This window comes from Acinetobacter sp. NIOH-H-8, from assembly GCF_046635365.1.
In the GTDB taxonomy this organism is placed as follows: Bacteria; Pseudomonadota; Gammaproteobacteria; order Pseudomonadales; family Moraxellaceae; genus Acinetobacter.
This window is the reverse complement of record NZ_JBHDVN010000022.1, coordinates 1-50637: the sequence shown is the minus strand read 5'-3', so window position 1 is coordinate 50637 and position 50637 is coordinate 1. Positions and strand designations below refer to the sequence as shown.

General features: G+C 37.9%; 39 protein-coding genes and 4 pseudogenes. 22 read left to right on the top strand and 21 right to left on the bottom strand.

Translation table 11 applies throughout. From position 1 onward, the window contains the following. A pseudogene (locus ACEWB7_RS10190) lies at positions 1–134 on the top strand (IS982 family transposase); the annotation flags it as partial. Positions 135–329: 195 nt separating this feature from the next. Here the strand turns inward: ACEWB7_RS10190 and ACEWB7_RS10185 are convergent. The 3 genes from ACEWB7_RS10185 to ACEWB7_RS10175 are packed head-to-tail and all read right to left on the bottom strand — an operon-like array spanning position 330 to position 4083. Beyond that, positions 330–2519 carry a polysaccharide biosynthesis tyrosine autokinase gene (locus tag ACEWB7_RS10185; protein WP_411580722.1) on the bottom strand — a complete coding sequence of 730 codons (2190 nt, stop codon included), beginning with the start codon at positions 2517–2519 and terminating at the stop codon, positions 330–332. 35 nt (positions 2520–2554) lie between these two features. Beyond that, positions 2555–2983, bottom strand: a complete 429-nt coding sequence (locus ACEWB7_RS10180; RefSeq protein ID WP_034706709.1) for a low molecular weight protein-tyrosine-phosphatase — start codon at positions 2981–2983, stop codon at positions 2555–2557. Beyond that, complete coding sequence (locus ACEWB7_RS10175) at positions 2983–4083, bottom strand: polysaccharide biosynthesis/export family protein (RefSeq protein WP_411580720.1); 1101 nt, start codon at positions 4081–4083, stop codon at positions 2983–2985. The genes ACEWB7_RS10180 and ACEWB7_RS10175 overlap by 1 nt, the downstream gene beginning before the upstream one ends. 392 nt (positions 4084–4475) lie before the next feature. Here ACEWB7_RS10175 and wecB point away from each other — a divergent pair, with 392 nt between their 5' ends. The 18 genes from wecB (at position 4476) to ACEWB7_RS10085 (ending at position 26881) form a co-directional block, all read left to right on the top strand. Next, positions 4476–5597, top strand: coding sequence for a non-hydrolyzing UDP-N-acetylglucosamine 2-epimerase (gene wecB, locus ACEWB7_RS10170; protein ID WP_411580719.1), 1122 nt, complete (start codon positions 4476–4478; stop codon positions 5595–5597). Between the two features lie 18 nt (positions 5598–5615). Next, positions 5616–6878, top strand: coding sequence for a UDP-N-acetyl-D-mannosamine dehydrogenase (gene wecC, locus ACEWB7_RS10165; protein WP_411580718.1), 1263 nt, complete (start codon positions 5616–5618; stop codon positions 6876–6878). Further along, complete coding sequence (locus ACEWB7_RS10160) at positions 6875–8068, top strand: hypothetical protein (RefSeq protein ID WP_411580716.1); 1194 nt, start codon at positions 6875–6877, stop codon at positions 8066–8068. Before wecC ends, ACEWB7_RS10160 begins: the two co-directional genes overlap by 4 nt. Further along, complete coding sequence (locus ACEWB7_RS10155) at positions 8065–9264, top strand: O-antigen polymerase (protein WP_411580714.1); 1200 nt, start codon at positions 8065–8067, stop codon at positions 9262–9264. The genes ACEWB7_RS10160 and ACEWB7_RS10155 overlap by 4 nt, the downstream gene beginning before the upstream one ends. Further along, the gene (locus ACEWB7_RS10150; protein WP_411580712.1) at positions 9265–10347 is read left to right on the top strand and encodes a glycosyltransferase family 4 protein; all 1083 of its coding nucleotides are present in this window, start codon (positions 9265–9267) and stop codon (positions 10345–10347) included. It abuts the gene before it with no gap. Continuing rightward, positions 10344–11486, top strand: a complete 1143-nt coding sequence (locus ACEWB7_RS10145) for a glycosyltransferase (RefSeq protein WP_411580711.1) — start codon at positions 10344–10346, stop codon at positions 11484–11486. Before ACEWB7_RS10150 ends, ACEWB7_RS10145 begins: the two co-directional genes overlap by 4 nt. A 13-nt stretch (positions 11487–11499) precedes the next feature. Next, positions 11500–13638: a bi-domain-containing oxidoreductase gene (locus tag ACEWB7_RS10140; protein WP_411580710.1), complete on the top strand. Its 2139-nt coding sequence runs from the start codon at positions 11500–11502 to the stop codon at positions 13636–13638. Continuing rightward, positions 13635–15446, top strand: coding sequence for a heparinase II/III family protein (locus ACEWB7_RS10135; RefSeq protein WP_411580708.1), 1812 nt, complete (start codon positions 13635–13637; stop codon positions 15444–15446). Before ACEWB7_RS10140 ends, ACEWB7_RS10135 begins: the two co-directional genes overlap by 4 nt. Next, positions 15443–16654: a glycosyltransferase family 4 protein gene (locus ACEWB7_RS10130; protein ID WP_324528515.1), complete on the top strand. Its 1212-nt coding sequence runs from the start codon at positions 15443–15445 to the stop codon at positions 16652–16654. Before ACEWB7_RS10135 ends, ACEWB7_RS10130 begins: the two co-directional genes overlap by 4 nt. Before the next feature lie 4 nt (positions 16655–16658). Then, a complete protein-coding gene (locus ACEWB7_RS10125; protein ID WP_411580706.1) occupies positions 16659–17267 on the top strand; it encodes a sugar transferase in 609 nt (202 codons plus the stop codon). After that, positions 17267–17920: an acetyltransferase gene (locus ACEWB7_RS10120; RefSeq protein WP_411580705.1), complete on the top strand. Its 654-nt coding sequence runs from the start codon at positions 17267–17269 to the stop codon at positions 17918–17920. Before ACEWB7_RS10125 ends, ACEWB7_RS10120 begins: the two co-directional genes overlap by 1 nt. 31 nt (positions 17921–17951) lie before the next feature. After that, positions 17952–19121, top strand: a complete 1170-nt coding sequence (locus tag ACEWB7_RS10115) for a DegT/DnrJ/EryC1/StrS family aminotransferase (RefSeq protein WP_411580703.1) — start codon at positions 17952–17954, stop codon at positions 19119–19121. 135 nt (positions 19122–19256) lie between these two features. Further along, positions 19257–21131: a polysaccharide biosynthesis protein gene (locus ACEWB7_RS10110; protein ID WP_180025391.1), complete on the top strand. Its 1875-nt coding sequence runs from the start codon at positions 19257–19259 to the stop codon at positions 21129–21131. Between the two features lie 26 nt (positions 21132–21157). After that, the gene (gene galU / locus ACEWB7_RS10105; RefSeq protein WP_411580702.1) at positions 21158–22033 is read left to right on the top strand and encodes a UTP--glucose-1-phosphate uridylyltransferase GalU; all 876 of its coding nucleotides are present in this window, start codon (positions 21158–21160) and stop codon (positions 22031–22033) included. A gap of 15 nt (positions 22034–22048) precedes the next feature. Further along, positions 22049–23305 carry a nucleotide sugar dehydrogenase gene (locus ACEWB7_RS10100; protein ID WP_180179685.1) on the top strand — a complete coding sequence of 419 codons (1257 nt, stop codon included), beginning with the start codon at positions 22049–22051 and terminating at the stop codon, positions 23303–23305. Next, positions 23305–24960, top strand: coding sequence for a glucose-6-phosphate isomerase (gene pgi, locus ACEWB7_RS10095; RefSeq protein ID WP_411580701.1), 1656 nt, complete (start codon positions 23305–23307; stop codon positions 24958–24960). Before ACEWB7_RS10100 ends, pgi begins: the two co-directional genes overlap by 1 nt. 22 nt (positions 24961–24982) lie before the next feature. Continuing rightward, on the top strand, positions 24983–25999 hold the full coding sequence (gene galE / locus ACEWB7_RS10090) for a UDP-glucose 4-epimerase GalE (RefSeq protein WP_411580700.1): 1017 nt from the start codon (positions 24983–24985) through the stop codon (positions 25997–25999). A gap of 6 nt (positions 26000–26005) precedes the next feature. Continuing rightward, positions 26006–26881 (top strand): beta-1,6-N-acetylglucosaminyltransferase, encoded by an 876-nt coding sequence (locus ACEWB7_RS10085; protein WP_411580699.1) that lies wholly within the window; start codon positions 26006–26008, stop codon positions 26879–26881. 72 nt (positions 26882–26953) lie between these two features. Here the strand turns inward: ACEWB7_RS10085 and ACEWB7_RS10080 are convergent, their stop codons facing one another. Next, positions 26954–28324 (bottom strand): phosphomannomutase CpsG, encoded by a 1371-nt coding sequence (locus ACEWB7_RS10080; RefSeq protein ID WP_411580697.1) that lies wholly within the window; start codon positions 28322–28324, stop codon positions 26954–26956. 143 nt (positions 28325–28467) lie between these two features. Between ACEWB7_RS10080 and ACEWB7_RS10075 the strand changes: the two genes are divergently transcribed. Then, the gene (locus ACEWB7_RS10075; protein ID WP_180168083.1) at positions 28468–29532 is read left to right on the top strand and encodes an acyltransferase family protein; all 1065 of its coding nucleotides are present in this window, start codon (positions 28468–28470) and stop codon (positions 29530–29532) included. 326 nt (positions 29533–29858) lie between these two features. On the opposite strand, the gene ACEWB7_RS10070 is transcribed toward ACEWB7_RS10075, so the two are convergent. The 14 genes from ACEWB7_RS10070 to ACEWB7_RS10005 all read right to left on the bottom strand — a co-directional run bounded on the left by ACEWB7_RS10070 (position 29859) and on the right by ACEWB7_RS10005 (position 47880). After that, positions 29859–31457, bottom strand: a complete 1599-nt coding sequence (locus ACEWB7_RS10070) for a Tn7-like element transposition protein TnsE (protein WP_180017877.1) — start codon at positions 31455–31457, stop codon at positions 29859–29861. A 111-nt stretch (positions 31458–31568) separates the two neighbouring features. After that, positions 31569–33101 (bottom strand): TnsD family Tn7-like transposition protein, encoded by a 1533-nt coding sequence (locus tag ACEWB7_RS10065; protein WP_180057799.1) that lies wholly within the window; start codon positions 33099–33101, stop codon positions 31569–31571. 2 nt (positions 33102–33103) lie between these two features. Next, positions 33104–34786 carry an AAA family ATPase gene (locus tag ACEWB7_RS10060; RefSeq protein WP_180017872.1) on the bottom strand — a complete coding sequence of 561 codons (1683 nt, stop codon included), beginning with the start codon at positions 34784–34786 and terminating at the stop codon, positions 33104–33106. A gap of 33 nt (positions 34787–34819) precedes the next feature. After that, a complete protein-coding gene (locus ACEWB7_RS10055; RefSeq protein WP_180017870.1) occupies positions 34820–36982 on the bottom strand; it encodes a DDE-type integrase/transposase/recombinase in 2163 nt (720 codons plus the stop codon). Then, positions 36966–37769 (bottom strand): TnsA endonuclease C-terminal domain-containing protein, encoded by an 804-nt coding sequence (locus tag ACEWB7_RS10050; RefSeq protein ID WP_180017868.1) that lies wholly within the window; start codon positions 37767–37769, stop codon positions 36966–36968. Before ACEWB7_RS10050 ends, ACEWB7_RS10055 begins: the two co-directional genes overlap by 17 nt. Positions 37770–37923: 154 nt before the next feature. Continuing rightward, positions 37924–39762 carry a glutamine--fructose-6-phosphate transaminase (isomerizing) gene (glmS, locus tag ACEWB7_RS10045; RefSeq protein WP_411580695.1) on the bottom strand — a complete coding sequence of 613 codons (1839 nt, stop codon included), beginning with the start codon at positions 39760–39762 and terminating at the stop codon, positions 37924–37926. Positions 39763–39774: 12 nt separating this feature from the next. Next, on the bottom strand, positions 39775–41139 hold the full coding sequence (gene glmU / locus ACEWB7_RS10040; RefSeq protein ID WP_411580694.1) for a bifunctional UDP-N-acetylglucosamine diphosphorylase/glucosamine-1-phosphate N-acetyltransferase GlmU: 1365 nt from the start codon (positions 41137–41139) through the stop codon (positions 39775–39777). A 20-nt stretch (positions 41140–41159) separates the two neighbouring features. Next, on the bottom strand, positions 41160–41636 hold the full coding sequence (locus ACEWB7_RS10035; RefSeq protein ID WP_313659483.1) for a phosphatidylglycerophosphatase A: 477 nt from the start codon (positions 41634–41636) through the stop codon (positions 41160–41162). A 22-nt stretch (positions 41637–41658) separates the two neighbouring features. Beyond that, positions 41659–42576, bottom strand: a complete 918-nt coding sequence (thiL, locus tag ACEWB7_RS10030; protein WP_313659455.1) for a thiamine-phosphate kinase — start codon at positions 42574–42576, stop codon at positions 41659–41661. A gap of 17 nt (positions 42577–42593) precedes the next feature. Further along, positions 42594–43043: a transcription antitermination factor NusB gene (gene nusB, locus ACEWB7_RS10025; RefSeq protein ID WP_005233270.1), complete on the bottom strand. Its 450-nt coding sequence runs from the start codon at positions 43041–43043 to the stop codon at positions 42594–42596. Positions 43044–43047: 4 nt separating this feature from the next. Beyond that, positions 43048–43518 (bottom strand): 6,7-dimethyl-8-ribityllumazine synthase, encoded by a 471-nt coding sequence (gene ribE / locus ACEWB7_RS10020; protein ID WP_180032247.1) that lies wholly within the window; start codon positions 43516–43518, stop codon positions 43048–43050. An 11-nt stretch (positions 43519–43529) separates the two neighbouring features. Beyond that, entirely contained in the window at positions 43530–44651 is a 1122-nt protein-coding gene (gene ribBA, locus ACEWB7_RS10015; RefSeq protein WP_411580693.1) for a bifunctional 3,4-dihydroxy-2-butanone-4-phosphate synthase/GTP cyclohydrolase II, read from the bottom strand. Between the two features lie 412 nt (positions 44652–45063). After that, positions 45064–46575 carry an aldehyde dehydrogenase family protein gene (locus tag ACEWB7_RS10010; protein WP_180070010.1) on the bottom strand — a complete coding sequence of 504 codons (1512 nt, stop codon included), beginning with the start codon at positions 46573–46575 and terminating at the stop codon, positions 45064–45066. 336 nt (positions 46576–46911) lie between these two features. Further along, positions 46912–47880 (bottom strand): alpha/beta hydrolase, encoded by a 969-nt coding sequence (locus tag ACEWB7_RS10005; protein ID WP_411580690.1) that lies wholly within the window; start codon positions 47878–47880, stop codon positions 46912–46914. 518 nt (positions 47881–48398) lie between these two features. Here ACEWB7_RS10005 and ACEWB7_RS10000 point away from each other — a divergent pair. Next, on the top strand, positions 48399–48989 hold the full coding sequence (locus tag ACEWB7_RS10000) for a TIGR00730 family Rossman fold protein (protein ID WP_411580688.1): 591 nt from the start codon (positions 48399–48401) through the stop codon (positions 48987–48989). Then, a complete protein-coding gene (locus tag ACEWB7_RS09995; protein WP_312535303.1) occupies positions 48986–49387 on the top strand; it encodes an NUDIX domain-containing protein in 402 nt (133 codons plus the stop codon). The genes ACEWB7_RS10000 and ACEWB7_RS09995 overlap by 4 nt, the downstream gene beginning before the upstream one ends. Before the next feature lie 624 nt (positions 49388–50011). Here the strand turns inward: ACEWB7_RS09995 and ACEWB7_RS09990 are convergent. The 3 pseudogenes from ACEWB7_RS09990 to ACEWB7_RS09980 all read right to left on the bottom strand — a co-directional run. Then, a pseudogene (locus tag ACEWB7_RS09990) lies at positions 50012–50134 on the bottom strand (VF530 family DNA-binding protein); the annotation flags it as partial. A 113-nt stretch (positions 50135–50247) separates the two neighbouring features. Further along, positions 50248–50382, bottom strand: a pseudogene (locus ACEWB7_RS09985) (IS3 family transposase); the annotation flags it as partial. 120 nt (positions 50383–50502) lie between these two features. Next, positions 50503–50637, bottom strand: a pseudogene (locus tag ACEWB7_RS09980) (IS4 family transposase); the annotation flags it as partial.

The window sequence follows — 50637 nt, the reverse complement described above, 5'->3', positions numbered from 1 at the left end:
GTCAGTACAATTTAGTGACAAGCAAAGCACGTAGTGTTCATGGATTTCTAGGAGGGATTTACGCGTCCTTGTGTGCATATCAACTGATCCATAAAAATAAGCCAACAATTCAAATTATGAAGTCATCGGCTTAAGCAGGATTCGGGTTATATTAAATAATTATTTTTAATTTTATCAGTCATTATAAGACTATAACTAACTTCATAGTAGGATAAATATAAAAAGCTTCAAACTAATCTGATTACTCTACCTTAGTTTGAAGCTTTATGATAACAATGAGGTTATCTTTATATTTAAGACAAATTTAATTGCTATGAATTAAATTTATCTTAATCACCATCTTTTGAAGCCTTATAAGCATACGCATAGTTATATCCGTACCCATAACCATTACCTGGCCCTTTTTGTACATCATTCAGAATAACACCATTAACTTTTACATTAGCCTGTTCAAAACGAGTAACAGTAATCTCAAGCTCTTTAATTTGTGTTTTACCATGACGTGCAATTAATAGATTTACACCAGCATATTGTGCAATGATGATGCCATCGGTCACAGCTAATACTGGTGGTGTATCAATCAATACGTAATCAAAACTAGCAGAAGCTTGGTCAAGAAAAACTTTGAACTTATCTGTACTGAGTAATTCAGATGGATTTACTGGACTTTTACCTCGAGTAACAAAGAATAAATTATCAACCTGTGAGTTTTGAACTACATCTTCATAGCTATTTTGATGATTTAATAGTTCGGATAAACCTGGTTGTACTTCTTTATTAAAATATTTATTTAAATAACCACGACGTAAATCACCATCAATCACTAATACGCGGCTTCCGCTTTGAGCCAAAATAGTTGCTAGGTTGGTAGTAATAAATGATTTACCAATTTCAGGGGCCGGACCCGAAAGTGCAATAATATTATTTTTGGCATTACTCAAAGCAAAATGGATTGCAGTACGCATACTGCGTAAGCTTTCAATTGCAATATCACTACTATCCTTAACCGCAAGAATAGGAATGCTCTTTTTCTTTTTCAGTAAATTGACGCGACTTTCTTGGAGAGGAGATCGAGGAACTGTTGCATATACAGGCAGATCTAACTCTCTTTCAATTTGTGCTGAATCTTTGATTCCCGAACGCATCATATTGCGCAATAAAGCAAGTAATGTTCCTAAAAAACCGCCTAAGAAAATAGATAAAATTATAATTTGTAATTTCTTTGGTTTAATCGGTTCAATTGGTTCTACGGCAGTATCAACAATACGTACATTACCAATTTCACCGGCTTTAGCGATGCGAAGTTGTTGATAAGTATTAAGTAATCCGGTATATAACTGTTGTTTAACTTCAACCTCACGATAAAGTTGTAAGTAACGACGTTGTAAATCAGGAAGCTGCTTTAAAGTATTACTCAATGCTGCAATTTTACTATTAATTGCACCGAGTTGAGCATTCATTTGTTCCATTACTGGATGTTCTTCAGTATAACGTGCAGAAGCTTCAGCAACTTTAAGTTCAAGTTCAGCTTTTTGTGTTTCTAGAGCAATACTTTGAGTCAAATACAGTTCTGATTCTTTAGTTAAGTCCACAGTATTATATTGTTGACGGAACTGGTTAAATTCACGTTCTACCTGATCTAGCTGTTGGCTCAACTCAGGGAGTTGTTCATCTAGAAACTTCAATGTTTGGGCAGATTCAGCTGAACGACGTTCAATATTTTGCTGGCTATAGGCTGTTAAGATGGCATTCAATACTTGAGTAATATGCTGTTTGTCCTGGCCCTGATAATTTAATCCAAGTACACCCGTCATTTTACCTTTTTCAGCCACTGAATAATTATTAAGTATGCGTTGCACTGCTGCAGGTAACGTCAGCTTTTTAATATTATAAGTAGAATCTAAGAGATCTTTGCTATAAATGGCAACTTTCCAAAGACCATATCTTGATTGAATTTGACTGGTTTGGTTTAAAGGAGCAGTAAATATAATTTCATTTGTTTCGGCATCAGTTAGATTATATTTATTATCATCAAAACTTAATAATAGATTTTTATTTTTAAAATAGTTCGGAATATCAAACTGTCTTACATCAAAACTTTGCTCATTATCTTTGAAGAGTACTGATTTTGTCGTATATTGGATATCATAATTATGATTTTTTAATAATCGATTCCAGATCGAATCTTCAGTACCAGAAATTACAAGGTCCAAGTTTAACTGGTTAATCACTGAGCCAAGCACAAGACGCGATTTTAAAATCTCAATTTCAGCTTGAGCAGGAGATTTTTGCTCAATCATATTAGAAAGGTCACCTAATAAAGCTGCTGATGCTCCTTTACTATCTTCTACTTGTACCAGGGCATCTACGTTATAGGTATCTGGAGTGATCCTTAGATATAATAAAGCTGCAATTAAACTCAATAATATACAGATCGTGATCAGTTTCCATTGAGCAATTAAGGAAAAAAATAATTCCTTCAGATCAATAGTATCTTCGGTATTGGCAGTTTGGCTCATAATTTAAATATCAAAAAGTGAAAATATTAAAAAACTTAAATATATTTTTTCCAGTCAGTAATGCAGTCTTGAATCAATCTACAAGTTTCATCAAAGACTGTTTGATCATGCTGATAAGGATCGGCAATATTTTTACTTTGCCAATGTCCCAGTCTAAAGGTTTTACCTTTAGCAAAAGGCCAGGTTTGTTCTATATGTTTTTGCTGATTTTGGCTCATGACTAATATTAGGTCGGCTTTTTTAATGAGTTCTGCATTCAGTTTTTTTGCAACATGAGGACTCATATCAATTCCAAAGCGTTGCATACATAGACTTGCTTTTTCATCAGCTGCATGACCAATTAAACCAGAAATACCTGCAGATTCAATATTTAAATGAGGATATTCCTGTTTTAAAAAATACTCTGCCATTGGGCTACGACAAATATTACCAATACAGACCACTAAAATATTGTTAATTTTCATTAGTTCCCCAAACGATCTAAATTATACAATGCATTTGAGAAAGGAATAACCTGGTTAACTACACGTTGCCAGCGTGCAAGACCTGAAGCATCTACATAAACAATATCATTGCTACGCATTTTAAACTGATTTGCTAGGCCAAAGTCCCCAATATTACTGAGATCCATATGATATATTTCTGTCATTGGAGAATTTATATTACTTCGTACTACATAGATTTTGCTGCGACTAGCAGAAAGTGGATTTAATCCCAAGCTTTCCCCAATTACATCGCTAAGACTCATGCCTTGGTCACGTATAGGTAGTGACTGGTTTTTACCTGACTCACCCATAACGTAAATTTTTTGATTCTCACGATTATTGACATATAGGGTGTCATTAGGCTGTATTAATAAATTATGTAGAGAGAATCCTGCTTTTTCTAATTCTAAGGTATTTAAACTATAGGAACGTCCTTCACGAACTAATGTAATAGAAGTATTATCACCTTGCTCAGGATTGATACCACCTGCCATTCCTAATGCTGTATAAACACTCACAGGTTGATCATTGAGATAAAACTGTCCACCTTTTACAACATTGCCCTGAACCGAATATCTTTTACCTTGATATGATAATACCCGAACGATGACATCCGGGGTCTTTAAGTAACGTGATAACTGACTACGTAATTCACGATTGACCTGGGCTACTGATTTTCCTGAAGCTTGATAGCGTCCAATAATTGGAAAATGAATATAGCCATCTGAATCGATCTGGAAGCCATTCGCTTGTGCAGACTGATCACTCGTAATATTACTTGCAGAGGTAAGTTCTGGATAAGCCCATAAATAAATAGATAAAATATCACCTGCACTCAACTGATAGCTGCGGTGTGATGTACTAAAAAGATGAGCATATTCTTGTTGAATATTATGTACAGCAGGCTGAGCAGCCATAATTGATTCTTGATCTAGCTTAATGACATTTACTGTAGTGCCTAGATCAGTTTGATAAACACCCTCACTAGGTAAGTCATTTGTTTGTAGACCAGAGGTGATTGCACACCCTGTAGTCGTAATACCACATGCCAATAAAACAGCTAATCGAAAGTGTCGCACAGGCTTTCCTAAATATTAATTTTTAGATTCATTCAAATTGGAGTTATTCTACCGAAGTTACCAGTTATATACATAACAATTTGTAACTTATTACCAGTTTTTTTTAAAGGAAAAAATTAGGTTTATAACAGATAATAATTGTATTAAATAAAATACCAAATTTTCACAAAAAATATACATTACTTTATAATTTAAGTTATTTGAGCACAAATCATAATAGAAATTTTATTGTTTTCTGATACTATTCGTGCCGAAACATGCGGACTCAGTAAGCAGTAAAGTGAGATTAAGCATTTTAAGATTATTATAGAGTGATTTTGGTAAGCCTAGTCAAGAGTTTAAATAAGGTACTCCGAAGTGGCCAGATCATATTCATTAAAAAGGCAGGTAAAGTGAAAAAAAAGGTATTGCTAGTATTTGGTACAAGACCAGAAGCTATTAAAATGGCGCCGTTAGCACTGCAATTAAAACAACAAGACAGTTGCTTTGAAACAAAAGTCTGTGCGACGGGGCAACACCGTCAAATGCTAGATCAGGTACTTAAGCTATTTAGTTTGACTCCAGATTTTGACCTTAATTTAATGAAGCCTGGCCAAACCCTATCGGATATTACTTCAGGTGTATTAAAAGGTTTGGAGCAAGTTTTCACAGAGTGGACGCCAGATGTGGTACTGGTACATGGTGATACTGCAACGACTTTTGCAGCTTCATTAGCCGCCTATTATCACAAAATTTCAGTAGGCCACGTAGAAGCAGGTTTACGTACGGGTGATATTTATTCCCCTTGGCCAGAAGAAGCCAATCGTAAGCTTACGGGCGCATTAACTACTTATCATTTTGCACCAACCCAGTCATCTTATAATAATTTAATTAAAGAAAATATTAGCCCTGAAAATATTACGATTACAGGTAACACAGTTATTGATGCGTTATTAACTGTAAAAGAAAAAGTTGAAAATGATCAAGAGATTATTTCTCAATTTGAACAGCAATTCGATTTCTTGGATTCTACTAAAAAACTGATTTTAGTCACAGGACATCGTCGTGAGAACTTTGGTCAAGGCTTTCTAAATATCTGTTCAGCTTTGGCAAATATTGCAAAACAATATCCTGATGTGCAAATTGTGTACCCTGTACACTTAAATCCAAATGTACAAAAGCCTGTGAATGAACTGCTATCGGGTATTTCTAATATTTATTTGATTGCACCGCAAGATTACCTGCCTTTTGTATATTTAATGAACCGAAGTTATTTAATTCTGACTGACTCTGGCGGTATTCAGGAAGAAGCACCTTCATTGGGCAAGCCGGTATTGGTTATGCGAGATACGACGGAACGCCCGGAAGCGGTAGAGGCGGGTACAGTAAAACTGATGGGAACGGATGCAGCACTGATACAACAGTCTGTGGTTGAGCTGCTAGAAAATACTGAATTATATGAAACAATGGCAGCAGCACATAACCCTTATGGGGATGGAACAGCCTGTAAACAGATTATTGAAGCTTTAAAGTAATAAAGAAGGTTAAAAAGAATGCAACAGTTTAATCATATTTGTGTCATTGGCTTAGGTTATATCGGTTTGCCAACAGCAGCAACTTTTGCTGCACATGGTGTAAAAGTTACAGGTGTAGATGTTAATCCACGCGCGGTAGACTTAATTAATCAGGGGAGGGTTCATATTGTAGAACCCGACCTAGATGCCTTGGTGCGAGATGTAGTTGCACAACAGAAATTATCTGCTCAACTTCAGCCATGCGAGGCTGATGCTTATATTGTGGCAGTACCTACGCCATTTAAAGATAATTATGAGCCTGACCTAAAATATATTGAAGCGGCTGCCAAAGCTTTAGCACCATTTTTAAAAACAGGTAATCTGGTAATTTTAGAGTCTACCTCACCAGTAGGTGCAACTGAGCAAATGGCAGCATGGTTGAGTGAAGCACGCTCAGATTTAACCTTTCCTCAAACCCATGGTGAGCAAGCCGATATTTTAATTGCCCACTGTCCAGAGCGTGTGTTGCCAGGTAAAGTGTTACAAGAGCTGATTAGCAATGATCGTATTGTTGGTGGAATGACACCTCGTTGTTCGCAAGCGGCAATTGATTTATACAAGGTTTTTGTAAAAGGCGATTGCATTGAAACCAATGCACGTACCGCAGAAATGTGTAAATTGACTGAAAACTCATTCCGCGATGTGAACATTGCTTTTGCCAATGAGCTTTCTATTATTTGCGACAAGTTAGATATCAATGTGTGGGAGTTGATTCAGCTTGCAAATCGTCACCCACGAGTTAATATTTTACAACCAGGCCCAGGAGTAGGAGGTCACTGTATCGCGGTTGACCCATGGTTTATTGTGTCTAAAACCCCAGAGCAAGCCCGTTTAATTCGCACTGCACGTGAAGTAAATGATGCAAAGCCAGAATGGGTTATTGATCAGGTTAAAATTAAGATTGCAGAGTTTTTACAGGCAAACCCTGAAAAAACGATTAAAGACGTTACAGTTGCTTGTTATGGTTTAGCATTTAAACCAGATATTGATGACTTGCGTGAAAGTCCTGCTTTAGAGATTACTAAAAAGCTAGCTCAGATAGGTTTAAATATTTTTGCAATTGAACCTAATATTCAAGTTTTACCTGTTAAATTACCATTAAATGTAAAGTTAATTGAATTTGAAGCGCGTGATGAAGCTGATATTCACTTAATCTTAGTGGACCATAAACAATTTAAAAAATTATTTAAAAATCAGGAAAAATCTAATTTTATTATAGATACAAAAGGTCTATTTAATTGAAACAAGCAGTATTTTCAATAGGCTATACTTTCACGGCTAAAAGTTTTATTTTTATAATAAACTATTTAGCAGTGACGTATTTAGTTTTGGAGGAGTATGGGGAATTCTCCTTATTCCTTTCAACGATTACAAGTTGTGTGGTCATAGCAAGTCTAGGCTTACTTTACTCTGGAAACGTTGTTGTTTCAAAATGGCTAGTTAAAAATAAAGCTTTCGTAGCAGATTACTTCAAAATTTCAATACTCATCATTGCGATTTTATCTTTTGTTTTTTCTATTCTATCTTACATTTTAACTGACTATTTCTTTGAATCTTTTTTTGCTATATTTTTTTTTAGTTTAGGGGTATTGTTTGAAAGTTTTTTTTATGGAAATTCAAGATATAAAGAATTATTTATTTTTGGTTTTTTAAATTTAATTATCTCAGTTGCTTTATTTTTTGCTTTAATTAAAGGTTTTAGTCTATATGGTGCAATCTTAGGCTTTATTTTTTCTAAAACAATAATTGTTATACTACAATTTAGTCAATTTTTAAAAAATTTCACTAATTTTTTTAATTTCAAACTGGCTAAAAAAAAATCTGTCTTTATTTATTTTAAAAAATTTAATGCACCTTTATTACTATCTTCTATTATTTCGGGGCCAATTTTAACCCTAATACTTTATATGCTTTCTTATTTTAGAGGTAATGAAGAAGTTGCTATTTATTCTTGGTGTTACCAAATTTATTTATTAGGTATGTTCGTTCCGGCTTCTTTAGGATCCTATTATTTAACTATTTTAAATAAAAAAGACAAGCAAGATAAGTTGGGTTTGATGAGGAAAATAACATTATTTAATGTTTCTTCTACCTTGTTGACCATATTGGTGCTGGCCTTAATATCACCGTTCCTTTTAAGTGTGAGTGAACTCTCAAACAATCCTATGGCTAAATATATATTTTTTTATTTTTTAATATGTATGTTCTTTTATAGCTTAAATTTAAGTTATATGAGTTTGTGGGTGTCTGTTGGGAAATCTTACTATCACTTTAGGATGCAATTATTATGGTCGATAGTTTCTTTAACTTTAATTTATTTCTTTGTAAGTAAATATGGTGCAATAACTCTACCATTAAGTATGGCTGTAGCTTATTTGATACAGTATATTTATCAATCATTAAAATTAAAAGAAGAGATTAAGATGTTATGAATCCAATATTTTTAATATTATTTGGAATTTTTGTAAATTTTTTTGGTTGGTATATCATCAATGAGTATGTCAAATTTTTTGGAATGTATTCAACTGAAATTATTTTTAATAAAACATATTGGGCTTCATCTATATTAGATACAGGTATTTTATATGCTGTCATTTTTATAATTGGATGTTTTTTAACTTCAAAATTGAAGAAAAATATAAAAAATTATCCAAGTAAAAATGAGTATAAATTTTATAGAGGATATGCTTATATATTTATTACTATGTTGATAGTTGGTGGAATTGCTTTTAATATTCTAAACTTTAACTTTAGTGGTTCGTTAGATAATAGAGGTGTTGATCAATTTAATAGGGATATAACAAGTGCTCTAAGTCGAATGTATTTGTTATTTGTTCCTATTTTAACTTTTTATAGGTTATCTTTTAAAGATGGCTTAAGTATAAAGATATATTGGTTATTCTTGATAACTGTTTTAATTTCATCTTTGCTATCTGGTGATAGGCGAATAATCTTCTATTTTGCCTTTTCTTATTTAGTAATTAAATTTTATGAAAATACGCATGTAACATTTAATTATAAAGTATTTATTAAAAAAATATCTATTTTATTTTTTTCCTTTCTTTTCTTCATATTTTTGTATGTTAGGAGAGCTGGTGATATAGAAAGTGAGCTTGCTCAAATAGGATTTTTAATAATTTATCCTGTATTAGGTGCATTAGGTATTAGTGCTATTTTACCAGAGGTTAAAAGTTTAATAGTAAATAGTACTGGATACCTATATGGTAGAAGTTTTTTGATGTATATTTTTTCACTGATTTTTCCAAGTTTTATTCTATATTTTTTAGGTGGAGATGAATTTTATTTTAGATCTTCCTTATATTTTAATGAGCTATTTAATGATAATCCAAATATGGGTTATGATTTTATGATGATTGCTGATTTTTATTGGAATTTTGGATATTTGGGATATCTTCTCTATATTATAATGGTGTTTTTTATATTTAACTTCTTAATAAGTAGAAAGGTTTTAAATAATCCAAAATATCAAGGTGTAGCTGCTATGTTGGTAGTGTTTTTTGTAGCTAGTCAAAGATCAGACTTTGGTTTATTTTTAAAATCATTTATTTATACATCTATATTATACTTAATGCTTTATTATTTCTTTCCTAAAAGAAAGGTTAACTAAATGAATATCTTTATTTGGATGAATATTCCTTCACATCATCAATCACAGTTCTTTGATGCTTTAAATAAAGTGTGTTCAAAATTTAAAGTTTATTATTATGGAAAGGTTCCAGCTAGCCGTAGTGAAATGGGGTGGAAAGATGATATTAAACTTAAGAGTTATGAGACTTATATAGAGCCTGAAAGTTTCGAATTAAATCTAGTCGATTTGCGAGAGTATATTCATATCTTGCCAGGTTATGGTCACCCCTTGTTAATTAAACTGCGTAATTATTTTTCTAAAAACAATATTAAATGGGTTCATTGGAGTGAAAAGTCACGTACAGGAATCTATTGGTATTTATCATTTTTTAAGAAAAAATTACATGCAAGATATATAAATAAATTTGCGTTAGGGGCTCTAGCAATAGGAAACCAAGCTGAATCTGATTTTATTAATTGGGGGGTTAGAAGAGAAAAAATAGAAATTTTACCTTACTCCTTTAATAGTTTAAATTATAGGTTACCTGATCAAAAAATTTTGTCTTTTAAAAAAAATAGATTTGCTTTTCTATTTGTAGGAGCATTATGTAAGCGTAAGGGGGTTGATATACTATTAGAAGCATTTTCTAATAGTTTTAAAGGAGATGTTCAATGGTGTTTAATATTAGTTGGAAATCAAAAAAAAGATATCAATTGTGAGGATATTGTGAATAAGCTTGGCATCAAAGATCAAGTTTTTTTTAGAGATGTAATATCTTCTAATGACATCATGAGTGCTTATAAAGCAGCTGATATTTTTATTTTACCTAGTCGGCATGATGGTTGGGGAATGGTTGTTAATGAAGCTGTTTATTGTAATTTACCTGTAATTGTATCGGATGCTGTAGGTGCATCAGAACATTTAGTGCAGTCTGGCAGAAATGGATTTGTTTTTAAGTCTAATCATGTTGAGTCATTAGCAGAACAAATGCTGAAGTATAAAGATGCTCAATTGATAGATAGACATAAAAAAAGCACTAGAGAAATTTTTTCTAAATATTCAAGTGATAGTTTGTCGAAACATCTGGTTGATATTTTAAAGACTTGGATGAGCAAAAAATGAAGATTTTTCTAGACTGTAGTTTGTTGAGTATTGGTGGTGGAATACAGGTAGGGTTAAGTATTATTCAAAATATAGTCCATGACCCTGACATTGAGACAATCGTGGTATGTACACCACAGATCGATGCACAGATCGATGAATCTTCAAAACAGAAATTGAAAGCTTACCATGTCGTTCCGAATGTTCCATTTTATAAAAAAAGAGATCAGGGAAATTATATTCGCCAGCTAGAGCAAAAACATAAACCTGATTTGGTTTTTACTGTTTTTGGCCCGTCTTACTGGCGTTCTGAAACTAAAAATATTCAAGGCTTTGCACTTGGGAAAATGCTTTATCCCGAGATTAGAAAGTTCTATCCATCTAAAATCTCCCGTTTTAAAGAAGCTTTATTTGATTTTATTAAACAGAAGTTTTTCTTTAAAAATGTTGATAATTTTTTAGTTGAAACTGAGGTTGTGAAAGCACGTCTTGTTGATAAATTTAATATTTCATCTGAGAAGATTTATGTAATTAGTAACAGTTATAGTCCAGCCTTTGAAAAAAGGCTTCAGGAAAGAAAAGAGCATGTTTCCCCTGATGAGTCTGTAACGACGATATTCGTACCAGCAAGCTTTTATGTTCATAAAAATCTATTAATTCTTCCAAAAGTATTATCGGAATTGAAAAAGTTAAATGATAAAAAAGTGATTTTGAAATTTACGGTACCTGTAAATTCTGCTGGGTGGGAAGAGATCAGCAAGAGTGCTGTCGAATATGAAGTACTCGATCAAATAAAGACTGTGGGGCATGTTCCTAACCATCTAATTTGTGATGAATATTTATCATCCTCCTTTGTACTTTGTCCTAGTCTTGTAGAGTCTTCTACTGCTGTATTCCCTGAGAGTTTTATTGCTGAACGGCCATTACTGGTTTCAGACAGGGACTTTGCAAGAAATTTATGTGGTGATGCAGCGTTATATTTTGATCCGCTAGATGCAGGGGATATCGCACGTAAAATTGATGCTCTTCTTAAAAATGTACAACTTCAACAAAAATTATTAGATGCTGCAATTAATGTGTTGCATAAAAATTATTTATCTCCAGCTGAAAAATGGGAACAGCAACGTTTATTGCTTAAGAAATTAGTGAATTCACAATAGTTTAGGTTTGATTATGAAACAAATCCTTCAAGATATGGCAAAAGGCGGTACAACTGTAACCGAAGCACCAGTACCACAGTGCTCTAAAGGGCATTTACTTATTTCCACCACTACTTCGCTTATTTCAGCAGGTACAGAGCGCATGTTAGTCGGTTTTGGTAAAGCCTCTATGTTAGACAAGGCGCGCCAGCAACCAGAAAAAGTAAAAATGGTTCTTGAGAAAGTCCAAACAGATGGGCTGCTTACTACCTATGACGCAGTAAAGTCCAAACTGGCACAACCTTTACCACTTGGTTATTGTAATGTAGGTATAGTTCATAAAGTTGGGGTAGGTGTAGAAGACTTTAAAGTTGGTGATCGTGTTGTTTCAAATGGTCCACATGCAGACATGGTCAAAGTACCGAAAAACCTATGTGCAAAAATACCCGACAATGTAGCCGATGAAGCAGCTTCTTTTACAGTTGTTGCCAGTATTGGTTTGCAAGGCATTCGTCTGGCACAACCAACCATAGGTGAAAGCTTTGTGGTTACAGGTGCTGGCTTAATTGGCTTACTCACCATTCAAATGCTAAGAGCAAATGGCTGCCGTGTATTGGCTATTGACTTTGACCAAAGCAAACTCGAATTGGCTAAGCAGTTTGGTGCAGAAGTCTGTAACCCTGCCAAAGGTGAAGACCCTGTTGCTGCAGGTTTAGCATTTAGCCGTGGTGCAGGGGTAGATGGTGTCATTATTACTGCATCAACTAAAGTGAGTGATCCTGTTACACAAGCCGCGCGTATGAGCCGCAAACGCGGACGTATTATTTTAGTTGGTGTAACAGGTTTAGAGTTAAATCGTGCAGACTTCTATGAAAAAGAACTTAGCTTTCAGGTGTCATGTTCTTATGGACCAGGTCGTTACGATGCTGCTTATGAAGAAAAAGGACAGGATTACCCGGTAGGATTTGTTCGCTGGACAGAACAGCGTAACTTTGTTGCAGTGTTGGATATGATGGCGGCAGGCACATTAAATGTAGATGCCTTAATTACCCATCGTTTTGAATTTGAAGATGCGCCAAAAGCTTATGATGTTTTAACAGAAGATAAATCAGGTTTGGGTATTTTACTTAAATACAATTCGGCCGTAGAAACACGAACAGAAAAGAAAGTCATTTTAAAACCAATTCAGATTGATGCACAAAATGCTGTCGTTGGTTTTATTGGTGCAGGCAATTATGCTTCACGTATTTTAATTCCTGCATTTAAAAAAGCGGCTTCACAACTGCATACCATTGTAACTTCTGGTGGTATTAATGGGGTGATTCATGGTGAAAAGGCAGGATTTGCAGAAGCATCGACAGATATAGATGCTTTATTAAATAATAAAGATGTAAACACTGTAGCAATTGCAACACGACATAATAGTCATGCCTACTTTGTAGAAAAAGCACTGTTAGCGGGTAAAAATGTTTTTGTAGAAAAGCCATTGGCATTGACGGTAGAAGAAATAGAGAAAGTTGAACAGGCTTATAATCACAATATAGAAAATAAACAATATGCTCGTGTCATGGTGGGCTTTAACCGTCGTTTTGCACCTCAAGTGCAAAAAATGAAAGCCTTGCTAGACACGGTTAAAGAACCTAAAAGCTTTATTATGACTATGAATGCAGGTGCGATTCCTGCAGATCACTGGACACAGGATAATGCAGTAGGCGGTGGGCGTATTATTGGTGAAGCATGTCACTTCATAGATTTAATGCGCTTTTTAGCAGGTTCAAAAATTGTGTCTGTTCAAGCTAGACGTATGGGTGAAACTGATGCTGTACAAGTCCTTGAAGATAAAGCAAGCATTACTTTAGGTTTTGAAGATGGTTCATTTGGAACAATTTTCTATTTGGCGAATGGAGCATCAAGTTTTCCTAAAGAGCGAGTAGAAGTCTTTGCTGCAGGCCGTGTATTACAACTGGATAACTTCCGTAAACTTAAAGGTTTTGGCTGGTCTGGCTTTAACAAAATGAATTTGTGGCGTCAGGACAAAGGGCAAGATGCTTGTGCGGCTGCTTTTGTTGAGAGTATTCGTCAAGGCAAAGAGTCACCTATTCCAGCAGATGAGATCTTTGAAGTTGCACGTATGACCATTCAAGCCGCTGAAATTTTACGGGCTCAGACATGAGTGTATTTATAAAGGGGAAAACAGCCTTAGCATTAGGGCTGTTTAACTTATTTCGAGTTTTTAAATACCGTTTAGGTGTCAAAACAGGGTTAAATCCTGTACAAAAACTTGCTGCAAAAATGCCTGAGGGGCAATTTTTTAATACTACGCCCGAGTGTACTAAGGTAAAAAACTTTCCTAAAACCTTACAGGCTTTTGGTTATTTGGAATATCCTTTAACACAGGGTATTCCCAACTGGTTTTATAGTCCGTTAACCCAGTATGAGTTTCAAAACAGTCATTTGGCTTGGTATAAAATTCCAGATTTTGATGCAAATGTAGGTGATATTAAAGGTATTTGGGAAGCTTCGCGTTTTGATTGGGTACTCAACTTTGTTCTGCAAGCTCAACAACATAATGATGAAGCACTGCATGTGTTAGATGCGTGGTTAAACGACTGGTGCCAGAAAAATGCTGCCTATTTAGGGCCCAACTGGAAATGTGGGCAAGAAGCCTCTATTCGGGTCATGCATTTAATTGCAGGCTTAATTGGTTTAAATCAACTGACACAACCGAGTCAAAATATACAGCAACTTATAGCATTACATTTAAAACGGATTGCACCTACCATTGATTATGCAATTGCCCAAGACAATAACCATGGTACTTCTGAAGCGACAGCACTTTTTATAGGTGGGGCATTACTCAATCATGTGACACCTAAACCAGAATATAAAGCATGGCGAGAACTTGGGCAGAAGTGGTTGGAAAATCGAGCTCAAAAACTGATTATGGCAGATGGTGGATTTAGCCAATATTCAGTGACTTATCATCGTGTCATGCTAGATTCATATAGTTTGGCAGAGATTGTACGGCAGCAACTCAATTTAAAAGCATTTTCTGATGTTCTTTATCATCAATTGCTAAAAGCAACCAACTGGCTGTATGTGCTTACACAAGAAACAAGTGGCGATGTACCCAATATTGGTGCAAATGATGGCGCGCGCTTGTTGGCTGTTTCTGCAACAGATTATCGGGATTTTAGGCCCAGCGTACAATTAGCCAGTACTTTATTTGCAGCGCAGAGTTATTATGCAGATCAAGGAACTTATGATGAAAGTTTGGCTTTTTTTAAACTAGATAAAAAAGTAGTAAATCTTTCAAGCGTCCCTCAAAAAGATCAATTTTTTTCTAAAAGTGGTTTGATTACTGCGCAAAAGCGCAATTTCTTTATTGCATTCAAACTGCCTGTTTTTAAGTTTAGACCGAGCCAGTGCGATGCCTTACATTTAGATGTTTGGTGGAAAGGGCAAAATATTTTACGGGATGGCGGTACGTATAGTTACAATTCTACACCAGAAGATTTAGAGTACTTTAGCGGTGTTGCCAGTCATAACACGGTACAATTTGATGGGCATCAGCAAATGCCTCGCTTAAGTCGTTTTCTGTTTGCTGCATGGTTAAAGCCGAGTCAACTAAATTATCAACCAGATCAGTTTAACTGTGCTTATCAGGATTATTGGGGATGTAAACACAAGCGGGAAGTTGCACTCAAAGATCAGAGTATTCAAGTGACAGATACAATTTCTGGTTTTAAAACACAGGCTGTTTTAAGGTGGCGTTTACAACCAGACCGGTGGCAATTGCAAGGCAATGTCCTGAGCAACGGTCACATCAGTATTGTGGTTCATTCAGAATCAAAGTTAACACTGCAATTGGTGCAGGGTGAAGAGTCAAGATACTATTATCAAAAACAGTCTTTACCTGTACTGGAAATTAAAGCAACTCAAGCAACAAGTATTACTACGGTTATTCAAGACTTAACATGAAAATTCTATACTTCCACCAGCATTTTTCTACGCCCAAAGGTTCTGCGGGTATTCGCTCTTATGCCATGGCTCAAGCACTTATTCGCAATGGTCATCAGGTCACAATGGTATGTGGCTCATTTGGTGCAGGGCAGACAGGGTTAACCCAAGCATTTGAAAATGGAATGCGTCGGGGGGTAGTCGATGGAATTGAAATTATTGAGTTTGAATTACCATATTCAAATAGTCTTTCGTTTTTAAAACGGATTTTAATTTTTTTAAGCTTTGCTTTTAAATCAATTAAAGTAGCATTTACAGAACAATATGATGTGCTATTTGCAACCACTACACCACTTACAGCAGGTATTCCAGGTGTTTTTGCAAAATGGCTACGTCGTAAACCTTTTGTATTTGAAGTCCGTGATTTATGGCCAGAACTACCTAAAGCGATGGGGGTGATTAAAAATCCAATTGTATTGTGGATGATGTCTATATTGGAGTGGGTGTCTTACCATTCAGCAGACCGTTTGGTTGGACTATCGCCAGGTATCGTAGAAGGTATTGTCAAACGTGGTATTGATCCAAAAAAAGTGGCATCTATTCCAAATGGCTGTGATTTAGATATTTTTGCCCAAGAACAACAGGCTTGGCGTCCTGAACAGGTAAAAAGTACTGATTTAATGGCAATTTTTACGGGGACACATGGTTTAGCCAATGGTTTAAATGCAGTCATTGATGTGGCTGTTGAGCTACAGCAGCGTAAAAGAGAGGATATTAAGCTAGTATTGGTGGGGGATGGAATGCAAAAGCAAGCCCTACAGCAGCGCGCTACAGACTTAAAACTGAACAATATTATTTTTCATGATCCAGTAAATAAAACCAAGCTAGCAGGCCTCATGGCAAGTGCCGACGTGGGATTGCAAATTTTAGCCAATGTGCCTGCATTTTATTATGGTACTTCTCCAAACAAGTTCTTTGATTATATTGCAGCTGGTTTACCTGTGTTGAATAACTATCCTGGCTGGTTAGCGGAATTAATTCAACAAAAACATTGTGGTTTTGCTGTGCCACCTGAAAATCCTCAAGCTTTTGCCGATGCGTTGGAATATGCGGCAGATCATCGTGATGAGCTTGTGGTCATGGGCGAAAATGCACAGAATTTAGCCCGTTCTCAGTTTAACCGTCAGGAACTTTCGCAAAAATTTGCTGAGTGGGTAACGCAAGGATAATGTAATGTTAAAACGCCTCCTCGATATTATTATTGCTTCCATTGCCCTCATTTTACTGTCACCACTGTATTTTTATGTGGCACATAAAGTGAAAAAGAATTTAGGTTCGCCCGTTTTATTCCGTCAGGTGCGCCCCGGTTTACATGGTAAACCGTTTGAAATGATCAAATTCCGCACCATGAAAGATGCAGTAGATGCACAAGGCAATCCGCTGCCGGACAGTGAGCGATTAACCCCTTTTGGTAAAATGCTGCGTTCTAGTAGTCTGGATGAAATGCCAGAACTTTGGAATGTCATTAAGGGCGATATGAGCATCGTCGGACCACGCCCACTACTCATGGAATACTTACCGTTATATAACCAAGAACAAGCCAAACGCCATGATGTAAGACCGGGTATGACCGGTCACGCGCAGGTCAATGGCCGCAATGCCATTAGCTGGGAAGAAAAATTTAAACTCGATACCTGGTATGTCGAAAATCAGTCGATTTGGCTCGACTTTAAAATCATGTTTAAAACGGTACATAAAGTTTTAGCAAAAGATGATATCAGTGCCGAGGGTGAGGCGACCATGACACGCTTTACTGGCTCACAACGCAAGGACGAAATATAATGAAAGCTTTATTTATTGCTGTGTATGGTGCAAGTGGTTTTGGTAAAGAAGTTATGCCATTGGTTCGCCAGCAATTTCCTACCTTAGCCAAAGAAAACTTCGTTTTCATCGATGATGGCCAAGCTGGCAATAATTTAAATAGCTATGCTGTTCTAAGTTATCAGGATTTTCTCGCCAGACCACATACCCATAAGGCTGTAACCATTGCTATCGCAAATAGTCAAGTTCGTGAAAAACTGGTTCAGCGTTTAAATGGGGACCAGATACAGCATCTAGATGTTCATGCAGGCAATACAGTTATTCTAGATGAGGTCCATATTGGTGAAGGGAGCTTACTTTGTCCTTTCACTTGTCTGACATCCAATATCAAAATTGGAAAATTCTTTCATGCCAATATTTATAGCTATATCGCTCATGACTGTATCATTGGTGATTATGTCACCTTTGCTCCTGGGGTGAAATGCAATGGCAATATCCATATCGAAGACCATGCCTATATTGGTACAGGTGCCGTGATCAAACAGGGTACACCTGACAAACCTTTGGTGATTGGCAAGGGTGCCGTAGTCGGTATGGGCGCAGTCGTCACCAAAAGCGTACCACCGGGCGTCACGGTGATCGGTAATCCGGCACGAATTCTAGAGAAAAAATAAGCTTTTCAATTTTAAAAATTCAGGACACATCATGTTAAATACTGTATTTGAACCATGGCCAAGTTTTACTCAGGAAGAAGCGGATGCAGTTTCCCAGGTTTTATTGTCGAATAAGGTCAACTACTGGACCGGACAGGAATGCCGTGAGTTTGAAAAAGAATTTGCTCAATTTGCTGGTACACAATATGCAGTAGCCTTGGCGAATGGTACCGTGGCGCTCGATGTGGCTTTAAAAGCACTGGGTATCGGGGCAGGGGATGATGTCATTGTCACCTCACGTACCTTTCTGGCTTCAGCCAGTTCCATTGTGACCGCGGGAGCAAATCCAATTTTTGCCGATGTTGAACTGGATTCACAGAATATCTCGCGCCGTACCATTGAAGCAGTCATTACGCCGAATACCAAGGCTATCATTTGTGTCCATCTGGCCGGCTGGATGTGCGACATGGACCCGATCATGCAGCTGGCTTCCGATAAAGGCCTGTATGTGATTGAGGACTGTGCCCAAGCCCATGGTGCCGTGTATAAAGGAAAATCTGCAGGTTCAATCGGTCATATTGGTGCCTGGTCATTCTGTCAGGATAAGATCATGACCACTGGCGGTGAAGGCGGCATGGTCACTACCAATGATGAAAACTTATGGAAAAAAATGTGGTCTTATAAAGATCATGGTAAAAACTTTGACAGTATATATAACAAACAGCATCCACCGGGATTCCGCTGGTTACATGACTCTTTTGGTACGAACTGGCGCATGATGGAAATGCAGGCTGTGATTGGACGGATTCAATTGAAAAAGATGTCCGAATGGACAGCACAGCGTAATGCAAATATGGAAAAAATTTATGCTGCATTTGCAGATAGCCCATATTTTACAGTTCATCGTCCATCCGATGATTATGTACATGCTGCTTATAAATGCTATGTACAAGTTAATACTGATGCTTTACCAGAAGGCTGGTCACGTGACCGAATCATGAATGAAATTAATGCCGAAGGTGTACCATGCTTTAGTGGGTCTTGTTCAGAAGTCTACCTGGAGCATGCTTTTGATGGCACGCCATGGCGTCCAAAAGAGCGTTTAAAGAATGCTCAAAAACTGGGTGAAACCAGTCTAATGTTCCTCGTGCATCCAACGTTAACAGAAAATAATATTCAAACAACTAAAGATGTTATTCAGCAGGTGATTAGTCGCATATAATTCTCTAGGATTCAATCATGTAAAGTGTATCTTTATAGGTACACTTTAAACATTTATCCAAGTTTTTACCTCAATTCTCTCTAATATTTAATATGGGGTAAAAATTTATAAATAATTATTGAGAAGACACAGCAAGTGAAATCTATCATTCTACCTTTAGTTGAATCTCCACGTGCGGCTAAACAGACATTTTTAGTGATTTTGGACTTCTGCATATTTCCCGTCCTGATCTGGCTTTGCTATGCCATTCGTCAATTCGATCTGGGTGCAGAAGTCGTTCCCAATATTCCTTTTGGTACAGTTTGGGTTAGTGCCATTGCCGTATTGGCTTTATTTGTTTGTGGTGTTTATCGGTTTATTGTTCGTACTTTTAATGAATTTTTTATTGTTAAATTAGGGCTAGCCACTGTTCTGGCAGTCATTGGTTTGTATTTGCTTGCGTATGCCACACATGCGTTCATTCCTACTTCTATTCCTTTGATGTTTGGCTTCATGATGTTTGCCTGGGTCTGGTTTAGTCGGGGATTGATCCGCTTTATTGTTCGTTCTTACTTATATGCAGGAGTATCGAAAAAACGGATTGCCATTTACGGTGCAGGTTATGCGGGACAGCAGGTTGCAGCAACTTTAAATCGTTCTAATGAACATTTACCAGTCATGTTTATTGATGATAATCCTTCATTGAGCGGTCAGAATATTGGGGGAATTCAAGTTTATGCGCCAGAAACTGCATTAAAATCTTTTACCAAACTACGTATTGATGAAATTCTGATTGCTCTTCCTTCAGTGGGACGTATCCGCAAAAGCGAGATTGTAAAATTTTTAGAACCTGCCCATTTAAAAATTACTGAAATTCCAGGGCTGACTAAACTGGTCAATGGTGAAATTCGAGTTTCTGATATTCAGGAAGTCGATATTATTGACCTTTTAGGACGTGATCCAGTTCCTCCAGTAGCAGAACTACTAGAAAAAAATATCAAAGATAAAGTCGTGATGGTTACAGGGGCAGGAGGCTCCATTGGCTCAGAGCTATGTCGTCAAATTATTAAAAATCAACCGGTAAAACTTATTATCTATGAGCTGACAGAGTTTGCTTTATATAGTATCGATAAAGAATTACGTCTTAGTGCCAGCTGTGAAATTATTCCAATTCTAGGTTCGGTAGTGGATGAAAGTAAACTGGAACGGGTCATTGAGCAATACGGTGTTCAAACCGTCTATCATGCTGCTGCTTATAAGCATGTTCCTTTAGTAGAATGTAATCCATTGGCCGGCTTAAAAAATAATGCGGTAGGGACGGCCTTTAGTGTCAATGCTGCAGTCAAAAAAGGGGTCGAGACCTTTGTATTGATTTCGACTGACAAGGCGGTACGACCAACCAATGTGATGGGGGCTACCAAACGTATGGCAGAGCTTTATTGTCAGGCCATGGCGGAAGCACAGAATCAAACCCAAATTAGTATTGTACGTTTCGGGAATGTCTTGGGTTCATCGGGTTCGGTTGTCCCCTTATTTAAGCAGCAGATTGCCAAGGGTGGACCTATCACTGTCACTGATCCTGAAGTGACACGTTTCTTTATGACAATTCCTGAAGCTTCGCAGTTAGTGATTCAGGCAGGTGCTTTAGGCACAGGTGGCGATGTATTCCTGCTCGATATGGGGGAGCCAGTGCGAATCCAAGATCTGGCTCGTCAAATGATTTCACTGAGTGGCTTAAAGGTGAAAGACAGTCAAAATCCCGATGGTGACATTGAAATCCAATACACAGGACTGCGTCCAGGTGAAAAACTATATGAAGAGCTGTTAATTGACCAGGAAAATACAGAGATTACTTCACATAAGCGAATTTTAAGATCAGTAGAAAAGCATTATCCTTTAGCTGAAATTCTGGAAGTATTTAATCGTATGCATGTGCTGACAGCGACTCAGAGTGATGTGGACTGGGCATTAATGCAGCTTGAACATTATGTCGATGGTTATCAGCGTGGTCAGGAAATTAAAGTAAATTAAAGTTGGAAATAATTAGGTTGAATAACATGATTAAAAAAGCAATTCTCCCTGTTGCAGGGCTTGGCACACGTTTTTTACCAGCCAGCAAATCCATTCCCAAAGAAATGGTGACGGTAGTTGACCGTCCGGCAATTGAATATGTGGTAAAAGAGGCGATTGCAGCTGGAATTGAGCAAATTATTTTGGTGACGCATTCTTCCAAAGCATCGATTGAAAATTACTTTGATCGTAACTTTGAACTTGAAACTACACTTGAGCAAAAAAATAAAACCGATTTGCTTAAAGAAGTTACTGAAATTTTACCCCCTCATGTTAGTGTGATTAGCGTACGTCAGCCACAACCTTTAGGCCTGGGTCATGCGGTACTTTGTGCTAAAGCTGTCATTGGTGATGATGACTTTGCTGTCCTGTTGCCGGATGTTCTGGTTAAGGATCAAGATACTCAAAATGACCTGTCTCGTATGATTCAACGTTATGAACAATTTCATGCATCACAAATCATGGTTGAGGCAGTTCCTGATCATCTGGTTGATCAATATGGGATTGTGGATGTTTCAGCTTCGCCTGCGGAGGGTGAAAGCACGGTGATGCAAGGTATTGTGGAAAAGCCGGCGATTGGTACTGCCCCGTCGAATTTATCTGTGGTAGGTCGTTATATCCTTCCTGCAAAGATTATGCATTTACTGGAGCAGACACCGAAAGGGGCAGGCAATGAAATCCAGTTGACTGATGCGATTGCACTATTGCAGCAAACAGAAGTTGTCGAAGCTTATCGGATGAAAGGTCAAACCTTTGATTGTGGTAGTAAGCTCGGCTATCTTAAGGCTGTATTGCATTATGGTGTAGATCATCCCAAACTCGGTGCTGAATTTAAAGCATTGATTCAGGAACTCGCCTTATAATAAAAAAGGGATACTATGAAAGTCGCAGTATTAGGAAAAACCTTATTCTCGGGGGTCATTTCGGCCCTGTTAGCTGAATGTGGTCATCAGGTCGTATGGTGTAATAGCTTCAATACAGGTGAGCCTGCTCGAACTTACTTTCAGGATGAATCCTTACAACTATTATTACAAAAACAGGAAGAATCCGGTTTTTTAAACTGTTGTGATTTTCAGCATCTGAATTTTAATCAGGATGTCTTTTTCTTCAGTTTTAATGCGACGGAAGAGCAACTGGCATTTCAGATGTTAAATACCATTCATCATGCCTGCTTTGCGCACCCTAAACTGATGATTAATGCATCCACCTTTGGTTTGCATGGTACAGCGCGATTCCAGCAACTTTTACCGAATGATGACTGGGTCTATCTTCCAGATATTATTCAGGAAGGAAATGCTATACGCAGTTTCGTTCAAGCGACTCAACTGATTGTGGGTTGCGATCAGCCAGATGTACAGCTCAAAGTTAGAGAGTTGTTACGTCCCTTGTTCCCTCGTGCCCAGCAATATCTGTTTATGCCTATTCTGGATGCAGAATTTACCAAGTTGAGTATTTCCGGCATGTTGGCTACCCGGATCAGTTATATGAATGATCTGGCGAGCGTTGCTGAAAAACTGGGAATTGATATTGAGCAAGTCCGTCAGGGTATGGCGGCAGATAATCGTATTGGTTCGGCTTATTTATTTCCAGGTGTGGGCTTTGGTGGAGAAAACTTTTCTCATGATATCCGGACACTGACCCACGCCGTAGCAGATTCAGGGGTGAAAAACCAGTTACTGGAACAGGTGTGGGATATCAACGAGCAACAGAAAGAATTGTTATTCCGGAAGTTGTGGAATTACTTCCGTGGAGACCTACAAGGGAAAACAGTCGCCATCTGGGGAGCTGCATTTAAAGAAAATACGCCAAGTATCCAGCAATCTCCGGTACATGCCATGTTGGCAGCATTGTGGGCACAAGGTGCGACAGTGAAATTGCATGATCCACAGGCTTTGACCAATATTGAACAGATTTATGGTCAACGTAGCGATTTAATTTTATGTGAAGACCAGTATCAGGCAGTAGAAGATGCAGATGCATTGTGTTTAATCACGGCCTGGAAACAGTATGGTAGCCCGGATTATGCTTATCTCAGCAAGTTGATGCAGCATCCTTTGATTCTGGATGGACGTAATCTCTATGACCCTGCTTATATCAAGTCACGCGGTTTTAACTATATTGGGGTGGGACGTTGATGTTAGACCAGCTTAAATCAGACCAGAATAGCAATAATGCTTATAAAAAGCTGAATTCTGTAAAAGAAAAATTGAAATCGATCCATTTACGCCAACTCTTTGCAGCAGATCCTGAACGGTTTAACCAATACTCGGTGCAATTTGAACAGGTAGTTTTTGACTATAGCAAACATAGAGTCAATCATGATGCTGTGCAGCATCTGATTGAATGGGCAGAGACACAAAATCTAAGATCCTGGATCGGGTCCTTATTTTCAACTCAGACGATTAACTATACTGAACAACGTGCTGCCATGCACTGGGCCTTACGTTTGCCGAAAGAGGATCAACAGCATGAAGATCTGGCAGCTGAAGTTCATGCTCAGCTAGACCGTATGTATGCTTTGGTCGAGCAGATTCATGCCGGACAACGCCGTGGCGCTACCGGTGAAGTCATTCAGGATGTAGTGAATATCGGGGTAGGGGGATCTGACTTAGGGCCGTTAATGGTTAGTCATGCGCTCTCGGATTTCAAATATCAATCTGCCAAACCCTTGAATGTGCATTTTGTATCGACGATGGATGGTAGCCAGCTATCTGAATTGCTGCATCAGTTACGTCCGGAAACCACGCTTTTCATTATTTCTTCCAAGTCATTTGGAACGATTGATACCTTATCCAATGCTCAAACAGTGCGTTTATGGCTGGAAAAATCTTTAGGCCAGCATCCTTCTATTGTGAAGCATCATTTTATTGGGGTATCCACTAAACCTGAAAAAATGACAGCCTGGGGAATTGCACCCGAAAATCAGCTGTTGTTATGGGAGTGGGTCGGTGGGCGTTATTCTCTCTGGTCGTGTATTGGTTTGCCGATTGCACTCAGTATTGGAGTGGACGGTTTTAAACAACTGCTTGCTGGTGCTTATGCCGTAGATCAGCATTTCCAGTACAAGCCTCTGGAACAGAATATTCCAGTATTAATGGGCTTACTGGGTGCCTGGAATACAAATTTTCTGGATATTCAGACCCATGCGATCTTGCCTTATGATGGACGTCTGAAATATTTCGCGTCTTATTTGCAGCAACTGGAAATGGAGTCCAATGGTAAATCCATCCAGCGCAATGGTGAAAAAGTACAGCTCGACACTTGTCCGATTATTTGGGGCGAAGTTGGACCAAACGCCCAACATGCCTTTTATCAGCTGTTACATCAAGGCACCCAAGCAGTCAGCTGTGATTTTATTGCTCCTGTTAAACGTTATAACAGTCAACAATATACTTATGTTGATAATGCTGATGCTTTGATTGAACAGCATCATCTGGCTTTATCTAACTGTTTGGCACAATCACGTTTACTGGCATTTGGTAATGATGCCTTGGATCAAACTGAATTGCAGGGTTTACCAGCTTATAAACAATATGAGGGTAACCAGCCAAGCAGCACTATTTTATTACAGGAATTAAATCCTTATAGTCTGGGAATGCTGATTGCGTTATATGAGCATAAAGTTTTTGTGCAGTCGGTACTGTGGAATATTAATCCATTTGACCAATGGGGCGTAGAAAAAGGTAAGGAAATTGCCAATCAGTTATTGCCTATACTGAATGGTGAGCAAACTGATATTAGCGGTTTAGATGGTTCAACCCAGGGTTTGATTAAAATCCTAAAAGCTTGATTAAAATTGAATTAGGAAAGATATGGCTAAAATTTTAGTAACGGGTGGAGCAGGTTATATTGGTTCACATACCTGCTTGGAACTATTAAATACTGGGCATGACGTCGTAGTATTGGATAATTTATCCAATAGCTCGGTTGAGTCTTTAAATCGTGTCCAGCAGTTGGCTCAAAAAAGCCTGAAATTTGTCGAAGGTGATATTCGGGATAGTCAGATCCTAGATCGAATATTCCAGGAAAATACCATTGATGCGGTGATTCATTTTGCTGGTTTAAAAGCAGTTGGTGAAAGTCAACAAATTCCATTAGCTTATTTTGATAATAATATTGCTGGTTCAATTAGCCTGGTGCAAGCGATGGAGCGAGCTCAGGTTTTTAAACTGGTATTTAGCTCGTCTGCAACTGTCTATGACGAAGCCAATATTTCTCCGTTAAATGAAGAAATGCCAACAGGTATGCCAAGTAATAATTATGGGTATACTAAATTAATTGTAGAACAGATTCTAGAAAAACTAGCAATTGCAGACACACGTTGGTCAATTGCCTTATTGCGCTATTTTAATCCGGTAGGTGCACATAAAAGTGGCCAGATCGGAGAAGATCCACGAGGGATTCCAAATAATCTAATGCCTTATGTGACTCAAGTCGCTGTAGGTCGTCGTGAAAAACTATCTATTTTTGGTAATGACTATAACACAGTAGATGGGACTGGAGTACGTGATTATATTCATGTGGTTGATTTAGCTAATGCACATTTATGTGCATTAAACAATCGACTAACATCTCAAGGATGTAGAGCTTGGAATATTGGCACAGGGAATGGAAGTTCAGTTCTTCAAGTTAAAAATACTTTTGAACAAGTAAATGGAATAAATATTGCATTTGAATTTGTATCGCGTCGTGAAGGTGATGTGGCAACTTCATTTGCAGATAATAAACGTGCAATAGAAGAATTAGGATGGGCACCACAGTATGGTTTGGAGGATATGCTAGCTGATAGCTGGAAATGGCAAAAGCAGAATCCCCATGGATATGGATAATAAAATATGAATTTTATTTATGGGATTATGTGTCATCAATTAACTAATCCACTTGTTTATCTTGTAAATGAGCTGATTAAAAGTCCTAATAGTAAAATTTTAATTCATGTAGATAAAAAATCAGATCTTGATCATATAAAAAAATCGTTACCAAGCAGCTCACAAATAGAATTTTTGAAAGAAAGAGTGGATGTACATTGGGGTGGCTATACTCAAATTGAGGCCACTCTAAAACTTTTAAATTATGCTAACCAATTTGATTACAGGTATTTTTCTTTATTGTCTGGTGATGATATTCCTTTAATGCCTATTGAAAGTATAGAAAAATATCTTTTAAGCAGTGATCAGGAATATATCGGTTATGAACTTCCAGCAGATCCGAGAAGCCGGATTAAATATTTATATCCAGATTTCTTTTTTATTAAAGAAAAATCAATTTCAGAGAAAATTAAATGCAAACTAATTATTCTTTTACATAGACTTGGTTTCTATACTCAAAATATAGAAGGGTTGCCAAAACTATATAAAGGATCTTTATGGTTTATATTAAGCTATCAGGCGGTTCAATATATTTTGGATTTTATAAAAACTAATAAAGACTATGATTTGGCCTTTAGAAAATCACTGTGTGCCGATGAAGTATATTTTCACACCATTATTCAGAATTCATATTTTCAGGAAAGAATTTACCATCCAGAAGATGAGGAACAAGTGTCTGAAGGGGGATTAAGATATATCGACTGGATGTCAGGACCAGATTATCCCAAAATTTTAGATGAGTCTGATTTTGATAAGATGAAACAATCAGGCATGTTATTTGCCAGAAAAGTGAAGGCAAATATCGACATAGATCTGCTCAAACAATATTTTCAATATTCATAATAAAAAGCCTCTTCAAAATGGACAGTTCGTCTAATCTGAAGGGACTTTTTAAGATTTTTCTAATAGTTAAAATTATCCCTGAATTAACTGAGTGAGTTCATCTACATAAGCCTGCATTGGACGAGGGTTCTGGTCACGACGGCTTTCAATATTTAAGCGTAGCAAAGGTTCAGTATTGGAAGCACGAACGTTAAAGCGCCACGCCCCAAAGTTCAGGCTGACACCATCTGTCTGATCGATTTCTGGTTGCTGGTCGGCATAATGATCAAAGATTTTTTGGATCGTCGCCTGAGTATCTGCGACTTTAAAGTTGATTTCACCCGAACATGGGAATTTGGCGATCATCTCTTCAACTAGGGAAGATAGTGATTTTCCAGTTTCAGATAAAACTGCGATAGCAAGCAACCATGGAATCATGCCACTATCACAATAAGCAAAATCACGGAAATAGTGATGAGCACTCATTTCACCACCATAGGCTGCGTTGTGCTCACGCATGACATCCTTGATAAAAGCATGTCCTGATTTAGATTGAATTGCTGTTCCTTGATATTGTTCGACAACATCAAAAGTATTCCAGACCAGACGTGGATCATGCACGATTTTTTCGCCAGCCTGTTTTAGCAAGAAGGCCTGTGCCAGTAGACCGACAATATAATAGCCTTCAATAAACTGCCCTTTTTCATCAAACAGGAAGCAACGGTCAAAATCGCCGTCCCAAGCAATACCCATGTCAGCTGAATGTTGAATCACCGCATCACGTGTACTGGCACGATTTTCAATCAGAATCGGGTTAGGAATACCATTCGGGAAATTACCATCCGCCTCATGATGAATCTTAATAAATTCGACTGGAATATTGAGTTCTTTAAATTTAATCTCAATTGCATCAATCACGTGACCCGCTGCACCATTACCTGCATTCACCACCAGCTTCATTGGTCGGATTTTTGCTGGATCAATATAACTCATCAGGTGATCAACAAATTCAGGCAGGATATTATATTTTTTTGTCGTACCCTTGCTTGTAACTTCAGCGAATTCATTATTTTCAGCCAGTGCCTGAATGTCTTTAAGGCCGGTATCTGCGCTAATTGGACGAGCATTTTCACGGACCAGTTTCATTCCGTTATAATCCATCGGATTATGACTGGCAGTAATTTCAATGCCACCCTGAACCTCCAGATGAAATGTACCAAAGTAAACTTCTTCAGTGCCGGTCATACCCAAATCGAGGACATCGACACCTGCATCATTTAAACCACGAATGGTCGCCTGTTTTAAGTCTTCACTGCTAAGGCGTACATCACAGCCAACTACAACGGTTTTTGGTTGATAAATCTGTCCATAGGCACGACCAATGCGGTAGGCGATATCTTCATTTAATTCGATACCTAACTTGCCGCGAATATCATAAGCTTTGAAACAAGAAAGTTTTTTCATAATTTATTATTTAAGAGTACAATTGAAAAATATATTCTAACCCAAATAAAGATTTTTACCATTCAGCTGGTTACATAATATTAAAATAATATTTCATTTGAAAAATAAAGTATTGTATTAGAAAAATTATAAGGACGAAAAATATGTCTAATAATAAATTATATTCAATTAATATATTGAGATTTATTGCTGCAAGTTTTGTCTTGCTCAGTCATATAGAAAATAAAGTTCATCAGTATAATATCCTGTCCTTAGAATGGTATCGATTTAGAGGGCCAGGTGTTGATATTTTCTTCGTAATGTCCGGGTTTATTATCTGTTTAACGACAGCTAAAAAGAATATAACCCCTATAAAATTTTTAAAAGGGCGTATGCAAAGAATATTGCCTCTGTATTGGTTCTTTACCACTGTGGCTCTTTGTATTTTTTTATATAACCCTGAACTCGTTAATATGAGTGGTGGATATACCAATATTGTAGCTTCTTATTTATTAATTCCAGGGGAGCATAAGTTCCTTGTTCAAAATGGCTGGACCCTAAGTTATGATGTTTATTTCTATATCATTTTTGCTTTATCTCTCTATTTTTTTAGAAATAAGATAAATTATATTGCATTAATAGCAGTATTGACTTTTTTACCTGCTGTAGGGATATTGGTATTAAATTTAGATAAAGTATTCTTTTTTAATGTAATTCTTTTGGAGTATGCCTTGGGTATTTGTGCATATCTCATTTATATAGAATGCAATTTAAACTTTGTGCTGAATATTATTCTGATTCTATTAGGAACTGCATTTATTTTCTTTCAGAATATATTTAATGTGTTTGAAACTGGATTTGGTCGTGCTTTGGACAGAGGAGTGCCAGCCTTTTTATGTGTGGTTGGTGTGATTGGTTTGGAAAGCTTTTTTAAAAACCATTATCATAAATTTGTAAATATTTTAGATAGATTAGGGAACACGTCTTATTCTATTTATCTGAGTCACCCATTCATACTGGTTATAGGAACAAAGTTATATATAAGCTATTACTTTTTTCAGAATCTTAATTTTGCTTTATTTTTATATGTGATCTGTATTTTTATTGGATACTATGTAAATAAATTTATTGAAGTCCCTTTAAATAGGACAGTTAAGAATTCATTTAAATCAAATTCTATATGGATATTAAAGATTAAAATATTTATTCAGAATTTAAGAAATATATAGTTAACCTGTTATATGAGAGTAGTCAATATCCTCATATTGTAAGCTAGTAATAAAGTTGCACCCTAAATTTGTGTTAACTAATTGATTTATATAGTGTATGATTTATCATTTTGAAAATAAAGTATCATCGTAAATCATGCTGTATCCTCAACTCCATAAAAAAATCAGTAATAAAGTATCATCCTAAATATAAGGAAATATAATCTAGAGATCAAAGTACTTATGTTATTGATGTACAGATAGGTGCAAGATTAAGTCCCATGAAACGAAGGAATATCCAATTAACAAAAGATATTTTTCAATTTCTTATACTATAGAAATATCAATTAAGTAGATTTTAAAACTTCTATAAATCGGTTTTTCCAATCTTTAAATTCTTTATCGGATATAGTGATCTCAAATTTATTTTTTGGATGGTTAACACCTTTGGGAATACCAATGTTATTTAAGGATTCTGCGGTAGGCCAACGTAAAGAGCGTTTAATAATATCTTCTTTAAATTTTGGAAAATGTTGATCCCAGATTTCCGTATTATTAACCTTAATAATTAATGTAGACAGTGATTTTCGGTTGTCGCTAGTATCAATTTCTAGAATGATAAATTGCTTATTTTGAAATTCTAGTTGTACTTCGGCGATACATCGAAGGATACCATCATCGGTCAGGTGTAGTTTGGATCGATTCACAGCAGGAAGCTTAGAAATGGTAAATTTAACTTTTGATGGAATATGATGCTGTGATCTGAATTCTTCAATCATAGCTTGAAATGCTTCAAATCGTTTCATGAATAGTTCAAGATCATCACTTTCATCTTGACAATTTTCAAACTCTCCTCGGCCAATTTCACCAAAAATACTAGATTCACCTGTACCTACATGAGGTTCAGGTAATATATTTATATCATCGTTATTAATTTTACCTTTTTTACCAGAACGTTTAATTATTGCTTTTTGGGTTTCAAAAGGTGATGCGAGTGACATTATTATTTTTTGTGAATCAATAATTACCGTTGGCTTATCACTATTAGCTTCTTTCTCATTATCAATTATAGGGTCTTCATTTCTTGGAGTTTTACTGCCTCTTGAAGAACCTCCAGAACTTACTTGAGTATTTTTTACAGTAAATTTTGGACTACAAAAAATGACCGTATGATTAATTTCACTAGGTAAGTTTGATATTGCTAGAATTTCATTTACGTAATATTTATTTTGCTTCGCACTAAAATATACTTTTAATGTGATTTCAGTATCCTTTAAGGACGGTGGCACAAAATTGAAGTTCCAAAATTCCCGGAATTTTGTCTGCAATTTCTCACTTAAAAAATTCTTGGAGATGCTTTCAAAAGATGTTCGTGCTTCTGTATCGAGTAATATCCATGCGAGCAAGCGGCGCATCCCTATATTATTAAATTGGGACATTGGGAAGTTACAGAGTACAGGAATATTGATCAGAGTTTGATGATCTTCCTTTATAATATCAAATTCCCGAGTAAGACGGCCTTGATCCAATGCACCACGAGATAGATAGGCATTATGGAAGAATAATACTCTAGCAAGCTCTATCTGAGGTAAAACGATTTCAATATCAGTTAGTTTTGCATGAATATCGCTAACAATATGGCTGAAATGATACTGATTTGATTGATTAGTTACAACATCCCATTTTTGTAAATCATCTATTTTAATAGTGATCGTAGACTCATTAAAAGGAGTAAAGGTTTCAGTCTGATTGAAACGTCGGTTGCGTGCCAGTAATGGCATATTAGAAAAACGAGCGTGGTTTAATATATATTTCTGATCTTTTGTTGAATATTTATCATTTTCTAATCCAATAGTGATATTCCATTCGCTATTCTTTATGTCTTTAAAAATAGAACCTAAAAAAGTAATTCTCGAATTTTTAGGAAAATTTTTAATTTTTATCATCAGGATTTTACCATTTTAATCATTGGTTGATTTACAAAAATGACTATATATTAAAGTTTATTTTATTGAAATTTCAAAGTTTAATTTCAGTAAGGTAACGATTTAATCAAATTAATTTTGAATAATTTGAGAGAATTCAAGAGTGATATATTCTAGAAATCTTTTCGTTTCAGATGTCATTCGTTCTTCACTTAATCCAGCTTTTCGTAGAATGCGCCACTGAGGAATTGATTGTTTATTGATTTTAATATCGATAAACACTTTTGTTAGGCGTCTGATTTGATAACAGCTAATATTTTCACTATACCGTTCTAGAAAAAGTTGAATCAGAGGTAATTTATGTAAATTTTTCTCTAATGTATTTGAATTAGACGTCTGTTTAAACCACCATTTCATAGAGCGTCTCGGGCTATCTAAATCCCAGATTAAAGTATTATTAAGTTGGACAAGTTGCTTTACATAAAAAAGATCGCGTTTTTGCCAATCAATTTTAGTCCCTTGAGGAATAAATTTCTGATGGAAATTTTGGTTTGTCTGCAATAGCCAGTCTTTATCGTTTCGATATAACCATGCATAAAGAGCTGCCTGCAGGTGACGAGCCGGTTTAACCCCATGTTCTTGTACTAAACCTACCCATTTTTCACGATTCTCAGCTCTAGTTATTTCAAAATTAGTATCCTGGAATTTTATTTGATTATTCTGTTGAGTAGTTGCTTTCTGGAAGGACTTAACTTGAGTGAAGATATCTGTAAAAGACCAGTCAGTATTTAAAAAAGCTTCGATTGTAATAATATGCTCCAGATAACTAAAGCTTTTGCGATGCTTTCTAAAAATATGACGTAGCCAACTGGTTTCAGAAGCTAAGTCATCTAAATGGTATTGCTGAAGAAATTTTTCTGGCCACCTTAATGATATTTTTTCTGAAATTTGATCGAAAGCAATTTGGTTTTCCCCACGGATACAGTTATTCCGTCTGGCTAGTTCATTATAAAACATCGTCCACTGTTCATAACTCGGTGATACAAAAGGCGGTGTAGATAACAATTCTATTATTTTAGAACTAATAAAAAGTTCATCACTTGTTGCTGGTACCTGATTCCACTCAGTACAAAAAACATCTGAAGGTGCTATAAAGTCATGTCGATGTAATGATCTTAAATCTAGTCTTGATTCTACAAGATTACCGTGTTGCGGACAGCAAGCTCCCTGAATTTGCCATAAACTCAACCAGTAAAATTCTCCTTTTTGAAACGCTTGCTCTTTCAGACATTGTGGACAGTAACGTAGTCTATGAATAATAGGGACTCGTGAAGCATTAATTCCCAAAGAAAGATGTACCGAACCTTGTGAAATATTACCCATCCATTTGATACATTGTTTTCTTCTTGCTTCAGGCACAAAAGGTGCATATATAGGAAATAATGTATGTTTGTATATTATATTTTGTAGAGTCAATTGTTGTTCAGAATACTGATTAACGATCGCATTAAGATGGCAGGGTAAATCAACCGTCGCAATAACCTGTCTATTTTCAAATACAGCATCAAGTAATTGCTTGGGACTTTCAAATGCCAAGCGGATTCCAGCACGAGCCACCGTACTATAAATTAGCTCATGTTCATAAGGCATAGGGAAATTTAGCATAACTAACTCACTTGTTTGATCCAATCAGGTATATCAAAGATCAAATCTGTTTCAGTTTTTAGATGATCATAAAAGCTTTGACCACTCTTTTTTTGTGAAAATTGAAAACGTAAGTCAACTGAATCCAATGTATGCCATTGATCATATTTAAGTAGTTTAGGTTTGGATATTTTAGGTTTGGAGAGTGGAGGGCTCTTTGTTGAATCTTCATTCTGTTTTAACCAGTCCAAAATAATTGATAGTAGTTCGGTCAAATGCTTGTCAGGATGTTTAATAAATACTTTTTTAACCATCGGTATCAAAATCTTGGAGTCATAACCAAGCTCAAGTAACAGAGCATGTAAACGCATAGATTCATCATGTCCTTGATATTCATCAAGCTCATCTTCTTGCTCAATTGTACTTTCTTCGATTTTGGAAAAAAGTTTTAACAATTGTCTGTCAATTTCAGGTGTGATCAAATCAGGATATTGTGCAATTCGTCGAGCATCACCTGAACGTAAGGCATCTATAATATGATGAATTGGTTTAAAGTCTTCTTGATATGTATTTTGGAGCAATTTTACAGTGATTCGTTCTAAACCAGATTCAATTGCTCGTATTTGTGCAAGGACAAAAAGCTTAACTGTTACGTCTAAAATACCTTGGGTTAGATCAAACCAGCATTGTCGTAACTCCTCTGAGAGTGCGAGATCAGCTTTTCTTAACCACTGATATTTCCAAAGAGCATCTGTAAATGTCATCCACTCAGATTTTCGAACTTTCCCATCTGGGGTTTTTATTACAGGCTCATTTTTTATAGGTTCCCAGTGAATTGAACCAAAACCTACAGCTCGACGTGATGAGCGCAGATCACGTTCAAATATGTTACTTGCTTTAGGTGTTCCTACCATAATGATTGGCAAGCTATAAACATTCACTAAAGTCACAAAGAAATTCAACATTTCATCAGAATTTTTAGATCTGTTTGCCATGAGGTGTTGAATTTCATCAATCACCAAAAGACCGATTGCATGAAGATGAGCAATGTGTCCCATAAGTTGCAAGAGCTTTTGTTCATTATGTCTTTTTTGAGTATATTGTTGCTCATAATTAGTTCCTAAAGCACGGTCAACAGCACTAAAGAAACTTAAATATAGGGATTTAAGTGAGCCATTATATGGGCAGTCTATTTTTAGATAGACCAGCTGAGTGAAATTATGTTCAGGATGATAAATTTTTTGTGGGTAATTTCTAAGAATGCGATTTAACGTGGTTGTTTTGCCACTACCAGAGAAACCGATAAACACTAGACTTTGTGCTGTTGATATTAAATCTGTATGGCGAGAAGCATTAAAATCATTGCTTTTAATATGTTCAAAACTATTTTGTAAATGCCGATTTAAATCACCTGTAGTAATATTTCGTCCTACATAGCCTTTTCTCAACATAATAGAAATTTTTTGTTCTAATGTTAAATGTCGTTTAATAGGGTGAAAAAAATTATTTAATAACTGGGATATAATATGAGCACGAGTATTGTTGGGTAGTTGTCGATCAGATAATTTAAATTCGATAGTACCCCTAATGGCTTGGATTGTATCTTTTGCCTCAAAAATTTCGGGTAGTGCCTCAATAAAAGGGTTTCCCTGATAGTCAGAAACTGGGCTTACTGTATACACTGCATGGTCATTTTTATTAGTCATAATTGTATCCCGCTTATTTGAATTTATTGAATATCAGTTATCATCGTCACAATCTTCAAGGTCATCTAGCAACTCTTGATAAATGCCAAAACGTAGTTTGTAATCTTCATCATTTTCTAAATTTATAAATTGCCTAGACTTAGGTATAGGAATAATATTACTTTGATTTTCTGAAGACTGCTCAGAGTGGTCTAGAACCGTAAATGCAGATTTTGACGATTTTTGGCTGTTGTTTCTCTGTTTCAATCTTTCACTGTCTTTTTCAGCTTGTTTATTTTTACGAAGATCAGTCAACCGTTCTTTTTTACTAAGTGTTGAAGAAGGTTTTTTTGCATCTGCCCGAGCAATAATTGATTCAATATGTTCTTCAAGGCTTGCTTGAGACCTATCGGTTTTTAGGTTTTGAGCCGCTTTCGTTTTCTTTTGTTCGTGTTGAACCTGCCAAACTTCCCAAAAACTACAGCCTATGAACTCTCTAGATCTTGGAGAAAGTGTAGCTTCCCAATAATCTAAACTATGCTTCTGATAAAACACATAAATTATTTCTGCATTACTTGGATCATAAGCCACTTGTAATGATTCTGGACGAGAAATAGATTTTTTACGATGCATCCAGCCTTGTTTATATATTTCAGGGCAATTATAAAATACTCCAAACATTTTTAGGCCGAGGTCGGACAAGGTCGCTTTAACTTTAGGTAATAAAGCAACATGTAATGCTTTTTCAGAAACTTGTTTTAACTGACCCACACGATGTTGTATTCCCCAATTCCATAAATGAATAGGAACTAAAGGCAAATCACTAGGCATATCTATATCACGATCATAAGTTGTTAATTGATGGGATGTATTATGTGCAAGTATTGAACCAATAATGATCTGCTTAAATTCAGTTATAGTAAGTGTTGAATCTAATCGGTAGTCAGAGCCCCCACGTTTTTTTTCTTTAACCTGTTGTACTACGCCAGAAGCAAAAGGCTTAAATTTTGTCTGAATAGTTCTGAAATAACGTTCAACAATTGGTTTTAAATCTCCACGATAAGGTGCAGTATTTTCAATACGGATAGAAAAGTTATATTCTAAAGCTTCAATCTGATGTCCTAATAATTCTCCCCGATCTGCCAAAATAGCATCGGGTAATCCAATACATGGCCAGTCATCATGTGTAATTTCATAACCATATTGTTTGCATAACTCAACTTTATCTGTCATAGCGACTTGTAGAGCTTGCATTGCAGTTACATAGGAGGCATTTTCAAATCCAATATAGAAACCAACCACCATTCTACTAAATACGTCAGCAACTAAATAAATAGTGGGTCTTCCAACAATACAAGCACGATCTGAATCTGATACAAGATAAATATCAGCAATGGTTGCATCAATTTCATAGCGAGAACCAGGCCCTAGGACTTGGGTGTTGACAGTAGAATGGAGCTCTCGGATGTCTTTTGCATAGATAATCGGATTGGTTCGAGCAGTAAGTTGAGCCACTTTTGGAAACTCACGCTCATAAAAATATTTAAATTGCCAGATGGTCGGAATTTCGCTATCAGGAGTATCTGGAAATAATGAATGATACATCGTAGAAAATTTACGATAGGCATAACTCAAAGAATTTTTATCCTTTGTTAACATATATTTATTAATATTAATTCTGAAAAGTCGCTCGATATTCTGATCAACTAATGCACCAATACCTTCACTATATTTTCTTGGCCTACCTAGTTTTTTATTTTTTGCAATACGTTTAACACCTTTAGCACCAGAATTGTTATAACTGGGAATAAGTGCATTTGGTGTTTGACCTCGTTGCCAGTATCGACGTGCTAATCTATAAATGGTTTGATGAGTTGTTTTATGCTGCTCAATAATTATTTTAACAAGGCTAAAACGAATAGATGGATCATAGAAATGCTCATTAGATATGAGTAAATCTATAATGTTCATTCCCATATCACGTTTTTTTTGCTGTACAGAGCCTTCTGTCACATTAATCAAGGAGATATCGGCAAAAGGATCATCGGTTATTTCTGCTTCGCCTACTTCTATGGCTGTAATCAGTTCTTCTTTTTTTATTATAGAGGGATTAGCATTAGGATGATTTAAATCAATCCAGATAATATGAGAAGGAATAATTTTAAGAATGCGGTAATCTTTACCTTGAAATTTATATACACTATTGATTCGAAACATGGCGAATCTCCTCCCATATTTCAAAATTTCCTAACTTGATCTCAGAGGCTTTAATCTTTTTATAGTCTTTGGTTATATCGAAAATAAAATAACGTTGAGCAAGCAGTTCTCGGAGCTCAGCTAAAGACGTACCAATCGTTAAATTATATGCTTGATCTATTTTTTTGCTTAAAGTAATTAATTCGAGTTCAGGATATTGTGTAAATATATGAATATAATCATTTAAACGATCATGAATTTCAGCACTAGATTCTCTCATGGCTGGATAAAGCCATTTGATGTTATTCAAAATAACTGAAGGAATTTCTTTTTCTGTAAGGATATACCAAGGTGTATCTGTACTTTTCCAATATCTACGCTCAAGTTCTAGTTTTTCAACGGTTCTTTCATCCTGTAAGCTATTTGTGTATTTAGTTCGGATGACAAAATTTGGTTGGTTAGTACTTTGACTATTTACATAAAAACTTGAACTGATAGTTTGTAGGGCATCTTTAACTTTAGGGTGAGAGATTTGAGCTCTTTCTGAAATTTCGAGCGTAGTGTTGAGAGGCAAGGGAAACTGCTCTCGGATATCAGTAATTAACGGATTCCAGTCTAAAAGTAGAAAAATTGCAAGTTCTAAATCAGATAATAAATGATGGGTGCGTTTCGTTGTATGGCCAAAAACTCGGTGAGAACGACCTTTTGAGCTAACATCTCGTACAGTAATCCATGGCTTATAATCTTTTAGATAGCCTTGACCACGTCCTTCTTTGATCCAGCGTTTCTGCTGATGTTCTGTAACCATAACAAATCGCCCGCTATTCTTTATTTATTCAGAATAGCAGGCGATCAATCTTTAATCAATATGAGATGATACTTTATTGCTAAAGATGAAACTATATTACCCAGGGTGATACTTTATTACCTAAATACATCATATAACAGGCTAATTTTATGAGTTATTCAACTGTTACTGATTTTGCCAGATTACGTGGCTGGTCAACATCAGTACCACGCAGGACTGCCACATGGTAAGACAGTAGCTGTACTGGAATACAATAAACAATTGGCGCTAAAACAGCGTTTACTTCAGGAATATGCACGACATGCTGGCGCTCTTTGGCTTTAATGCCGCTATTTTCATCAGCGAAGACAAATAATTCACCACCACGTGCCTGAACTTCTTCCATATTGGATTTCAGTTTATCCAGCATGTCATCTTGCGGTGCCAGAATTACTACTGGCATATCATTATCTACTAAAGCCAATGGACCGTGCTTCAGCTCACCCGCCGCATAACCTTCTGCATGAATATAAGAAATTTCTTTCAACTTTAGTGCACCTTCCAGTGCGATCGGGAAGTGTGTACCACGGCCTAGGAATAGACAATGCTGTTTCTCTACAAAGAGTTCAGAGAGACGCAGAATTTCATCATCATGACTTAAAGTATCTAGCAGTACCTTAGGCATATGCCATAGTCCAGTCGTGATCTCAGTCATCTGTTCAGCTGAAATGGCATTTTTCACTGTACCGATTTTCAGTACCAGTAACATCAAAGCTGCGAGCTGGGTGGTAAAGGCTTTGGTCGAAGCCACACCAATTTCAGGACCCGCTAAAGTCAGCAGGCTGTAATTTGTTTCACGTACCATTGAAGAAGTTGCAACATTACAAATCGTCATCGTCGTAATATTTACACCTTTTGATGTAGCACGTTTTTGGGTATCACGCAGAGCAGCTAAGGTATCGGCTGTTTCACCTGACTGAGAAATACACACATAGAGTGTATTATTGACAATCACTGGCGTACGGTAGCGGAATTCACTGGCAATCTCGACCTGACAAGGCAGATCAATCAGCTGTTCAAACCAGTATTTGGCAATCATGCCGGCATGGTAACTGGTACCACAGGCAATAATCTGGATTTGCTGGATTGTTGAAAAATCCTGTTCCGCATTCACCAGAAAATCTTCACGCAGTGTATTGCCATTCAAGGCTTGTGAAATGGTCTGTTTTAGGGCTTCAGGTTGCTCATAGATTTCTTTGAGCATGTAGTGCTTATATTCACCCTTAGAAGCATTGCTCACGGTGGCATCCAGTTCTTTTACTGGACGATCTACCAGTTGACCATCCACAAATACTTCAATGGTAGTACGGGTCAGACGGGCAATATCACCTTCTTCAAGATAGATAAAGCGATTCGTGATTGGTAATAAAGCCAATTGGTCAGAACTGATAAAGTTCTCGCCAATACCGACACCGATGACTAGTGGTGAACCTTCACGTACGGTAATCAGTTCATCTGGATGATCTGTATGTACGATCCCGAGCGCATAAGCACCTTTCAGCTGTGGTACAACCTGACGAACAGCTTCAAGCAGGCTAGGGGTAGATTTCAGTGCATCATTGACCAGATGGGCAACCACTTCAGTATCAGTTTGTGAAGTGAATACATAGCCTAAAGCTTCAAGATCATCTTTCAGCTCCTGGTAATTTTCAATGATACCGTTATGAACCACAGCAACATTACCCGAAATATGGGGATGAGCATTGTTTTCAGTCGGTTTACCATGAGTTGCCCAGCGTGTATGCGCAATGCCTAATGAACCATTAATCTGTGATTCATTCACAGCTTGTTCAAGATTCGCGACTTTACCCACACGGCGCTCACGTAGCACCTGGCTATTATTGATTAAGGCCAGACCCGCAGAGTCATAACCACGGTATTCAAGACGTTTTAGGCCTTCAATTAAGATATTGCTGATATTACGTTCCGCGATGCCACCGACGATACCACACATACTAACTTCCTCTTATTTCTTGATTTTTTGCGGACGCTGATAGTTTTCTTTGGCAAATTGCTTAGAACGTTCTACCGCTAAACTGTTCTCTGCCACATCACGGGTAATCGTTGAACCCGCTCCCACTGTCGCGCCATTACCGATCTGGACCGGTGCAACCAGAGAGCTGTTAGAACCAATAAAAGCATGATCCCCAATGATGGTCTTAAATTTGTTGGCACCGTCATAGTTGCAGGTAATCGTCCCTGCACCAATATTGGAACCGCTACCGACTTCAGCATCACCTAAGTAAGTGAAATGATTCGCCTTAGAACCTAGACCAATGCTTGAGTTTTTGACTTCAACAAAGTTGCCAATATGGACTTCAGCTGCCAGTTTTGCCCCTGGACGCAAGCGTGCAAATGGACCAATCTGTGCATCTTCACCGATAACAGCATTATCAAACACGCTATATGGCTGAACTTTAGTACCCGCAGCAATCTTGGTATTTTTAATCACGCAGCCTGCACCGATTTCAACATTGTCACCGAGTTCGCAATTACCCTCGATAATCACATTGATATCAATACGTACATCTTTACCTATGGTGAGCTGACCACGTAAGTCAAAACGGCTTGGATCAATCAGATGTACGCCTTGCTGCATCAGTTGTTTAGCCTGATAAGCCTGGAACTGACGCTCTAAAGCAGCCAGTTGCACACGGTCATTGACGCCTTCCACTTCAAAAGCCAGCTCAGGTTCTACAGATGCAACACTCATACCATCTGCTAGTGCCATTGCTACGATATCTGTCAGGTAATATTCACCTTGTGCATTGTCATTGCTTAAACGTGGAAGCCATTCATGTAACTTGGCATTGCTGACCGCATAAATACCGGTATTAATTTCTTTAATTTGACGCTGCTCTTCAGAAGCATCTTTATGTTCAACAATGGCTTGAATCTGACCATCTTTACGTACAATACGACCATAACCACTGGCATCTGTAAGCGTTAATGTCACCAGGCCAATGCCTTGCTCTTGAGTAGCATCGAGCAGATTCTGAAGCGTCTGCTGGCTAATACAAGGGACATCACCAGACAGGATTAGTGAAATACCATCTTTCGGCAAAACAGGTAGTGTCATTTGTACGGCATGACCGGTACCGAGCTGTTCAGCTTGTTCTACCCACTGGATATCCTGGTCTGCAAATGCGGACTGAACCTGCTCACCGCCATGACCATAAATGGTAATAATATTGTCTGCATTGAGTTTTTTTGCTGTGTCGACCACATGGCCGAGTAAAGGTCGTCCTGCAAGCGGTTGTAATACTTTCGGTAAGTTGGAACGCATACGGGTTCCTTTACCTGCAGCAAGAATAATCACAGTCGTAGACATGTTCTAATCCTAGATATGGCTTAAGCCATCGTGAAGTAAAAATAAATCCAAATACAAAGCGCTGCCCAGAGGCCAGCGATAATGTCATCCAGCATGATGCCAAAACCACCCCCAACCTGACGGTCAATGACTCGAATCGGCCAAGGTTTCCAGACATCGAATAAACGGAACAGGGAAAAGCCAATGAGTAGCCATAACCAGTTCATCTGACCTAAATAGATCAGTGGCAAAAAGGTGATGGATTGTCCTGCAAACTCATCCCAGACAATACGTCCATCATCATGCACACCCATGACTTTGGCAGTTTGGCCACAGATATATATGCCAACCAGGGACATGATGACAATGGCAAAAAGACTATTTACAAAACCTAAGTAGAGCCAGATGGGTACAAATAAAAGTGCAAAAGCTGAACCAAAAGTTCCGGGCGCTTTAGGCGCCAGACCAGAACCAAATCCTACCCCACTAAAGACAATGAGCCGGTTGATCCATGACATGCTTTTAAAATTGATCGCAGGTTTATGCAAAATGTTGATATCCGTTAAATTGAAGTGAATGATCTACGCCATCTTTTTCAAAAGTTAAACCGTGTTGCTGCTGAATGGAGCCAATTATACTAATCGAAACATCCAGATGTTTTTGCAATAATTTTTCATAATTTTGCGGGCTTATTGTAAAGCATAACTCATAGTCATCACCACCCGCGAGTGCGTATTGCCAACGCTGTTCATCATTTAATGCCTGCAGGGCAGGACTGATCGGTAACTTTTCAAGTCCTAAAGTCGCTCCTACCTGAGAAGCTTTGAGAATATGTCCCAGATCCTGTGCGAGGCCATCCGAGACATCAATCATACTGTTGGCTAGGCCTTTTAAGGCAGTACCCAACTGACAGCGTGGGGTTGGATAATCCAAACGTTTCTGTAATGGATGACCAAGATGATTTAAAGCAAAAGCAGCATCACCCACTGTACCGGATACACAAATCAGATCACCAGGCTTGGCACCTGAACGGGGTACAGCTTTACCAATCTCTACCCAGCCCAGAGCAGTCACAGATAAGGTCAAATGAGGACTTTGTGTGGTATCACCACCAATTAAGCTCACACCAAATTGATCGCAACAATCATAGAGACCCTGACTAAAGGCTTTTAACCAGTCATGATCAATTTGGGGTAGGCTCAAGGCGAGTAAAATACTATGCGGGGTCGCGCCCATGGCTGCAATATCAGAAAGATTAACAGCGACAGATTTCCAGCCAATCGCATGAGGATTGGTGTCTAAAGGAAAATGACGTCCAGCAACGAGGGTGTCGGCACAGATGACCAGTTGTTGCTGTGGAGGAGGAGTGAGCAAGGCTGAGTCGTCACCAACACCCAAATCGACAGAATTTTTATTCTGACGATTGAAATAGGTATCGATAATCGAAAACTCAGCCATACAACAATTCGACTAGATTAGTTGGCTTGCTGTTTTTCTGCTGCACGTAAAGTTGTCGCTAAACGGTCTAATACACCATTGATGTATTTATGGCTATCTGCACCGCCAAAGTGTTTAGCTAACTCAATTGCTTCATCCAGAACGACACGATATGGAATCTCAAGATGTTCTTTGAGTTCATAAGCGCCTAGGCGAAGTGTAGCGAGTTCTACACCATCAAGTGCAGAAAGTTCGCGATCCAGCACAGGGATAAGCAAAGCATCCAATGCTTCATGATTGGCAACCACTTGAGTCAACAATTCATGATAATAGCTGAGATCCACTTTGTGCATCGCATTGTCCACACGTGTACGTGCTTCAATCTCATGCACCGGATTGTGGCTCATCTGCCATTCATAAATTCCTTGTACAGCAAAGCGACGTGCTTTACGTTTTGCTGCATAAGTTGCTTGAAGTGTTTGCGACATAGCGTTAAATAGCCTTTAACAAGTTAACCATTTCAATAGCAGTCAAGGCAGCTTCACTACCTTTATTACCTGCTTTTGTACCCGAGCGTTCAATCGCCTGTTCGATACTATCCGTAGTCAATACACCATTAATCACTGGTAAGCCAGTGTCTAGGCCAACCACGCCCAAACCTTTGGCACATTCACCAGCTACAAAATCGAAGTGAGGCGTGCTGCCACGAATCACAGCGCCCAGCGCGATGATGGCATCGAAACGATCTGAAGCTGCCAGTTTTTTCGCAACCACAGGAAGTTCCCAGGCACCAGGTGCATGAACAACAGTGATATTATCGTCTGATACGCCATGGCGTTTCAATGTATCAATGGCACCTTCTAACAGATGTTCAACAACAAAGCTATTAAAACGGCCAACTAAAATCGCATAACGGTCTTCGTTCGCGAGATGCAACATACCTTCAATACGGCGAACTGCCATAGGAACCTCGATTATTTCTCTGATGTTTGTTGTGCGGTGATGTATTCCACCACTTCTAAGTTAAAGCCGGACAGGGCATTGAAACGTAATGGAGAGCTAAGCAGCTTCATTTTTTCCACGCCGAGGTCACGCAAAATTTGTGCGCCGACACCAATGGTCTGATACTGCTGGGAAAGTGCAGCATTCGATTTTACATTTTTTGGTGTTGTCAGTGCATCCAGGGCAGGGCCTAAGTCCTGTAAATGGCGCTGGCCAATCCAGACCAGAACACCACGATCACTGTTTGAAATTTCTTTTAAGGCACGGTCCAGATTCCAGGCCGGTTCACCATCTTGCTTGTTCAGCTTTAATAAATCACGGGTCGGATTAAAGCCATGAACACGTACAGTCGTTACGCCCTCTTTAGGCTCACCTTTGACCAAGGCCAGATGGATATCCGGATTACCCAGTTCACGATAGCGGTACAGGTCAAAGCTGCCGTATTCAGTATCAATACTTTGCTGATCGATACGCTCAACCGTTTGTTCATTGGTCATACGGTAATGGATTAGATCAGCAATGGTACCAATTTTCAGACCATGCTTTTCCGCAAAGATTTCTAGATCTGGACGACGTGCCATGGTGCCGTCTTCTTTAATGATCTCGCAGATTACAGATGCAGGTTCCAGACCCGCAAGACGAGACAGATCACAACCTGCTTCAGTATGACCAGCACGGTGCAATACGCCACCTGGCTGTGCCATCAATGGGAAGATATGCCCTGGTTGTACGATGTCACTTGGTTTGGCATGTGCGGCCACCGCAGTTTGAATAGTGTGCGCACGTTCAGCTGCAGAAATACCGGTAGTAATGCCGTTGGCTGCTTCAATTGAAAGGGTGAAGTTGGTTCCGTGCTGAGCGCCGTTGGCATCCACCATCAAGGGTAGATTTAACTGCTGGCAACGTTCTTTGCTTAAAGTCAGACAAACCAGGCCACGTGCATGGGTGATCATAAAGTTGATGTCTTCAGGACGCACGTGGGTCGCAGCAATCACCAGATCGCCTTCATTCTCACGGTCTTCGTCATCCATCAGGATAACCATTTTTCCTGCACGGATATCTGCTACAAGCTCTTCAACTGTATTGAGCGGCATCAACCTTCACCTTCTTTTTTGATCTATACCAGACCGAATCATGACATTATTACTGCATAGTCTAACGCTTTTTAAGCAATTTTGCCTATGCTTATTGCTTTCCCTCAGGGGTTCATTGTTATACACAGTCTTGCGTAGCATGAAAAGTCGACTTTAAATGAAAGCACAGGCTTTATGCTGGATTTTTAAACGATCAGAAAGCATAAAAAATGACAAACTTATTTAAAATCAACATAACTAAAAATAATCCCTTATTTTTTATGCAGTTTTATTTATTCGTTTAATACAGCCCTTAAAAATACAAATATATCCTCATGACTCTCTTTATAAATTTTTTACCAATCAGTTTAAAGTTCTGTTTGAAATAATGAATGAATCAGGTGGACCGAAGTCCACCTGAGTTCAGATCAGTTTAGAAGAAACCTGCTGGTTTGGTTGAATAACTCACTAACAGGTTTTTGGTTTGCTGATAATGATCCAGCATCATGCGATGGTTTTCGCGGCCAATCCCGGATTTTTTATATCCCCCAAAGGCTGCATGAGCCGGGTAGATGTGATAGCAGTTGGTCCAGACTCGACCGGCCTGAATGGCACGACCAGCACGATAAGAAGTATGTGCTGAACGTGACCAGACACCGGCGCCGAGTCCATAAATCGTATCATTGGCAATCTTGATGGCTTCATCGAAGTCTTTGAATGTGGTCACCGCCAGTACCGGTCCAAAAATTTCTTCCTGGAAGGTCCGCATGTCATTGGAACCTTTAAAAATCGTTGGCTCGATATAAAAACCTTGTCCCACTTCCTGACGCTCATTGCCGCCTAACAAGATTTCCGCACCTTCTTCACGGCCAGTAGCAATACAGCCGAGAATCTTGTCCTGCTGCTCCTGAGAAGCCTGAGCCCCGATCATGGTCTCGGTATCCAGGGGATGACCAGTCTTGATCTTTTTCACTCGCTCTACTGCAAGTTCCAGGAATTGGTCGGCAATACTTTCCTGAATCAGGGCGCGTGATGGACAGGTACAGATTTCACCCTGATTCAGGGCAAACATGGTAAAGCCTTCCAGAGCTTTTTCCAGGAAATCATCTTTCTGATCCATGATGTCAGCAAAGAACAGGTTCGGAGATTTCCCTCCAAGTTCTAACGTGACGGGAATAATATTCTCAGTCGCATATTGCATGATCAGCTGACCCACAGCGGTCGAACCGGTAAAGGCAATCTTGGCAATCCGTGGATTAGTCGCCAGTGGACGGCCGACTTCCACGCCATAACCATTCACGATGTTTAATATGCCTTCAGGCAACAGATCCTGAATTAGTTCGACCAGCACTAAAATACTCACCGGTGTCTGTTCAGCAGGTTTCAGCACAATACAGTTTCCGGCTGCAAGGGCAGGTGCCAGTTTCCAGGCAGCCATCAGAATCGGGAAGTTCCACGGGATAATCTGACCCACGACACCCAATGGTTCATGAAAATGATAAGCAATAGTGTCTTCATCAATTTCCGAGATGCCGCCTTCCTGGGCGCGAATGCAGCCGGCAAAATAACGAAAATGGTCAATGGCTAAAGGAATATCCGCTGCCAAAGTTTCACGGATCGGCTTACCGTTATCCCAAGTTTCTGCAACTGCTAGTAACTCAAGATTTTCCTCAAGTCGGTCGGCAATTTTTAATAAAATATTGGAACGGGTAGTAGGGGAGCTGTTATTCCATTGCTGTTTGGCGGCATGAGCCGCATCGAGCGCCAGTTCAATATCTTCCACTGATGAGCGTGGAACTTTGGTAAAGGCCCTTCCATCTACGGGGGAGACATTATCAAAATATTCACCTTTGACTGGTGGGACCCATTTGCCGCCAATGAAGTTTTCGTATTGGGATTTAAATTGCACTTTTGAACCGTCAGTATTGGGATCTGCATAACGCATAATTCTATTCCTTGATATGATTATTATTGATGAATGCCGAATCACTTCTGTCCTGCAAAAGCCCTCAGATTCAACATCTCAGCTCTACTATAGAGAGGGAAAAAAATCGCAGGATAAATACTTACAAGCTTGCTACAAAAGGCAACATTTGGATAAAAATAGAATTAATTATCTTTATAGATTTCAATATCTTATTTTTATAATGAAATGATTTTAGTATGTGAAAAGCATTACTGATCAGCTTGATATTTTTATTTCATACCCAAGAAAAATAGGTAAATAAAATCATTGGAAAATAAGACAGGCAGAGCTTGCTACCTATCTTATTCATCTGGCTTATAGGGCTTTATTTTCCAGCCATTGAAATAGCTGCTGATAGACCTGCTCACGAACCGGTTTTTCTGAAAGAACCAGATCATGTACCCCATTTTGAATCGAACAGAGTTTCACATCGCCCTGAATTTTTTGCGCATGTTCAATCATGTCACGTACCTGAAGAATCACATCACTGGTTTGAGCATTACGGTTAAAACGTAAGGGATAAGTGGTTTTATGGGCATGCATTAGCAAAGTCGGAATATTTAAACGTACACCCTGATGAATTTCTTTTTGTGCTTCGTGAATGGCATGTACAAAACTCAGACGCACCCAGTGATAGCTAGGTTTTTTCCATTCCAGATCAAAATACCATTCCCCCTGATAGCTGATATGCAGACTTGGCACATAATGACGATTTAAGCGGCTAGGAAATAGCATTTCCGGAAAACGTTTTCCCAGACGGCTCAATTTAGGCACCAGAAACTTTTTCTCAAAAGGCGTCATATTAAAGTCATAAAAAGGGCTATTGAGCCATAAGCCTTTAATTAAGGGATGATCCGGATGATGCGCTGCATACAGGGTCGTGATCAGTCCGCCGGTAGAATGGCCACTGAGTAAAACCGTATCATGACCTTCCTGCCCAATAATTTCGAGAGCCTGACTGATTTCTGCATCATATTCTGATAGATGATAGACATTATAAAGTTTCTGATGTGACAGATAGGATCGGCCGTATTTACGTAAATCCAACGCATAAAAATCAAAACCTTGCTGATTAAAACGCTCTGCCATTTCAGTCTGGAAAAAATAATCAATAAAGCCGTGAATATAGAGGACAGCTTTAGAGGTGGGCTGGTCTGCCTTTTTGCGGATCAGTGTAGCAACTACTGTGCCTTCAGTATCTGGCGGGAATTCTAAAGTGGCCTGTTCATAACCTTCACCTAGAATGTCAGGTTGATATTCAAGGCTGGAAAGCGGATGGGACATATTGTTCTACTCATGATTATTTTTATTCACTTATCCTTGTGGATTGGCTTACATTTGTCAAATCCTGCTGTCTGACCCATTCGAGATCAATAGTACCATTCAGAGAATAGTCAGATATAAAATCTCAGTTCATTTGCAGTCTGATTGACTGAATTAAAATTAATAAAAAACCCCGGCATCCTGCCGGGGTTTTTCGTATTGGTTAGCTCGGTATAACTCCTGTCGTACCTTACAATCCTTGTGCTTATCTATTGTCATTGCTATATGGAACTTCCTGTTCCTGATGTAAGTATCATAGGAAAATTCCACTATCCGGGATAGCCGCAAAGAACCGGAATCGATGTAAGTCAATGCGTACAAGTCTGACTAAAAATTATCCATATTTTTCTGTAGAAGTGAGGATTTATTCTGAATCATGAGCTTCGATAAACTAGCCGCTTATGGCTATTTTTCCTGTTTTTAAGACAATTTTTTTATTCTAATCCAGTTAGAATACGTTGGTAGATGAGGGGATAAAAATGAAATCTATTGCAGTCTTTTGTGGTTCAGCTATGGGAAATAGCGAAAATTTTAAAGAGCAGGCCCAAGCTTTGGGTGAGTCTATTGCGAAACGGGGAATCACACTGGTTTATGGGGGCGGTCGAGCTGGTCTGATGGGTGTTGTGGCTGATAGTGCCTTAAATGCCGGTGGAACAGTCATTGGAGTGATTCCACAAAATCTGGTCGATGCAGAATTGGCTCATCCGCTCTTAACGGAGCTGCATGTAGTGAAAAATATGCATGAACGTAAAACAAAAATGTCTGATCTGGCGGATGCATTTATTGCTTTGCCGGGTGGAGTGGGGACTTTAGAAGAAATTTTTGAGCAGTTAACCTGGGGGCAGTTGGGCCTTCATCAGAAACCTTGTGCATTTTTAAATATCCACGGATTTTATGATGAATTGCTAAATTTTTTGATGAAAACGACTGAGGCTGGATTTACCCAGTCACGTTTTACCGATGTCTTGATCTCCTCAAGTTCAATTGAGGAAGTATTGGATGCTGTGGAGCATTATCATGCACCAGAACCGAAATGGAATAAAAGTGTAAAGGCAGTAGAATCGGTATGAGTAATAAAGTGATTACGATTGCTGCGGCTATCATTCTGAATGAACAGAATCAGATTTTGTTGGTTCGTAAAAAAGATACCGATTTCTTTATGCATGTGGGCGGAAAGCTGGAACCCAATGAATTGCCTGAAGCTGCACTTTCTAGGGAAGTTCTGGAAGAAACAGGCTGTGAGATGGAAATACTGTCTTATATTGGTAAATATGAAACCGTGGCTGCGAACGAATTGAATCATTCGCTGGTCAGTTATTTGTATCAGGTTAAATTAAAAAGTCAGCCTCAGGTTCAGGCTGAACTTGCGGAAATGCAATGGGTTGATCTTAATCATCCAGCCCTGCCTTTAGCCCCTTTAACTCGGGATATTTCAATTCCGTGGTGTAAGCAGTTATTAGGAATCTAATGAGATCTCAAAAAATTTTAATCTATAGATATGAAATTTAACCAGATTGTCATATTAGAGCGTTAATATTGATGTTTACAAAAGCCCATTTCCCCTCAAATGGGCTTTTTTTATGATTTTTTATCATTAACTACTTTGATGAATTAGATGCTTAAACCTGTATGAAGCGCAATCCTTTTAGCAGGAGTTCCCTAAAAAGATAAATCGAACCAGAGTTCTAGAGATTCAAGATTTAAAGAAAATTTTCTTAATTTGAGAAAAAAGCAGGGTTAGGCAGAATATTTAGTCATTGAGAACGACAATAAAAAAAGCCCCAATCTTTCGATCAGGGCTTTTTGAATCTGGAGCGGGAAACGAGACTCGAACTCGCGACCCCAACCTTGGCAAGAGTCACCGACATAAAATACACTAAATTACATAATTGGTATGTTAATAAACTCTATATATAACAGTTACATAGAGTTTTAATTTTGTGTGACGTAATTTAAGGTGGGGTAGGGTACTTTGATTTTTGGTCACTAATTTATTGTGATAATCAACAATAATAACCAACATTCATATGCTTAATCTAAGAGTGTTTTACTGACTGGTATAATTTTATGATGAGAGGGGTGTTGCCTGAGGCTACGGTTTCTGTTTGGCCTTTTGGCGTAAGACGTACAAATATAAGCTTTCTACTTTTTCACGTGTCCATGGTGTGGTACGCAAGAATCGTAATGATGATTTAACACTTGGGTCTATGCAAAAACTGAACCGTACCGGGTTTGTCGGAGACTTTTTTATTTAAGTTAGGCCACCTGACCTAACGGGTTAATCTTATAATCGTACATTGCTTCAAGCTCAAAAGACGATACATAACTCAGCGCATTAAGCACCATATCTGTATTCTTACGTGTTGATACTTTCCAGCCAACAATTGCACATGAAAAAACATCAATAATAAATGTGGTTTAGACCCAATCTGAATGAGTTTTAATATATGTGAAGTCAGCGACCTGAGATACCGTCTTGGTAGTCAATCAGGTTTTGAGATTATTCGGCTAATAAATAATCTCTTTGATAGGCAGTCTGATGTTTTAAAACGCTATAACACAGATCTCTGTACACGACAAATTTCATAGGGTCCTTGTCCTATCAGGCTTTTTCTTTCTTAAAATTGCTAGCACTTTCTTAAATTCTTCTTTTTTTCCAAAACCAATCAAACGTAGAATAGCCATTTGAACATAGTCCAAACCGTAGCGAAATAAACT

Coding starts and splice junctions, on each gene's coding strand:
- ACEWB7_RS10185 (WP_411580722.1), bottom strand. CDS start 2,519: ATGAGCCAAACTGCCAATACCGAAGATACTATTGATCTGAAGGAATTA.
- ACEWB7_RS10180 (WP_034706709.1), bottom strand. CDS start 2,983: ATGAAAATTAACAATATTTTAGTGGTCTGTATTGGTAATATTTGTCGT.
- wecC (WP_411580718.1), top strand. CDS start 5,616: ATGCAACAGTTTAATCATATTTGTGTCATTGGCTTAGGTTATATCGGT.
- ACEWB7_RS10155 (WP_411580714.1), top strand. CDS start 8,065: ATGAATCCAATATTTTTAATATTATTTGGAATTTTTGTAAATTTTTTT.
- ACEWB7_RS10150 (WP_411580712.1), top strand. CDS start 9,265: ATGAATATCTTTATTTGGATGAATATTCCTTCACATCATCAATCACAG.
- ACEWB7_RS10145 (WP_411580711.1), top strand. CDS start 10,344: ATGAAGATTTTTCTAGACTGTAGTTTGTTGAGTATTGGTGGTGGAATA.
- ACEWB7_RS10140 (WP_411580710.1), top strand. CDS start 11,500: ATGAAACAAATCCTTCAAGATATGGCAAAAGGCGGTACAACTGTAACC.
- ACEWB7_RS10135 (WP_411580708.1), top strand. CDS start 13,635: ATGAGTGTATTTATAAAGGGGAAAACAGCCTTAGCATTAGGGCTGTTT.
- ACEWB7_RS10130 (WP_324528515.1), top strand. CDS start 15,443: ATGAAAATTCTATACTTCCACCAGCATTTTTCTACGCCCAAAGGTTCT.
- ACEWB7_RS10125 (WP_411580706.1), top strand. CDS start 16,659: ATGTTAAAACGCCTCCTCGATATTATTATTGCTTCCATTGCCCTCATT.
- ACEWB7_RS10120 (WP_411580705.1), top strand. CDS start 17,267: ATGAAAGCTTTATTTATTGCTGTGTATGGTGCAAGTGGTTTTGGTAAA.
- ACEWB7_RS10115 (WP_411580703.1), top strand. CDS start 17,952: ATGTTAAATACTGTATTTGAACCATGGCCAAGTTTTACTCAGGAAGAA.
- galU (WP_411580702.1), top strand. CDS start 21,158: ATGATTAAAAAAGCAATTCTCCCTGTTGCAGGGCTTGGCACACGTTTT.
- ACEWB7_RS10100 (WP_180179685.1), top strand. CDS start 22,049: ATGAAAGTCGCAGTATTAGGAAAAACCTTATTCTCGGGGGTCATTTCG.
- pgi (WP_411580701.1), top strand. CDS start 23,305: ATGTTAGACCAGCTTAAATCAGACCAGAATAGCAATAATGCTTATAAA.
- galE (WP_411580700.1), top strand. CDS start 24,983: ATGGCTAAAATTTTAGTAACGGGTGGAGCAGGTTATATTGGTTCACAT.
- ACEWB7_RS10085 (WP_411580699.1), top strand. CDS start 26,006: ATGAATTTTATTTATGGGATTATGTGTCATCAATTAACTAATCCACTT.
- ACEWB7_RS10080 (WP_411580697.1), bottom strand. CDS start 28,324: ATGAAAAAACTTTCTTGTTTCAAAGCTTATGATATTCGCGGCAAGTTA.
- ACEWB7_RS10075 (WP_180168083.1), top strand. CDS start 28,468: ATGTCTAATAATAAATTATATTCAATTAATATATTGAGATTTATTGCT.
- ACEWB7_RS10070 (WP_180017877.1), bottom strand. CDS start 31,457: ATGATAAAAATTAAAAATTTTCCTAAAAATTCGAGAATTACTTTTTTA.
- ACEWB7_RS10065 (WP_180057799.1), bottom strand. CDS start 33,101: ATGCTAAATTTCCCTATGCCTTATGAACATGAGCTAATTTATAGTACG.
- ACEWB7_RS10060 (WP_180017872.1), bottom strand. CDS start 34,786: ATGACTAATAAAAATGACCATGCAGTGTATACAGTAAGCCCAGTTTCT.
- ACEWB7_RS10055 (WP_180017870.1), bottom strand. CDS start 36,982: ATGTTTCGAATCAATAGTGTATATAAATTTCAAGGTAAAGATTACCGC.
- ACEWB7_RS10050 (WP_180017868.1), bottom strand. CDS start 37,769: ATGGTTACAGAACATCAGCAGAAACGCTGGATCAAAGAAGGACGTGGT.
- glmS (WP_411580695.1), bottom strand. CDS start 39,762: ATGTGTGGTATCGTCGGTGGCATCGCGGAACGTAATATCAGCAATATC.
- glmU (WP_411580694.1), bottom strand. CDS start 41,139: ATGTCTACGACTGTGATTATTCTTGCTGCAGGTAAAGGAACCCGTATG.
- ACEWB7_RS10035 (WP_313659483.1), bottom strand. CDS start 41,636: ATGTCATGGATCAACCGGCTCATTGTCTTTAGTGGGGTAGGATTTGGT.
- thiL (WP_313659455.1), bottom strand. CDS start 42,576: ATGGCTGAGTTTTCGATTATCGATACCTATTTCAATCGTCAGAATAAA.
- nusB (WP_005233270.1), bottom strand. CDS start 43,043: ATGTCGCAAACACTTCAAGCAACTTATGCAGCAAAACGTAAAGCACGT.
- ribE (WP_180032247.1), bottom strand. CDS start 43,518: ATGGCAGTTCGCCGTATTGAAGGTATGTTGCATCTCGCGAACGAAGAC.
- ribBA (WP_411580693.1), bottom strand. CDS start 44,651: ATGCCGCTCAATACAGTTGAAGAGCTTGTAGCAGATATCCGTGCAGGA.
- ACEWB7_RS10010 (WP_180070010.1), bottom strand. CDS start 46,575: ATGCGTTATGCAGATCCCAATACTGACGGTTCAAAAGTGCAATTTAAA.
- ACEWB7_RS10005 (WP_411580690.1), bottom strand. CDS start 47,880: ATGTCCCATCCGCTTTCCAGCCTTGAATATCAACCTGACATTCTAGGT.
- ACEWB7_RS10000 (WP_411580688.1), top strand. CDS start 48,399: ATGAAATCTATTGCAGTCTTTTGTGGTTCAGCTATGGGAAATAGCGAA.
- ACEWB7_RS09995 (WP_312535303.1), top strand. CDS start 48,986: ATGAGTAATAAAGTGATTACGATTGCTGCGGCTATCATTCTGAATGAA.